This is a genomic window from Granulicella tundricola MP5ACTX9, assembly GCF_000178975.2.
In the GTDB taxonomy this organism is placed as follows: domain Bacteria; phylum Acidobacteriota; class Terriglobia; order Terriglobales; family Acidobacteriaceae; genus Edaphobacter; species Edaphobacter tundricola.
Genome location: NC_015057.1, coordinates 403,010 through 460,680 on the forward strand (window position 1 = coordinate 403,010; position 57,671 = coordinate 460,680).

The window sequence follows — 57,671 nt, forward strand, 5'->3', positions numbered from 1 at the left end:
GCATCCATCCGCCAATCAAGCCCTCATGCCGCTTGTTCGCACGGTCCTGGGTCAGTTCTTTGAAGTACTGCACCGGATGATAGGTCCGGGTGTTGCCGCTCGGATAAACCGGCATGGTGTCGCTGCATTCACGCGTACCCACGATCGTGTTCCACACAGGCCGAGCATTCGGCCCATCGCGGTGCATCGAGTTCATCGGCGGCGCGGCCCTGCGAACCTCATCCTCATTCGGATCGCCATGCGCCAGCAGCTTGTCTGCCAGAAGATCCTGCCCCGCCATCCCAATGTCCTTGATGTCGAGCCCCAGATGCTGCGGCCCGTCGTCAGCAAACGTAGCCTCCGCCGTCTTCGGCAGCACTCGCGCGACGCCTTTCGATGAGACGAATGTGATCACGCCATCGCGCGTTCGCAGATCCTCATAGACTGTCCAGCTCTCATCCCCACGAGCGAATGTACAGAGCTTCGTGTGCCCGTCTACCGACGCGTCCATCGCAGCCATTGCGCCGATCAAAGCCGATTCACATGAGACCGTCTTCGGCGCTTCAGCTACTGCAGCCAACGAACCCAATGCAGCCGTGCTGGCCGCTGCACACTTCAAAAAATTACGCCTGTCCATAAATCCTCGCATGGTCCTCGGTTTAGGGATGAGTCGGATGGTCCCCGTAAAACTTCCAGCTAGTCGTAAAGTCGCTTGACAGCTTCTGCCGTTCGATATCGGCGCGCAGCATCTCAATCGGCATCGGACCTTCATGCAGAATCGCATCGTGGAACTCACGGTTCGTCATCTTCTTCGAGTCCACAAGCTCCTTATGCATCGCGCGGAACTGCAGCCCGCCCATCAGGTAGGCGCACTGATACAGCGGGCCCACTGAACCATCGAACGACCGCCGTACCTCGGCCAATGCATTCTCTGATTCAAAGCCCACGTTATCAATCAGGAACTGAACACACTGCTGCGGCGTCCACTTGCCCAGATGAAAGTTCATCGTAAAGATCACCCTGGCAGAGCGGTGCATCCGCCAAACCAACGCACCCACCCGATCTTCCGGAGTCTTATTGAAGTTCATCTCGTAGAACAGCATCTCCCACCACAGTGAGTTACCCTCATGCCAGAACGGCGTAGAGAAAGGCCGTCTATAGGTATGGTAACGAGCCGACATATAGAACTGCAGGAAGTGCCCCGGGATCATCTCGTGAAACGCAGTCGCATGAGCAAACGGAATGTTATTCCCACGCATGCTCATCTCCCGCTGCTCATACGTCATCGTGTCCGTAGGATAGGAGACACTGATCTCGTTGCCGCCCGTAAAGAACGGATTGACCAGCTGCCGCTCCGGCGTCATCATGACCATCCGCCATGTCTCATCGGCAAGCGGCGGCACGGTCACCAAGTCGTTCTTCTTTACAAAGTCGCTGCCTTCGACCACCAGTTTCCGGATCAGCTCCGGCTGCTCGCCCGGCGGCACATGCATCTGCTTTACCTTCTCTACCGCCGCATGCCAGTCATCGCCAAAGCCCATCTCATGCGAGTTCTTCAGCATCTCCTTCATGCACCAGTCATACTCGGTCTGGGCAATCGCGATCAGCTCCTCCGGCGTATACGGAATCATGTCGTCGCTCAGTTCGTTCAGCAGAGCCTCACGCCCGACTGGATCGCCGATGATCGTCGTCTTATCATCCGCCGAGACCCCGACCAGCTTCTCCTTCAGAAAAGCCGTGTAGCTCGTCAGAGCCTTATCCGCATCCTTATAAGGCTCCGCGACCCACCAGGTAAACGTAGGATCGTACCCGTCATACTGCCCATACCAATCCTTAAGCGCCGCACTGAGCTGCCGAGTCGCCTGAACCGCCCGATTAGCCACCACCGGACTGATCTTCGGCTTCTCTGTACCCTCAGCCGCCGACGCCCCCCTATGCCCCGACGTAGGATCGAGAGCCTTCTGCGCCGCCTTCATCTCCTTCACCATCACACTCAGCATGGCCGCGGCCTTCTCGCCGTCCGGCTGCTTCATCAAGCGCTTCTGTTCCGTCAGCTCCACGATCGTCTTCGCGAACGGCAGCAGCGGCTGCATCTCAGCCGTCTGCGTCTTCTGAATCTCAAGCTGGTGCAGATCAGCCGTGAGCCGATTCTTCATCAGTAGATAGTCCACACGGTCGTCTTCGCACAACCCTTCGAAGTTGATCCCTGCAAGCATCGCCAGTTCATCGTGATAGAACTTCTCGAAGCGCTCAAATCGCGCCGGCGCAACGTTCACCGAATATGTCCGCATCAGCGACATTCGATCCGCCGAGAACTGCTCGATCACAGTCGGCATCGTAGCCGCGGCCGGTGCCACCTTTGGCGCCGAAGCCCCAAACGCAGCTGCAGCCGTTATCGTCCATCCCAGAAGGGCAAAGCCTAGTCGCGTTCCAGTTCGCATTTTGTAATCTCGCTCGTTCAGATAGGTGGGGGAGTAGGGAAGACGCAAAGCCTCGTTTTCGCTTCCACTCAATTGCTGTTCGGTGTAGAAAAAGTTATACAGGCTGAATCTTTAGTTGTATACAAAGAAGTATTTGTTTACTCTCGCATCAGCCTCATCTCACTGAACAAGCCGCTCTGTAAGGAGACTCCTCCGCAATGTCCAACGATCTTTCCCGCAGAGCAGCCATCGCCCGTATCGGCACCGCCTCCGCAGCTCTTCTGCTCACCCGCCGCTTCGCCGCAGCGGAGTTGTTCTCTGCTCTATCCGAAAAAATTCCCAGCGCCCCCGTTGGCATGGACCTCACCATCACCGCCGTCACTCCGCACACACTCCGCATCAACATCGCCGCGGTCGATGAATCCCTGGACCGCTACTACGAAGACGGAGCCCTCGCCCCCCGCAACTTCGGCGCACCCCTCGCGACCCTCCGCACCGACTCGGTCGGCCAGGAAATCCCCTTCGGGGACTACAGGCTCACCATCGCCACTAAGCCCTTACGCATCACCGCCACCAATGCCGCGGGCAAGCAGATTCAGGAACTTACCTTCCGCCCCGACCTCAACCAGATCGGCTTCCTCTACAACGACGCACCCATCTACGGCATGGGCACAGGCGTCCATCCCATGGATCGCCGCGGCGGCAAGGACATGATGCGCAACGGCTCCGGGGATAACCTCCGCATCTTCGGCGCGCGCAACCCCATCCCCTGGCTCATGGGCAAAGGCTTCGGCCTCTTCTTCCACGAGCCCGGGGGCCAGTTCGACCTTTCCGGCGACACCGGCTTCTTCAAGCCCAGCGACGTCGCCCGCGGCCAGGACCTCTTCCTCGTCCTCGCCGAAACCCCCGCCGAACTCCTCCGCCAGTACGCCGAGATCACCGGCTACCCGCATCTCCCCGCCAGGTGGACCTTCGGATTCCAGCAGTCCCACCGCACCATCGATACCCGCGCCCAGATCATCGACGAAGCCAAAACCTTCCGCGAAAAGAAGCTCCCCTGCGACACCGTCATCTATCTAGGAACCGGCTTCTGCCCCTCCGGCTGGAACACTGGCCACGGCTCCTTCGTCTTCAACCAGGCCCTCTTCCCTGATCCCGCTCAGGTCATCAAAGAGTTCCATGACCTCCACATGAACGTCGTTCTCCACGTAGTCAATCCACCGGAAAACCTGCACGGCCACGTCACGGACACCGGCACTGCGGCCAGCTTCCCCGCCAATGCCGCCAACTACTGGAAGCAACACGTTCCCTTTATCGAAGAGGGCGTAGACGGTTGGTGGCCGGATGAAGGCGATGTCCTCCCGCAGGCCTCGCGCCTCGTCCGCAACCGCATGTACTGGGAGGGCGGCCGCATGACGCGCCCTGACCGCCGCCCTTTCGCACTCCATCGCAACTGCTACGCGGGCATCCAGCGCTGGGGCTGGCTATGGTCCGGCGACACCTTCTCCACCTGGAAGACGCTTGAAACCCAGATCATGATCGGCATCGGCTGCGGACTCAGCGGCGTCCCGTACTGGGGCACCGACATCGGAGGCTTCGTCCCCACCAAGGAGTTCACCGCCGAGCTCTTCGTCCGCTGGTTCCAGTTTGGAGCCTTCTGCCCATCCTTCCGCTGCCACGGCCGCACCTGGCAGCTTCGCCGCCCATGGGGCTGGGACACTGGCACGTATGGCGCATCGGAGATGGGCACCAACGCGGAAGCCTTCCTGCCCAAAGGTGACGAGCTCCATAACAAGGCCGTCGAACCCATCTGCCGCGCCTTCCTCAACACCCGTTACCAGCTGATGCCGTACCTTTACTCCGCCGCATACGAGACCCACACCACCGGTCTGCCGCTCATCCGCAGCCTTGGCCTCGCCTTCCCGAACGACGCGCAATCATGGTCGACGGTAGACGCCTACCTCTACGGCCCAAGCCTCTTGGTCGCGCCAGTATTTGAGCGAGGCGCAACCTCCCGCAAGGTCTATCTCCCCGCCGGCCCTTGGTATGACTACTGGACCGGCAAGCGCACGGAAGGCGGCACCACCATCACGGTCGCAACGCCCCTTGAGTCCATGCCGCTCTTCGTGCGCGCCGGAGCCATCCTGCCCACTGGCCCCATCAAGCAGTACACCGCAGAGCCCTCAACTGAGCCCACGCACCTCACCATCTACCCGGGAGCCGACGGACGCTTTACCCTCTACGACGACGACGGTCTCACCTTCGAGTACGAGAAGGGCAGGTCAACCAAGGTCGAACTCACTTGGACCGAATCCACTCGCACCCTGCAACTCACCGCCGACAACATAGACTTCCAGCACTACGGCTTCATCGTCTCGCTTGTAGGAGGTGAGAAGAAAACCGTCGCCGCCCACAGGGGAACACAAACAATCAATCTATAAACGCGTGATCGGGTTGGCAGGCCAAGCTGGACTCAGGAGCCAAGATCAGCTCCGCGTTTACCTGATGAGCCTGTCACACTGTTCCTCCTGCCTTGCCGAAGACGATCCCATGGAGTTTGGCGTCTGCATAATTTACCAGAAGGAAGGGACAGTTCAAGGACGCAGCCGTCAGCATAAAAGCGGTGTGTTGTCTTGGAGCTCATCATCGGGTTGGGCAACGAAATTCTCAAGCGGGCCCTTCAAGCCGCCCCCCAAAGGGTGATGCAGGATCAGGCTCGTGCGGCGGGGATAGCCAACCCGTCGATCTAATGATGAAATGATTCTGGCGCACATTTGGTGATGGACTATTTTGCCTTTGCGTAGTTTTCTGAGTGGCCGATTCTTCCTCCTATTAGATGACGCGCAGGCGCAGTAGGTCGAAGCAGCGGTGTTTAAGTCCGAGCGTTCGGCAGGCTGTATGGAAGCGGTTGGCACATGATTTTCCGCATCACTGGCACGGGCAGGTCACCTATAAGGTGGCAGGCGCTGGAACGATGTACGCCTCATCGACACTAACGCGCCCCGGGCCTCCAGCGACATCCGAGCCGCACCCAAGCCCACCGCGGCACTCCTCGCCCCGCGGTCAGTTATACCCGGTCTCAATATCTTCCCCGTCTGCGCATGTTCAACGCGCGGGCCTCCAAACGGATGCACGGCTTCCGTCCGCGTAGTACGCCCCGTGGCAGGGATATATGAAGGGCTGGATTCTGAAAACCAGCGCACTGGGCAGTTAAGGTGGGCAGAGTTGACTGCAAACACAGTGAACTGCCTCGCCCCGCCGCGACAGTCCGAACATAGACAGGCCAACCGGCGCGAAGCTGCAATTTTGTAAGGACAGTACAATATTCTGCAGGCTCCGATTGGGAACTTTCTTCGATAAAGGCAGAATTTGTTGCATCCAATCGGTGGAAAATAGAAAGTACACCTTATGACTATTTCCTCAGATTTCAGAGTTTCTCATAGCCCCAGGTTGTTCAGTCTCCTCGTTATCGGGCTGACGTTGAGTTCATTTGCCACATATGCCCTCGCTCAAACCGAGATCACCACCAAAAGCGAGGCGTTGGAAGCAACCACAGATGTCAGCTCTAGTCTTCCGGAATCGCCGGATGCTGCGCTGATTGGCCAGGGGGCGACGGCTCGAAGCACAGCCTCGGTCTCGAATACGCCTTCGAAGCGCGTGCTCGGGATTATCCCGAACTATCGCTCGGTCGGAGTAGGTGCGCAACTTCCTCCGCAGACGATACGCAATAAGTTCATCACGGCGGCTTCGGACACGATCGATCCGTCGTCATTTGCGCTGGCAGCGCTTCTTGCGGGATATAACGATGCCCGCGCCGCGACACCCGAATTTCACGGTGGGGCGGTGGCGTATGGGCGATATTTTTGGCACTCATTTGCCGATCAGTCGATCGAAAATGTGTCGGTGGAGTTTCTCGTGCCGGCGTTTACCCATGAGGACACGCGGTACTACACACTGGGAACGGGCGGGAAGAAGAAGCGCCTCGAATATTCGTTGACGCGGATCTTTGTCACGCGCTCCGACTCCGGAAAAGAAACGATCAACCTGAGCGAACTGCTCGGAGCGGGGCTGGCGTCGGGAGTGTCGTCGCGTTATTACCCGGTGAGCCAGAGGGACGCGGGCAGCGTCCTCCAGCAATATGCCCTCAACCTGGGAATCGATGCGGCCAGTTATGCGTTGCGTGAGTTCGATAACGATATCTCGCGGAAGTTCAGCAGGAAACACGACAAGTAAGGATCATCCAGCCACTCCAGAGACCGGCGAAGGCAAAATGACAGGCTCTCACCAAGTAGAACTTCGGACTTAGGATTGTCCTTCTTCGCGATGTGCTTGAGACTCGAGTTCAATATTCGCGAGCTAATTAAAGTCTTCAGCGGCAACTATGACTTGTGCGGAAGCCTTTACGAAAACCTTGCTGTCGACGATTCCGACTATTGAGACTGTGATCGCCGGAGCAAAAATGGGCCATGTCATACGCGCGTGCGGCATGATATGGCGGTGTAAGAGTAGTCCACCGCCGGGATTGTGTTTCATGGGTGGCGGCGCGGCGGCCTGAGTCATGGGACACCAGAGGATATTCAAGGTGAAAATTTACGGCCGAGTGCGTCGTGCGATGCTGGTCGAGGGGCACAGCCAGCGAGGAGTAGCCTTTGAGGCCGATATCTCGCGTGAGTCTGTTCGGAAGATGCTTCGTTACTCGGTTCCTCCGGGCTATCGGCCCAACAGACGGTATCACGACCAAGGATGGGGAAGCGGCTGGCATACGGCGAAGCATGTCTTTGATCGGCCTAGAGAAGAGCACGGGTCTTGATGAAGCTCTTGAGGCTAATCTCCGCCCATACGCCCCGGATAAAAAGGTTCTTTCAGTTCCAGGATTGGGATGACGGTGCGCCCTCGCAGGAAGAAGGTCGTGCCATCGATCACGCACTGATCGCGAGTAATCACGATGCGCTCATCTAACGATTTGGTCGGAATAAGTGATGCTGCCTATAGCGCCTGAACGCTGAGCTCAACGGCAATACATCATGAAATCGACCGCACTTGCGAAGCGAGTATCCGGTCGCCAATTCCAAGTGTGCAGCATTCCGAACTTCGTCCTTCTCTCTGGGGGACGTACCGTCTCCAGCAACCTGGACTGGTGGCTCATGACCAGATGGAGCAAGGGATTCGCGCTGCTTCGGGTTAGAAGCGAAGCTTGGCACTCACCGCTATGCCATAAATACGGATGATGTCCCGAACTATCAGTCTGTCGGGCTGGCTCTCTCGCCTCGGATCGTATTGCTTCGAGCAGTGAGACCCTAAGGGTATCGGCAAGTTCCGCACCTGGCGGAAAGTTCCGTGTCGCAAAATTCCGCCAGTCGCAGACCTTTGTACGTAGAATGAAGCAATGTCTAAAGCACCTGCAGCAATCACATCACCTAAGATTAAGAAGCTCGCCGCAAAAGCCCTGAAGTCGCCAAGCATGCTTACGAACGTGGAGACCCGCGAACTCGGCGCATCAGTCATGGCTTTTATTTCACTTCCAAAGGACATTGTTTCTGCTCCCACCAAGAAGTCGGCAGCAAAGAAAGTGACTGCAAAGAAAGCTCCAACAAAGAAGACAGTCAAGAAGACAACGGCGAAAGTCGCCTAACTGATTCAGGCATCACCAAAGAGGAATCCATGGCAACGAAGAAAACAGCGGCAAAGACGACGGCTATCCCGGCGGCCAAGAAGACAAGCACCAGCGCAGCAAAGAAGACGTCGACCAGCAAAACAATGACGAAGGCGGCGTTGGTTCTACTCGTATCGGAGAAGATGGAGCTTTCGAAGAAGCAAACAGCAGAGTTCTTTGACCTGCTGGCGGCTACCGCGATCCAGGAGACGAAGAAGAACGGTGAATTCACCATCCCTGGGCTTGGGAAGCTGGTGAAAGCTCAGCGTGCAGCACGTCTCGGCCGCAACCCGCAAACGGGAGAGACAATCAAGATTAAAGCAAAGACTGCGGTCAAGTTCCGCGTAGCAAAAGCTGCCAAGGATCTGATCGCCCCAACAAAGTAGCAAGTCTTTCGATGAGTATGGCAGGCTCGGCTTGCGAGCCTGCCGGATACTTCGTTTTGCAGGCCCGATTAGAGCATTGATCGCGGGGTCAATTCCCAACATGCCGATCTGTCAGGACTCATATGCACCGTACAACGATGCAGCGTATGGCAGGCATCTGGACTCCGGATCGCATCCTCCGCAATCAGCCATTAAAGATCTGACATGAAACGGACGGCTGAAGTGGATATTGCTCATGGACTGCTCCGTATTGATTGCGCCGAATGCTTCGGGGTGGGCGTCGGAGATATGAACCTGAGAGAGGGCAGCAGGGTACTTGTTCTGTAGAACGTGATGGTCTATCCCCGAAAATAATGGGTGCTTGGGGAAAATGTAGATGTTCGAATCGGCTGCTACGATCATGAGTTGCAATTGGTGCAAGTACTTCTCGTTTTCGCGCTCATACCACCCAGGAAGAAGAGCAACCCGACGTCGAAGATCTGGATCACCGCAACTGAGAAGAAGGGCTAGAGGGAGACACCAAACTCCTGCGGCAGATAGCCTGGCACCTTGCGAACCTCGTCCTTCTCCTTGAGGACCTCACGACCGTTAAGAAAGATCGTCCCGCTATCCGGGTCTCGGAGCGTCGCAACCCTGCGCAGCGAGCTGCTTTTGCCCCGTGCCGTTGGTACCCTAGCAGGTCGAACATGTTTTTCCCGATCGTCAGCGAGAGGTCCTTCAGTGCCTTCACGCTGTGCTGAAATGTCTTTGAAATACCGTTGATCGTGAGGCCCATGAGTCTCTCCTCCAAGTGTCTCTTAACTCCGACTTTTCGCGTGGACGCACTGTATCACGACCGTAAACGAACTCCATTTAGGGATTCTGCTGCTAGGCTGAATCGACATGTAGCTCAAAATGAAGCCACCTCCAGGCGATGCCGACGAAGGATGCGAAGGTGTTCGTGTTTCGCCCATATCGAATGTTGCTTCAACCGACTCAAACATATCCGCCACTTCGCCACGCGCTACGAAAAACTCAACAAAACTTCAAAGCCAGCGTCGCACTCGTATAGAGATGTCTCCCCTCGAACTATAAGTCGATACCGCCTAAAAGTTGACCTTGGCGACAAACTGAATAATTCTCGGATTGCCGACTGTGGCGCTGATGACCCCGAAGGATGTCGGCGAGGAGATGGCACTGGCAGGATTGGCGAAGTTGGCGAAGTTGAGGATATTAAAGAATTCGGTTCTGAACTCAAAGTTGGTTGAATCGTGGATGGCGGTCTGCTTGATGAGGGAGAGATCAATGTTGCGCTGAAGCGGTCCGCGCAGGATATTGCGGCCCGCAGTGCCAAAGAGGTTCCCGGCCGCCACAAAGGAACCTGTATTGAAGTATTGGTTTAGACGACTCTCTGTCTTACCGCTTAGATGAGCCGTAGCCACAGACGCACCGGTGGCAAAGCTTGCTTCGCTCGTGGTCCCACCATAGAATGCACCACCGCTTGCATCAGTCACGCTGTACGGCAGACCAGACTGAACGGTTCCTACTCCGGAAAGTTGCCAACCGCTGAACGCCTTCTTCCCGAGCCCCGTGTGATCCAACGCAAAACCAAAGGCAGGAACCGAGTAAACGCCGCTGACGACAACCCGATTGGTGCGGTCGTAGTCGGATGGCCCATAGTTGCCTGCGAGGTTGGTCTGGTCGCCATTAAAGGTCGTAAAGGTCGTGCCATCGGTTGGGGAGGACTGGGTGTCAAGCGACTTCGAGTAGGTATAGGAAGCAAGCAGCTGCAATCCGTGGCTAAGACGTTGAGTTACGCTCGTCTGCAGGCTGTTATAGATTGAGCTAGCACGAGTCTGTAGATAAATGAGGCCTGAGGGAGAGAAGCCCACATAAGGCACGCGGCTTTGCACGTTCGCAGTCGTATTCGTCGTGATGCCGTTGACGGGGTTGGTGGGCGACGCAAGCTGTGCCTGGTTCACGAGCGTTTCCAAGGGCAGAGCTACGCCATGCGAGCCGACATAGCCAATCTCGACCACCGTATTGGTGGCTGCCTGCGCCTGGACGTTCAGTCCGAACTGCTGCACGTAGGGGGTACGAAACTTGGGGTCGACGTCATTGATGGAGAGTGCCGGGTTGGCGTTCGTGTACGGTCCGCCGTAAATCTGGGGCACAATAGGAAATTGGCTGCCAACAGGAAGAGTCGGGAATGGGTTCTGGAGAGTAGAAGCCACGTTACCGGTTGCGGAGAGGTCGGTCCGTACATAATTGGGCAGCGAGAGTGACTCCAGCAGGCCAAGCTGGTTGGATGGACGATCGACCGAAAGAGCATACCCTGCGCGGATATTGAATCGTGGTGACGGTTGGAAGGCAACTCCAAGACGCGGTCCAAAGTTGAGCTTGCCCACGTTATCAGTCAGCGTATTGGAGACCTGTGGAACGCCGGCAATGGCTTTGCGGGTGTTGGACGCCTGAACAAAGCCGGCTGAGGTGAACTGCCCCACAGCCGGTGCAACGTAGTTGCGGAGATAGAACGCGCCATCCCGGCCGCCCTTGTCGACCGGCAGGCCGACGTACTCCCAACGAACGCCATAGGTAAGGGTCAGGTTAGGAAAGAGTCGCCACGAATCCTGAGCGAAGAGCGCGTAATCCCGCAAGATGTCATTGCGGGTTGCGATACCGCTTGCGACGGAGCCGCTGTAGATGTTGGAATAGCCGCTGCCATTACCGCCGCTTGCCACAGAGCTTCCAGAGAGTCCGAGCAGGAAATCAGGAAAGGTGCGGATGGTCAATGTGCCGCGAGTCCGATTGTTGGAGTAGTAGTTGTCCTGATAGCGGCGCGCTTCACCACCATATTGCATCTGGTGTTTGCCGTGTACATAAGAGAGCGTGTCAAAGTACTCGTAGGTGGTATCCGCGTCGGCTTGGTCCGCGTTGACACTGTAGCCGAGGGTGAAGGAGCCGGAGAGTACGAAGCTTGGAATATCTGGAAACTGTGCGGAGTTGAATCGGCTTTCGCCAATGGAGCTAAGCGGGATCTGGTTCTGAAATCCAGTCGAGCCTACGGCACGATTGACGCCGAAGCGCGCCTCATTCACAAGGTTCGGCGTGATGACCTGGGTATCGGTGACACTGTAGAGTTGGGCATTGAAGAGCTGGGTCGTGCCGAATCCGGGCACGGTCGCGGAGGGAAAGGAGTTGAACTGCGGCTGCTTGGCGTAGACCGAACGGAAGACCAGGTGATTGCGGCTGGAGAACTGATAGTCGAGTCCATCGACATACTGGTCTTCCGTGAAAGTGGAAGGCTCTGAGACCGCGTAGTTCACCCCCGTAATATTCGAGGTCTGAGGCGAGGGGACGACGTAGGTCCCGTCAGCATTCTTGAGGTTGAGCAGAGCCAGCGAAACTGGATTGATGTTGCTGCCGGTCTTGCTGACCAGCGTGCCGCCTTTGTAGGTTGCCTGTCCGCCGAAGACGGCTCCCAGCGTGGCTGCGGTCCGCACCGTCGGGATAGCCGGAAGATTGAGCGTGGAAGAACCTGAATAACCGTTGATCTGGCGGGTTCCCTGGTAAGAGAAGAAGAAGAACGCCTTCTGTTTCAGGATGGGTCCGCCGATGGTGCCTCCAAACTGGTTCTGCTTGAGCTTGGGCCGCGGCGTTCCAACCTGATTGAAGAAGTATGAGTTCGCGTTCAGGTCGTCGTTGCGAAAGAATTCGAAGAGCGACCCATGAAAGTGTTCCGTTCCGCCCTTCGTGACCAGCGCGACGTTGGCTCCGCCGCTCCGCCCTCCGGCCACGTCATACAAGCCCGTCTGCACCTTGAACTCCTGGATCGCCTCTGGCGAAGGCACGACCACGCCGTTTGAAGCGAACGCGTTGTTGGAGGCGCTGTTGACGTGAATATTGACCGCGTCGACACCATCGATATAGAAAGCGTTTGAGCCCGGACGTGCACCGTCGGCGGAGATGTTGGTCGTACCGCGACCCAGGGCGGTCGCATCGTTGAGAGGCGCACTGGTGCCAGGCGATAAAGCCAGAATCTGGGTAAAGTTACGAGTCGCAAGAGGTAGATCTTTGATCGCCTGCCCATCGACCACGCGGCCTAGTGTCGTGTCGGCTGTCTGCAGGATCGGAGCATCACCGCTCACGGTGATCTCCTGCTGGCTGGCCGTGACTTGCAGGGTGGCGTCCACTGCGATTCGCTCGGTCACGCTCAGCGTTGCATGACGGATCAGCGGCGCAAAGGAGGTGCTCCTGAACTCCAGGTCGTACTGTCCTGGCTCAAGCGCTGGGAAGGCATATTCTCCCGCGCTGTTGGTGACCGCTATGCGCTTGGACCCAGTTGATGAAAAAGTCACCGTCACGGTTGTACCTGGGACAATAGCCCCGGATGGGTCCTTGACCGTTCCACTAATGGTTCCGGTCGTCTGTGCCGACGCGGAAGCCAATCCCAACAAAGGAGCGCAGAGGACGAAGAGAAGACGGGTCTGGTGAATGGTCATGGCTTGAGATACTCCCTTAGAAATGCATAAACTTCCTGGCGTGAGGTGACAGCCAACGATGTATCGATGCGGTTGAAGAAGTGACCGCCCGGCGCTTGCTCGTAGATGTGGGATTTGTATTGCTTATGGGCCGCATCGAACGCGCTGAGCAGATGACGCACTTCAACGATGTGTACCGTCTCGTCGGTCGTGTTCGCGTCGATCAAGAGCGGACGGCTCAGTTGTCCCGCGTAGAAAACCGGCGAGCGACGAAGATACGCATCCTTGTCCTCGTCGACATCCTTGCCGATGTTCTCAGCCATCTCCTGGCGATATTTCTTCGTCACGTAGGTCATACGCTCGGCAAGATCGCTGACGGGCACTCCCGCGAAGGCGCACGCGTAGCCCTCCGGATGTTGGAGCAGGTTCATCAGGGCGATCATTCCGCCATGGCTCCAGCCCACCAGGCCAACGCGCGCAGGATCGAGAAACGAATAGCGCTGCAGCATCCAATCCCGCGCCTGGAGCGCATCGTCGTTCTCACGTGCACCGTAGTCCATGGCGCGCTCATACGGCTGACCATAGCCACCTGAGCCTCGGTACTCCGGCGAGATCACCGCATAGCCTTGCTGGACGAGTTCGCTGATGAGCCTTCCATCGTTATCCGGTCCGCCGGTCAGCGTGCTCCCATGAACTCCTCCATGAAGGAAGACCACAAGAGGATGCTTCTTCTTGCCCTCCCAGCCCTTAGGAATGAAGGTGTAGGCATACAAAATCATCGGTTGCGGACCGAAATCCTTGTCTTTCGCATGCACATCAGGCAGGCCGGTGTAGACAATCTTTTCCACTGTCGCCAGCGAATCCATCTGTTGATGCCACGCTACATCGTCCGTGGCCTTGGCGATTTCATCCAGATGATACTTCTCCGCTGCACCGGACTGGCTATCCTCGGCGGGTGCGGTGGGCTTGCGAGCCTGTGCGGCGGCGATCGTCGCACTCAGCACAAGTATTGTAAGAATGGTTCTTCGAAGCAACATGAACGGTCTCCTGGAGTGCTGCTTGATGCGTTCAACGGAACGCAGGCGATATATGGAATAGGCTGCGTGCTCCTCGGACACGAACGCGTCGGGTATCATTCAAGCTTCGCCAGCCCGTCGCTGCGTCTCTCGCGTCCGGAAAGCGTCAGAAGGGCGGCAAGACAAAACACCACTGCGGCTGTGATGGACATGGAGACAGCATAGGATCGTCCTTTGGCCAGCGCCGCCTCCAGGTAGACCACGACGCTCGAGAGCAGGACACCCACCTGATTGCCCAGGCCGGGCAGTGTGCCTCGCACCGAATCCGGGCTCATCTCCGCAACGTGGGCCGGTACCACTCCCCACGCACCCTGCACGCAGAACTGCATGAGCACCGCACCAAGGATCAATAGAGGAAGCGTGTGAGCGAACGCCCAGAGCGGAATGGAGCAAACCGCACCGATCAGCGCACCGACCATCGCGGTACGGCGTCCCACACGATCCGAGATCCAGCCAATCGAGAGGCCCCCAAGAACCGCGCCTCCCATCGAGATAGCGGTCAACGCAGCCTTCTGCCTGCCCGCGATCCCCCAATCCCGCTCCAAGAAAGTGGGGTACAGATCCTGCGTGCCGTGCGAACTCATATGCATCGCCATCATGAAGAACGTCAGGTAAAGAAACAGCTTCCAGTGCGACATCAGGTCGCGACCCAGGCCGGCAAAGCTTGACTGGCGATTTCGCAGCCATACGTCGGACTCACGAACCTTCCAGACCACCATGGCGGCAGCAGCCAACGCCGGAATACTGCCCAGATAAAACAACGGTCGCCAGCCATGAACCGGCTGAATGACATAGTAGGCTGCCGCTGCCAGCAGAAAGCCAATCGAATACCCCTGCTGTAGGAGCCCGCTCAAGACACCGCGAAGACGTGCCGGCACCTTCTCCATCGCCAGAGACACTCCCACGCCCCACTGCCCGCCCATCACGATACCGAAGACTGCGCGGACGATCAGGAAGCTTAGGAAGCTGTGGGCAAAGGCCGTGGACAGTTCCACGACCGCAAATAGGCATAGATTGGCGACCAGCGGCAACCGGCGTCCAAACCGGTCGGAGATGCCGCCGAACAGGAACGCCCCCACCGGACGCAGAGCAAGGGTGGCGGTCAACGCCAAAGTCATGTGCTTAACGTCCTGATTGAACTCATGACCGATCGCGGTCAGCGAGAGAACCACGAGAAAGAAGTCGAATGCGTCCAGCGTCCAGCCGGAGATTCCAGCCAGAAAGGCAAAGATCCAGGGCTCATCCGCTGGGCGGAGCTTCACCGCAGGGAGATGGGATACCGGGCGATTGGACGAGATCACTGGGGTTGACACGGTCAGGCTCCTTCTCGAAGTCGCAGCATTGAATAACTCACGTCCATTCAAACTGCATCTTCAGAACGGGCCGAATCCTAGCCAGAGCTGCGCACCGCTGTCCTGAAAAAGTTCCGAAGAATATCCGAAACACTCTAAACGCTGATTCAAATAGCCTTACCAAGTTTTGGATCCGTCAGACTTTTGAAACGGAGATAGAACAGGCACATATTCTTTGTTCCAGTTCGGCGACCATGAGCTTCGGTCAGGCGTGATAAACCACCAAAGGTGACAGAGTCGTGAGGGAAGGGTAGAACAAGAGTGCCAAGGAGCGCATCGAACAACGCCAGCTACTGATTCATCCGGGTCATCAACGCCTGAAACGGAGGATCAGACCGAAGCGTGTCCAGGGAAGGATCGACCCGCGCATACACCATTGAAGTGGAATGGTCTTCAATGGCTTGGGAGAGCGCAGCCACAGCCTCCGCCCTGCGCCCGAGACCGAGGAGAATCAGCGCACGGCTGGTGGGTGGTACATAGTGCGAACTGCCCTGGACGCTCACCTTGGCCAACGCATGCTCCGCCGCCGTCCGGTTCCCGGCACGCGCCTGGGCGTCCCCAAGCAGTCCCTCCACCCAGGGGTCCTCATCGCCGGACAGGACCAGCGCCTGTTTCAGGTCTGCCTCGGCCGCGGAATTATCTCCGGTCGCCATCTCCACCATGCCGAGCCGGGTGCGGGCGCGGACAAAATTCGGGTCTAGTTCAAGAACACGGTGCAGATCATGCAGCGCATCCGCGTAGTCGTGGGCCAGGTATTCGATCCATCCGACGTTGGTGCCGATAATGAGGGACAGCGGATCAAGCTTCTGAGCCACACGAATCTCATAGAGTGCCTGAGGAAATCGGCCCATCGCCGCCAGGTCGAGTGCATACCAGTGATGGGCCGTCGCATAATTGGGGTTCAGCCGAATGGCCCGTCCAAACTCCACCTCAGCTGCGGGAAGATTCCAGTCGGTGAAGAAATAGATCATGCCGAGCGAGGCGTGTGGCTCAGCCAGAGTGGGATCAAGCTGGATCGCCGAAAGCGCGGCGGAACGGGCGTCGGCATTCGCCGCGCGGCCGGGCTCAACCGAAAACGACGCAAGAAGGGCGTAAGAGTCGGCAAGCCCCGCATAGGCAGCCGCGTAGTTGGGGTCCGCATCGATAGCCTGGCGGAAGTACTCGGTACTTTTTCGCAGGCCCTCCACGGTACGGCGATTCCAGAAAAAGCGACCGCGCAGATAGAGCTGGTAGGCCGGCTCGTCCACTCTTGAACGTTCGGCGTTTGCTGCGGGAGCAGGTCTGGCCGGCCCTCCACCCGCTTTGCCCGCCGGTCCCAGTTCGTGGCTCGCGGCGTCGCCCGCCTCTTGTTCCAGACCTTTCAGATCGCTGGAGGCTGCCCGAAAGCTGTCCTGCCATAGGGTCAGGCCATCACTGACGCGAATCAGATGCAGTCGAAGCTGTGTAGAGCCACCGGATTCATTGACCTGTCCCGTTAAGACAGCGTCCACCTCTTGCTCGCGCCCAGCAACAACTGGGCTAACCGGGGCGGTCGTTGAGTAACGCAAGACAGAACTGGTCGGACGAACGACCAAGTTCGCCTCCAGCCGCGAGGTGATGCTGTCGGTCATCCCCAGTAGAATGAACCCGTTGGGTGCGGAGCCGGTCGAACTGGAGTCCGATGAAAAAGGTAAAACGGCCAGCGTCCGTAAAGGTTGGTTCGGTTTCAGCAACAACCACCCGCCCAACACGAGTGCAGCAAGCAGACCTACCCAGACCGTGGCAATGGCTCCGTGGCGCAGCCGGCGCAGGAATGGCGTAACTCCTGGCAGCGGTTGCGGGCCGGTGTATATAGGGGGGCCCGCAGCCACGTCCTCTTCCGCTGGTTCCACGAACAACCGATCGGAGACAGGTGTCTCGGCCGGATTTTCCTTGATGAAAGTACGCGGCATCGACGCCACCGTTTGCGGAAGCTCGGTAACCGTCGCGATGAAGCGATACCCTCGTCGGGCGACTGTCTGGATGTAACGCCGGTCATGCGGGTCTTCATTCAATGCACGGCGCAAAGTGGAGATCGTGACCGTAAGATTCGACTCTTCAACGAAGGAACCAGCCCAGACAGAGGCCATCAACTCTTCTTTGCTCAGCAAAGATCCGGGCCGTCGCACGAGCATCAGCAAAGCGTCGAAGGCGCGTCCGGGAAGCGGAACCTCTTTGCCCGCACAGGTTAGAAGGCGATTCTCCGGCTCCAGCCGAAAATCCGCAAAAACATAGACAAAAACACCCGACGGCCCCTGAGGCAGGCTTGCGGAGACCGTACCGTCTGAAGCTGATGGACGAAGCATGGACTGCATGACGAAGGACACAAATATAGCACCCGGTCACCAAGCTTGCCCATTCACAGCACGAACAGGCCTTCCTCCGTGACTGTATGTGCATTGTTTGGGGCTGTCCTAAGGGGGTATTACTTATATTCTTTGCCTTGTTGGTTTGATTTGTGAAGTAGAGTGGTGGCGACTCGATATGAACTGAGCGAAGTGTCGTGGGAGCGGATCAAGAACAAGCTTCCTGAGCGGGTGGAACCTGGCGGCAGGACAGCGGCCGCATAACCTTCGGCCGCTATCGTTCCGACTTCGGTTCGACGTCCGGCCACGCGCCTTGCTGATCTGCCAGCTACCGCCCCCGGCTTCGTACCGCGTGAGCAGTCGGTAAGTATGCTGCTCTACTTACAAGCTGACCTCGACAAAGTAGTGCGACAACTGAATCAACGTCCGAGAAAGACGTTGGGCTTTGATACCCCAGCGGGTAAACTACAAGCCAGTGTTGCAGCAACCGGTTGAGACCGCCCGACTTTTCGGGCATCTCACATCAACGACCGGCGTTGTCGGTGGCGGGGCTCAGGAACATCAAAAGCATTGTTTGATACTCCTCAAGCCAGCTCAGTTAGCCGTATGCAACTGCTTGTTGAAGCCCGATGTTGCTTGGCCTGCTCGACCCGCGAAGGGCCGCCCAGCTGCTCGCGCAGCGCATGGGAGATCAGCATTCGGTTTTACGGCTCCTGTGTGGTCGGCTGGTCCTTGGGAGTATGAAGCTGCGTGCCAAAGATCTGCGGCTGCCTGATCGCATCAGAGTGGCGGTCCAGCGTGGTGGAGGCGAACCACACGGAACCCGCATCGCCAGCGTATGCGCTAAAGATAATCGTCGGACCTCGCGCCGTAATGAAACAGAAACGCAGCTTCGCTGACGTCCTCACCGGAGTGCGTCGCGTCGTCAGCCAGCAGCTTCACCACCTGCCGCCCTCGCAGCCTCATCCGTCTCCGGATTTGCCGCTCCTTCGGCAAAGGAGACCTTGCTGTTCTGCCGCACGACCATGTGCGGACCGCGTCAGTGCAGGTAGAGGCGGGTTGACGCCGGCCACATTGAGGCGCATCTCGGTATGGGCATCAGTTTATGAGTTGGAGATAAGTCGTGTTCCACTCGCTGCGGGATCGCAAGCCCAGCCATCAGCTGGCACGTATATTGATCACATCAGCGCGCAAGCTCAACATAACGTCAAGTGCAAACGACCCTGTCCGCGTACAAGCTGTTGACAGCTGGGCAGCATCCCATTCAAACCATTCTGCGCACCGGGCCTCCTCTGAGCTCGATGTTATTGGACGGTGAACGTGTAGCTCGTTGAATGTACCACCGAACCTGCCGTCGCGGTGATAGTAATGGTCGTCGTCACGGGCACAGCAGTGGGGCTCCCACCACCGCAGCCAAGCATCAGCGTGGCCAAGAGGCAAAGCGACGCAAGGCTCGCCCACCGTCGCCGTTTACTCGTAAAGAATCCAAGGCACAGCAGGCTGCCACCGAACACAGCCATGTTTATCCTATGAGGCGAATCCGAAAGTTCATGAAGGAGGGCCTGGCGCTGCGCTGTTTGGATTGTCAGCGTAGTCTGTGCGGTCCCACCAGCTGGAGTGACGGTTGCTGGGCTGAAGCTACAGCCAGCGCCTGAGGGCAGCCCGGAACAGCTAAAGCCGACACTCTGATTGAATCCGTTGACTGGCGTAATGCTGACCGCGGTCGTCACAGACTTACCCGCCGTCACTGAGCCGCTCGTCGGCGAAAGACCAATGGAGAAATCGGCTGGGAGCGCCTGAATTGTGACAGTTAGCGCGGGTGATGTGGACCCCGCAAAGGCGCTGGTGCCTCCGTAGCTTGCTGTAATCACATGCGCTCCCGCAGCGAGTGAGCTTGACGAGTAGTACGCCTGACCCGAAGCCATCAGACTGGCCTGCCCAAGTACCGTTGTGCCGTCCATGAATGTAACAGAGCCGGTCGGCACGCCTGAACCAGCAGAAGGCGTCACGGTCGCGGTGAAGGTGACGTTCGTTCCGACACTCGTTGAAGTGGACGATGCTGACAGCGCAGCGGTCGTGGCGATTAGGCCTGGCACAATCTGGGTTGCGGTCTCGGCAGCATTCTTCGTTGCTTCTATGTTGCCCACGCCGTCGGTAGCGACGCTATAGAAGCCGTACGTATGGTTGACCGTGCCGGTGTAGTTTGCAGTCACGCCCCGGACGGCGCTCTGCCACAGCGTAAAGGTGCCTCCGTTGTCTGAGACGTAAACGTTGTAGGTGACGATTCCCGATCCCTGATCGGTGCCCGACCAGGTGACAGGGAATGTGATCGTTGTTTCGGTCGCAGGCAGCGCCGTGACCCTGCTAACGGGGGCGTCGATGTCGATAGTGTTGACCCAAGTCGGTGTTGTGATGGGCGTGTTCGTATCGAAGATGATGCTGGCTGCGTTCGAGATCTGCGTACCGGTAGGCATGCCGGGCTTGAGTGCGACGTTGAAGACCACGCTCGCCTGCCCCTTCATGCCATCAGTGTCCGCAGGCAGGAATCCAATTGTCGGATCGGTAGGCGGCAGCCCGGTGGAGGGATCGATGGACTGCAAGGTCCACTTCAGGAGGCCCGTGTTCTGGTTGAGACTACCCTCGATGCGCACGCTCAGGCTGGAGTTGATGCTATACACCGCAGTGAAAGCGTTCGCCGTGCCCTTCGGCTTGATCACGTTCGCGCCGAAGCTGATGGCGCCAAGGCTCAACGTAGTGAGATCTACCTTGGCGGGATCGAGTTGATCTGTAACTACAACCATCGCAGCCGGCAAGGTCGCGGTTGCCTGATTTTCGAAAAAGATGGCGTACGGAAGAGGCGCAGTAGCCCTGATGAAGTGGCCTCCCGATCCATCGCCGTTGTTGCCGACCTTGGCGTTTGGATCGATGGAGCCACCCGTCGTTCCAGATATCGTATCGGTTGTCGGAGGGTCTGGCGGTCCCGGCGGAGGAGGATCCTGTCCTCCAGCCGGATCGTCGGGATCATCAGCATCCGAGTCCATGGAACAGGGTCTGCCGGCCTGCACGTCCAGCTCCGTTCCTGCGGTCAGAACGCTGAAGGACTTCGTCCAGCAGGTGTCGAACTCCGGAATCAGGTTCCCCGGATTCGTGATGAGATCGAGCCGACTGTAGGAGTTGCCGGTGAATAACTCCGCGCCATCGATCGGCGAAGGAATGCTGTAGGTGCACTTGTAGAGCACCCCACCCAGCGCGTCGTTGACATTATCGGCCCACACAACGCAGTGGGATGTATCGATGGGGAAGAGATACTGCGTTGAAGTCGCGAAGTCGTGGACCAGTTCCGTGTCGTCGGTGGATGGTAGCCCGGTCACTACAAGCGTACTCCCCACATAGGCCGAGCTTGGCGATGGGAGCGTACCGGCGCTCACAGCAGGGGTATTGCCAATCAGCGATTGCGCAAGCTCCGTCTGTAGTGTGGCCGCGAGAGACTTCGCCTGCGCCGCGGTGGCTCCGCTGGTCTGATACTGCGTGAGGTACCGATCCAGGCAGTCGACAACGGTTGGCGATCCGCTCAAGGCCGCAGCACAGGATGTCGAAGTGGTCAGAGTGTTGCTTCGAGAGGACAGTTCGGAGTTCGCTGCAGACAAGGATCCGTACCAGGGTGAACCGAGTTGCGCCGAGATCGTGTAGTTGTCGCTGTCCACCGCGTCCGTGATGGCGATTTGGTAACTGCGCGACTCACCTGCCGCAAGGTGCGGCACCATCAGTGGAATACGCATACCTGACGCTGTCGTCGCTGAAGTGGTGGCCTGGACACCAGACCCCAGTTTCGGTGAGACGCCCACGCCGTAGGTCGCCGAAACATTGGCAGGAAGGTCGATCTCCATCGGCGCCATATAGGCATCCGTGTTGCCCGAATTACCGTAGCTCACAGTCACCACCGAAGAGACACCCGTGCGGATCTTTGGGCGTCCGACGATTGTGGCCCAGAGTTGTGGACCGCCGCCACTCGCCACGACGAAGCCGGCAGTCTGCATGAACGTTGTTCCGTTGTTCGGATTGAGGACGATGATGTTGTACGTTCCCGGAACGACTCCGGCTAATGGGAAGGTGCAGCTAATGCTGGTTCCCGTCGGAGATACGCTGGCCGACGCTGAAGAAATCGTGGCGCCGTTCAACGTAAGTTCACATGTGGCCCCGATCTGAAAGCCGACGCCGTTTACGGTGATCGTCGCATCGCCTACGTTCCCTCCGGTGGAGGGAGTGGCCGTTACGATCTGACCTGTGCCCAGTTCCGCGTAAAAAATATCGTTACCGTCCGGACCGGAATCTCCATTGGCAAAAACTTGCTGCAGTGCATTCGGCGTCACTGGAAAGCTGGCCGAAGACGTCGAGCCCGTGAGGTGTATGTTGCCGTTGGCATCCACTGCCATCGGCACTGAATTGAATCCGTTATCCGTCGTGCCTCCGAAGTAGGTGGAGTACAGGATGCTCGTTGCGGCGGGGTTAAGCTGCACCAGCGTAAAGTCCGACCCGCCAGTATTATTGAGTGGTTGCAAAGCGTTCGCGGTGGTTGGAAAGTCGGTCGAGGCACTAATGCCGGAGAGCCAGATATTGCCGCTTGCATCAACGGTCATCATACTGGCGCTATCAAGCCCTGAGCCGCCGATATAGGTGCCATAAAGTAGCTTTGTGCCATCGGCGCTTAGCTCGCCTAGAAACGCATCCTGGCCGTTGGCCATGCCGTTCCCGTTCAGCATCTTCGACAATGCATTGCTGGTCAGCGGGAGGTCGCTTTCCGCGGTGTAGCCGTAGAGCCAGATGTCGCCCGCCGTGTCGAGATGGATGCTGGTGAGTCCCTGGTTGCAATACGGGAAGCCGTTCTGGTCTTCGGTCTTGCCGCCGAAGTATGTCGAATACAACACCTGCGAGAGATCGGGGCTGAACTTCGTTACCACGCCGATCGTGTTTGGATTCGGAGAGTTGGCGCACCCATGACTGAGAGTCACGGGCTGCTCATAGGCAGTAGCCGTTACGGGATAATCGCTGGACTGTGTTGTGCCGGCATAGTAGACATTCCCCGTCCCATCCACGGCGAGGCTGCTGGGCCAGCCTTCCCCGGGTCCGTTGGTCTGTCCACTTTGCGACCCGCCGATGAAAGTCAGGTACGGAATCTGCAACTTGCCGTTGGCATCGAACTGAACCTTGCCGACAAAAGAATTGTCGACCCCGTTTGGCTTCTTCTGATATGCCGTCGCGCTCGCGTTCAGTCCTGCCTGAGAGGCCACGCCCGACATCCACAGGCTGCCATCGGCGTTCGGCAGCAGGCTGGTGACGGCTTCGTCTCCCGTGCCGCCGAGATAGGTCGAGTACAACAGTTGCGACCCATCGGCGCTGATTCTCGCCAGGAAGCCATCAAGCCCTCCACCTGCGGTAATTTGGTACGCATTTGAGGTAACCGGAAAATCGGTAGATTGCGTATACCCACCGACATACACGCTGCCATCTGCGTTCGCGACGATCGTGGTTCCCTGGTCGTTTTGTGCTCCTCCCAGAAAGGTCGAATACATGAGACTTCCTGCGGAATCGAATTTCATTACTACGATGTCGTACAGGTAGACACCTATGTTTTTGCGAACCGTCTGAAGCGCATTGCCGGTAACCGGGAAGTCCTCGGACGCTGACCAGCCAGCGATGAATGTGTTGCCCTGTGCATCAAGCGTTATGCTGAATGCCTGGTCGTTATGAAGGCCACCTGCATAGGTGGAATAGAGCAAACTGATGGTCGGATCGATGACGAATGTCCTGCTCTTGTCGTATTGCGCAAAGTGAAATCCGAAGGTGTTCGGTGCAACGAGCGTGAAACTGCCCTCCACCGCGCTCTTACCATGCTCAAAATTCTGATAGAGCACCGGCTTGTGGACTGTGGTGCCGATACGCAACTCCCCTTGCGCGGTCGTGCTCACTGCATCAGCACTGGCAATCTTCATGCGGATCAAATCGGGGTTGGCACCCGCGGCCACGACAAAGTCATATTCCAATCTACCGCCGTGACTATAGAAGATCAGGTCGATGCCCGGGTAGATGTTCCGGTAGTGAAGCCGCGCATAGGTCGGTGCGTTGCTGATCCAGCGGCTCGGGTCCTTGCCTTTGAATAGGTTGACCTTGCCCGTTCGCTCGTCCAGCGGTTCGATGATGGCATTTGAGTTCGCGCCGGAGAGTTGAATTCGCTCTTCGCGAATCTGCACCTTCTGTGCTCCACCCTGTACGGTGGAACCGGCACCTGAGCCGGCAGCAGCTTCGACCACCGGTTTACCCGACGCAGCTTTATCCCAGTCCAAGGTTTGCAGCACAAAACTGTCCTTTAGAAACGCCGCACGGTAGCCTGATGCCTGGGCCGTCCACAGAACGTCTGGCGCCGTCTGTCCTTTGTTCTCGATAAACGAGACAGTATCCCGTTCTTGCTGGCTTATGAGTGAAAGGATGGCAGGCTTGTACCTTGCCACAGAAGAGGACAAAGCGATCTTAGCCGGTTCCTGTGCCGAAAGACTTGGTAAAGCGAGCCCCAGAATCAGAGCTAAGATCAAGGCAACGTACGGGCGGAGAGCACTCATAAACAGAAACTCCTGATGAACCAGACCGGTGGCCTGGTTTTTTGCTTACACCCCTAGTGAGTTGGAACTGCAAAATATCACACATTTTTTACAGGTCACACAAATTGACATGCCTGGTGCGGGTCAGATTTCTCCGCAATCTCAAATGAGACGCGGTGTGGCCTCACACTCGCTGGTCATATCGTTGGTGCTCGTTGTTGGGCACTTGGGAGCAAACTACCTTGCCAGCCCAGCGCGGTAACCTCGTTCAGATCGAACTGGAAGGAGACCGCTTCGGGTCCCAACCTTGAACTGCCTTCTGATCGTGCGACTCCAGGCGGATCGCTGCCACGGAGGAGTCTACCCGAACAGGTGCCAACTCTTACGTTAGTCCCGAACGGCACAGAAGTACCGTCGCAGTCAGGACGAGTAAAGAACGGAGAAAGTGCATGAGAATCATCACCAGCATCTAGATGTAGAAGCGATGTTGGGGGCATAGTTCGTGGCGCGGCCAATCAACATCGCATGTGCACGATTCCATGAACAGTGACCTTGAAATTAGCACTTGACCAACCTGAGCCATACCCGCCGTTACGGATGACTGACATTTCCGAAAACTCTGTCAGTCTTAACGTGTCAATGCAACACTGCCTTAAAGTTACTAGCTGGTGTTTCAAAGTCCAACCTCTTGCGCGGGCGTTGATCGAGGTGCAGAGCTACCTTGTTGAGATCTGCCTGGGAGTAATCAAATAAGTTGTTTTTACTTTTGAAGTACTGTCGCAACAAACCGTTGGTATTTTTGTTCGTGCCGCGCTGCCAAGGCCTCTGCGGATCGCAGAAGTAGAGCTTCACCTCGTGGCTGCGGTGAAGCTCTTATGTTTGGCCATCCAAACCCTCGATCCGACGTCACCGAGCGCTTTAAAGAGGCAGGAAGCTTACGAACCTACCGGGTCAGAGCAGCGACGACCGTTGCCATGTCTTTGTCGGCTACTTTATCCACCATAGTAAATTGCGAGTGTCGTCCGACCAGGGTCGCGGTATGACTGTTCTTGCTTCCGCTGAGCAGGTCACTTTCCCAATGTCCGGGAATTGCGCAACCCTCAATCTCTGCAGGTCTTCGAGACCCGCTCAAGATGTGTATCGATCTAAAACGACTGGCGCAGTGAACTTCCGAGAGCCTTCTCTTGCAAAGAACCGAGTGCGCTAGAACAGAAAGTGGAGGGCCATTTGGATCTGGCGCGGAGCCCCGATAGTGTGCTTGGTAATGCCGAGGCCGCCGGGGGTTTTGGTGTAGAGGCTGTAGGGGTCTGTGCTGTACTCGGGTGCGTTGTTGTAGCCCTCGTTCTGCGAGACGTTGTCGGTGGGGATGTCGAAGCTGCTGGTGTTGGTGAGGTTGAAGACGTCAAAGGTGTAGCGGAGAGTGTAGCGGTCATGGATCGGAAGAACCTTGACGAGCGAGGCGTCGGTGCGTTTCTGATAGGTCTGGCGGAAGATGTTGCGCTGGCCTGAGGTGAAGCCGGTCTCAAAGGCATCGCCGATGGGGACGCCCTGGCTGCCCTGCGCGATGAGCGGGATGGTGAAGCAAGAGGGCTTCAAGGCTGCGCCGGTGCCGGTGTTCTCGTTGTAGAAGGCACCGTTGTTTCCGGTGAGGGCTGTCTTGGCGGTGCAGCCGGGGGCGAGCGGGACGATGGGATTGGTGATTCCGTCGAAGGTGCTGTAGTAAAGGCTGCCTACCGCGCCGGAGTAGTCGATGATGCTGTACGGCTGGCCGCTCTGGATGATGGCGATGCCGTTGATGGACCAGCTATTGGCGAGCTTGCCGAGGAGTGTTCCGTCGCCGTAGAACTTGGGCAGGGTGTAGCTGTAGGTAAAGTTGAGGACGTGCTTGCGATCGAAGTCAGCCGAGCCGTAGCCGCTGCGAAGGTTGTTGGGATCGTTGCCGTTGTAGAAGAGGCCGAGGGCGCTCTGCTCGTCGGTGGTGTGGGAGTAGGTGTAAGAGACGCCGGCCTGGATGCCGTGGCTGAGGCGCTTTTCCAGGTGCGCCTGGAGGGCATGATAGGCGGAGATGCCGGCGGCTGTGTAGGTTTCGGACTCGGATGAGAGGCCGGTGTATGGGACGCGCAGGTCTACGTTGCCGCCTTCATAGTTCTGCTGCATCTGGCCGTACTGGCAGTTGACCTCAGTGGGGTCGTTGACGCAGATGGGTGGGAAGGTGTTGGGGTCAAGCACGGTGTAGCCGTAGCTGAAAGATTGCTTATTGACGCCGGCGGCGTGGGTGGGACTGGCGAGCGTGGCGATCTTGGCCTGATTGAAGGGCAAGGGGATGACCTGGTGGCGGCCGAGGTTACCGACGTAGCCGATCTCCACGAGGAGGTCGTTGCGGGGCTGCCATTGCAGGTTGAGGGTGAAGTTGATGCTGTACGGGAGTTTATTGGCGGGGTTATAAGCACCGAGGGTGAAGGGCTGTGCGCCGGCGATGATGGCGGCGGCGTTGGGGAGCGACTTGGTGATATCGGCTGCGCTGGGGTTAGAGGGTCCGGGGCCGCGGGTTGAACCCCAGGGGGTGGCGAGCGAGTAGGCGCTGGTGTCCGGGCCGTAGGGCGTTCCGGCGCCGCAGATAGGGATGTAGAAGTCATAGAGGAAGCTGGTGTTGCCGTAGGGGGAGGAGCTATAGGCGCAGTGTTGCTCGGTGACGAAGGGCGGGGTCTGGCTGATGCCGAAGGGGCCGCCGGAGATCTCGCCTGCGGCGTAGCCGGGTGAGAGATAGGTGTAGAGTTCGCCGCGATCGTAGTACATGCCGGTGCCGCCGCGAAGGACGACTTTGTGGTCCGCGAAGCTGGGCTGCCAGGCGAAGCCGAGGCGGGGGGCGATGCCCCACTGGCGGCCGGTGAGGGTGGTGTTGCTGATGCCGTGGGTGCCGTTGGCATTGTTGCCGGCGATGATGATGCCGGAGTTGGAGATAGTGTCAGCGGAATCAGAGTAGCTGTAGGCGGTGGGGTCGAAGTTGAAGATGCGGCCGTTCTTTTCGGTGAGGCCACCGTTCCAGTCGTAACGAAGGCCCGCGGTGAGGGTGAGGTTGGGTAGGACCTGAAACTTGTCCGAGACGTAGAGGCCGGTCTGGTTGGCGCGGTAGTAGCGGTTGGCGTCGCCCTGGAGATACGTGGTGGCGACGAAGCCATTGGTGCTGTAAGGGGTTATCCAGTTCTTGGCGAAGGTGGCGAGATCTGGTGTGGCTACGGCACCTTTACCGGTGCGCTCGTCCCGGACATTGAGCTGGGTGTATGAGAAGCTGCCGCCAAAGGTGATGGCGTGGCGGCCTTTGGTCAGGATGGCGCTGGCTGAGGGCTGGATGCGGTTCTGGAAGACGCCGGTGTAGGAGCTCTGCGAGGAGGCGGCGGGGCCGATGTTGAGTGTCTGAGCGCCGAGCCCGTCAGGGGTTGCAGAGCCAAGGGTATCGACGATGGTGAGTCCGGGGAAGGTCGAACCGAAGGCGGGGTTCATGGCCGCGGCGGGAGTGCCGGCCTGCCCGGGCGCGAAGGGCTGGTCGTTGGTGCTGTAGGCTTTCTCACGCAGGAAGCCGAGGGTCTCCGTGACACTGAGGTTGGAGGTCAGGGTCTGGACGTTGTTGATGGAGAAGACCTGGGAACCGATGTCCATGTGCTCGGTAAAGCCGCGGACGTTGGAGATTGCGAAGGGCGCGCTGTTGGGATCGTGCTGATAGAAGTACTTAAGCGCGAGGAGGTCCTTGGGGCTGGCGTTCCAATCGACTGAAGCAGCGAGCATGTCCGCGATGAAGGTGGAGGTACCGGTCTGGAAGGAGTTATAGGGCGAGAAGAAAGACGGGTGGTGTCCGTTGTCGTTGGGGATGAGCCAGCTTCCATCTGGGTTCTTGGCCTGGAAGACGCCGAGACCGACGGGATTGCTGGACCAGTCGCCGGCGGTGACGCTGATGCCGTTTTCTGCGATGGGACCGGCGAAGGAGTTGTTGGTGAGGGCGGCGAGGCCGGCGGGAGTGCGGTTGGTGTCGCTGAGCCCGATGGGGACGGCAGCTTCGGTGTCGCCGGTCTCCTGATCGGAGACATGGAGATGCTGATAGCCGACGAAGCCGAAGAGCTTGTCCTTGATGATGGGGCCGGAGAGGGTACCGCCTGCAATGTAGCGATGGAGCTCTGGGTTTTTATCGGACTCCGGGACGCCGGTGTCCTTTTTGAAGAAGAACGGCGCCGCGTTCATGAAGTTGGTGCCTCGATGGCCGAAGAGCGAGCCATGGAGGCCGTTGCCTCCTGAGCGGGTGCTGAGATCGATGTGGGCACCGGCGGCCGAGCCTTGCTGGGCGTCGTACATGGAGGCGTTGACGCGGACCTCTTCAATGAACTCCGGGGGCGGAGTGGGGATGGAGTTGCCGATGGCGAGATAGACGGAGGACGCGCTCTGGATCACGCCGCCTGCACCGCCGATGCCCTCCCCGGTATTGTTGACGACACGGGACGAGCCGACCTGGGAGGTGCTCTTGCCGTTAAAGAGATTGCTGCCGTCGACGCCGTTGAGCTGGAAGGAGTTGCTGGTATCGCGCTGTCCGTTTGCCCAGATGGGCGCGTTGCCGAGGCCGGAGTTGGAACCGGTGCCGCCGGGCAGTTCAGCGTTGACGCCGGGGGAGAGGATGGCGAGACCGGTGAAGCTGCCGGTGGAGAGCGGAACGGCTTCAAGTTGGGCGTGCTCCAGGATGTAGCCGTTGGTGGTATCCGCGGTGTTGAGCAGCGGGGTGGCTTCCACAGTGACCGAGTTGGAGACACTTCCCAGGGCGAGTTGCGCGGGAAGAGTAACCGTGCGATCGGCCTGCACGCGAATTCCCGGGAAACGTCCGGTATTGAAGCCATCTCGTTGAAAGCTTAGGGTATAGGAACCGATGGGCAGGTTGACGAAGGAATAAGCGCCGGTTGAATTGGAAATAACGGTGCGGGTGAGCTGGGTAGCTTCGTCGACGGCGGTGACGGTGACTCCGGGGATGAGGCTTCCGCTGGAATCGGCTACAGAGCCGTTGATGGCTCCGAGCGTCTGCTGGGCAGCGACGGGCAGCGAAAGAGTCAGCGCGACGGCCAATGAAACGACGGTGATGGGGCGCCGGTCGAAGCTCACCATGGGATTCTCCAAAAGACCAGGTCCAGGCCATATAGGCCGGGTTTGAGGCGAGGCAGGGCATATCCGTTTCAGGCCGGATAAGGCCAAAAAGCGGAGGTGTTCCGAACGTTCACGGAAGAGCCAGGGATTAAATTATGTGATGACCAGAAGCTATCAAGGACCCAGGATTAGCGCAAGAGAATCTTGGCGTATGGGAGTGACCTTATCGCTTGATTCCCAGGCGAATCCGCATGCCGATAATCCTCCTTGAACCTGCCAACACAATCGCCTACCTTCTGGGTGGAGATCAAGCGGCGGACCATCTCATTGACGGGGTTATCCAGCAACATCGTGTCCTCGCGACTTTCCCGTTAGGTACTGTCCGCCTAATGCGGATAAAAGGAATCTATATGCGATGCTTTGATCCTCGTTAGTGATGACCGCCACCGCCATGCGAGACCCCACCTCCGCCCCCATCGCCAGAGAAGCCTCCGCCGCCTGAATGTGAGGTGCCTGAGGATCCCCCTCCACCGGAATAAGAAGCTCCCGATGCGCTACCGCCTGACCATCCGCTGCTGGATCTGCCTGCGTCGCCTCGGAAGCCGCCGCCAGTTGATGTATTCCCGTAAAAGCCACCGCCGGACGTGCGGCCTGTAAATCCGCGCGAGTTGCCTGCAAAGGGTGCGTTTACCATCGTCGCTTTTCCTCCCTGCACCACCTCGTGATTGAGTGAGAAGCCCTGCGAACGGTGGTCAAAGGTAAGGCGCATCGGTGTGCGTTCCGGAGAATGACCCAACGCCGACCCCGAACGTGGAGTAGAAGATGCCATCATCATGCACGCCTCAGCGTGAGGGGCTTCGACACGTGGCAGTGCGGTGAAATGCGGGCGTTCGAAATCCTTGGGCGGACTGCCGGGAACGCTTAAGACTTTTGTGAGTTGTATCCGACGCGCGTTACAGAGCCATTCTTCCAACCCTTCGTCTCGTACAAACCGTGTTTCAAATTGATTGGCGGCTTGCCCGCAATATCCTTCGGATGCAGCGGCACATAGCCGGTCTTTCCGCCGTTCTTCACCCATCGCACCGGGCAGCGATGATGCCGCTTTTCGCCCGCAACCCGCACATAGTGATTTTCGTGATTGATCCACCAGCCCGAGTGGCAGACCGCCCAGTTGTAAGGCCAGCCGATAATCTCACTGCCCACTAAGCGGACATGCTGCGTGAGCGGGTCTGAGTCATAACCAGTAACGCGTGGTGTACGGGCTGCATGGGAAGAAGTCATCCTCGTCCTCGAAGGGAAGCGGATCGTCGTAACCGCTAAATGCTGCCTGCGACTCTATTTGCGCGAATGCAGACAGCTCATGTGAAGAGCAGGCTTCGAAGGAAGTCGTTTGAAAATGCGATCCCTCCGAACGCGAGGACTGCGCGGACACTACAGGCTGCGTCGGGGCCACCGGCTTCGTTTGCGGATTCCATCCCATTGCCGGTTCCCAACAGGTGCCATAAGAAGCGCACGGAAAGAACGTGCCGCCACCTTCCATTTCCGCAAGTCCCGGCACTGGTTGCGTCAGGCCAGCCTCATGCATCTCCTTATCGATCAACGCGGTGCGTTCGGCATAACGCTGTGCAACCCAGGTATCCCACGCCTGGGAGGCAGCCGCGTCAATTGGCGGCTGGAAATCAGCCATGCGGCCACTATGCAGCACGAAGACCTGGCCAGCCGCGAGATGTTTGCTCCCCCCTGTCGAGCTTCCGAGGGTGATCGCATCCACCGGCGTCACCACAATGCCGTCCACGTAGCTATCCAATCGCATTGTTCACTTCTTCGGATACGTCAGACGTATCAGATCGTTTGGCGTGGAGACCTGAAAATCTCTGCTGGGAAAGAGAGTCTTCACATGCAGAGTCAAGCTCCCACTCAGCAGCTTCAACACGCTATGCGGAGCGCTGTCAGTAGGCGTCAGCGTATCGAACATCAATACTGCGTTAGGCGCTAGGTACGCAGTCGAGTTGACTTCGAACTCGATCTCCGCACGGCCATCGCCGGTGACCAGGTTGAAGCCGCTCTCTACCGCACATCGATTGCGGCCTTTTCCCATGTTGAGCCTGTGGCCTTCTCAGCTGCCTCACACGAGCGAGGCGCACATCACCGGAGACAAAGCTCAACCGCACGATCTCTGGATAGCTAGCCGGTGCAGACGGCTTTCTAGCACCTGCCGAAGCGTATGCGCCTGCTGTCGTAATTATGAGGAGCAAGATGAGGTGAAGTGCCGCGACCGACGACCGGCGTAACTCCATGACGCGCATGGTGAGCCTAGACTGGCCTGCACAACCGCCCGGAAACAGAGTGCGCCAGAGACTTACTCTGCAGCTGCTGTGTCATGCAGTCCTGTAAATTGACGTCTCCAGCTTACACCTGATTGCGGAGGATGCGATCCGGAGTCCAGATGCCTGCCACACGCTGCATCGTTGTACGGTGCATATGAGTCCTGACAGATCGGCATGTTGGGGAGTGGCCCCGCGATCAGGGCTCCAATCGAGCCTGTAAACGACGTATCCGGCAGGTTGGGCTCGCAAGCCGAAACTGCCAGACCCATCGAAAGACTTGCTACTTTGTTGGGGCGATCAGATCCTTGGCAGCTTTTGCTACGCGGAACTTGACCGCAGTCTTTGCTTTAATCTTGATTGTCTCTCCCGTTTGCGGGTTGCGGCCGAGACGTGCTGCACGCTGAGCTTTCACCAGCTTCCCAAGCCCAGGGATGGTGAATTCACCGTTCTTCTTCGTCTCCTGGATCGCGGTAGCCGCCAGCAGGTCAAAGAACTCTGCTGTTTGCTTCTTCGAAAGCTCCATCTTCTCCGATACGAGTAGAACCAACGCCGCCTTCGTCATTGTTTTGCTGGTCGACGTCTTCTTTGCTGCGCTGGTGCTTGTCTTCTTGGCCGCCGGGATAGCCGTCGTCTTTGCCGCTGTTTTCTTCGTTGCCATGGATTCCTCTTTGGTGATGCCTGAATCAGTTAGGCGACTTTCGCCGTTGTCTTCTTGACTGTCTTCTTTGTTGGAGCTTTCTTTGCAGTCACTTTCTTTGCTGCCGACTTCTTGGTGGGAGCAGAAACAATGTCCTTTGGAAGTGAAATAAAAGCCATGACTGATGCGCCGAGTTCGCGGGTCTCCACGTTCGTAAGCATGCTTGGCGACTTCAGGGCTTTTGCGGCGAGCTTCTTAATCTTAGGTGATGTGATTGCTGCAGGTGCTTTAGACATTGCTTCATTCTACGTACAAAGGTCTGCGACTGGCGGAATTTTGCGACACGGAACTTTCCGCCAGGTGCGGAACTTGCCGATACCTTTAGGGGTCTCACGGGTCGAAACAGCACGAATCCATTGCTCCATCTGCTCATGGCCTACGAGGCCAGGATGCACTTCCGCTAAGAGGAAGCCCGCTGATGCCGCTCGTCGGGCGGTCGCGATGAAGTCGTCTACGATCTTATCCATTCCAGAACGGTCAAGTCTGGTCGGCACAGGGTATGCATCGGAGAATGGATCTGAACTCGGGCCAACCATCTGCCATCCACCGTCAGCGGCGGATATTGCCTGCAGCGGAGTCTCCCAGGGCTTCGCCATACTCGCTTTGCGGCCCGCATGAGCCAGTTGGATACCGGGTACGCAGCCCTGACCCATTAACAAATGCAGTCAGCCGGGCCAAGGAATGATATGTGCAGCGGACCACGCCAAGGTCGCCAAGTGTTGTACGACCCTCCGGGCTAACCGCAGCCGCTTTAGTGAAAACTATGCCCGCACCGCCGACGGCACGACCTCCTAAATGAACGAACTGCCAGTCATTCGAGAACCCGTCCGTGTAGCTGTACTGCCATATCGGAGAAACAGCAATGCGATTTGGGAAAGTAACGGAACGCTGAGTAAGAGCTGAAAACAGGTGATCGACCGCTATAACGCAATTTGGATGTTTACGACGCAGCAAGGTTCTGGAAAGATTGGCGACCATGAGAGGCATGTACCCAACCGCAATGGCCATTGAGCTTCAGTAATCAGGCGCCACTGGCTGCATCGCTCATTCCGACCGAATCATTTTAGGAGCGCATCGCCATCCCAATCCTGGAACTGGAAGAACCTTTTACCTGGGGTGTTTGAGCGGAGATTAGCCTCAAGAGCTTCATCAAGACTCAGGACCTCTGGAAAACGGAAGGCCGCGAGTTGAGTCCACCCTACTTGGGTTGGCTCAATACCGAGCTTCCTCTGTACGGCAACACTATCAACCTGGAAGTCGAAATGCATACCTAGGTAGTAGGTTGACGTCCACACTTTTCTATCATTCGAAATGACTACCCGCTCGCGGTGGAGCAGAGAACCGGAATCACGCTTGCGCGTGTTGCAGAGATCGTGACCGCACTGTGTCCAGAGTAGCTTTTGAGCGAAACTTCTCGAATGTTTGGTCCGCCGTCTGACTGCAAGGGAAAGGTGATTGGATGAAGAAAGTCTGCGTCAATGTATCGAGCCTGTTTGTGGAGTTTGTCGCCTAGCCATGATGAGATACGCCGCGTACCTGTCCTTCACAACGCCACGACCGTATAAAGGTCATATGAGAAACAGGTTTCAGGTACGCCGTTGTGACTGTTCTTTCATCTTCACTCGCCCCATGCGGACCTTGGGGGATAACTCGTTGTCAGTCGTACTTGAACTTGCTCAGGCAGCCATCGCGACGATCAATACGTTCTTCGGGGCCCTCGTCTCCAGCGCCGTCATCCATCCACCCGCAGCGATGCGGTGTCGCTTCGACCGCAGCACCACGGCCCCGAACTCCATGCACCAGGATCTTGCGCAGGTAGCAGTTGCCGCGCTTGCTGATCCCATATAGCACTACGACGACGATCTAAAGCTCCCACCCAGGTCTGCTCTGGACAGCTAAGACGACTGAACAGTTCCCAACGGCGTACTCGAACCTGCTCCCGAAAATCGTCTTCCATGACCGTCTCGTTATCAGGTAGAGCACGCAGCGCAACTCATCATGACCAGGAGACTCGACCTTCCACCCAAGGCCGAATACACTTGCGCAGACCTGGCATTCGCCATTTGCGTGCAGCTACCTCCGCTCAAACCACTGTCCTATGCGAATGGAGACCTGACTATTTTTAAAGCAGTCTTGGTATCGTCACCATACTCCGCTTGGCCGATGTCAGTATGGCGTTCTTCACCAATAGCGGAAGAACGATCTCGGAAACAGCCCCGCTTGTTTGTAGAGAGATACTGCCGACTACCTGCCTTCAGTCTTTAGAAACGAAGAAGTGCAGCATAGTTGACAACTTTAATGGCTGAGAGCGATCACTCTCAGCCATTAAAGCGATATTTGGAGTTCAGGTGCATTCGGCTAAAAAATAATTTTACCCGCAAGCTGAACGTTGAACGGCTCACCCGGTCCTATTCCGGGCGCACCGCCATTGTTGCGCGTGCTGGAGATCTGACCGAACGAAGACGATGACAGCGTACCTGTACCTGGGTTCGCCAAGTTCACTCGATTAAAGATGTTGAACATCTCCGCCCGCAGTTGCAGGTTGACCCCTTCGCGGATATACGTGTTCTTGACCAGCGAGGCATCCACCGTCGCGAAGGCCGGTCCACGCAGCGTGTTACGTGCCGTGGTGCCGAAGGTGCCCTGCGGTGCGGCTGCAAAGGCGGTCGGCGTGATCCACTGCACGATCGGTGCCGCACCGGCGGTGGCCGATACGCGCTGACGAGAGAGGCCTGCGGATGGGTTGCTAACCTGGTTCGCACGATCCTGGAACTCACCCGTGCCGCTGTTATCCGTGCTACCCAGCTTGGCCGAAAACGGTGTGCCGGTAAACGCGGAGATAAAGGTGTTTACTTGCCATCCACGGCTCAGCAACTGCAAGTGGTCGGTAAACTTTGGCATCTCGTATACGACGTAACCATTGAAGGTGTGACGCACATCGAAGTCCGCGCTGCCATACTCTGCGTTGGGATTGGCGGAGTCCTGCGGAGCAAACCCGCGGGTACCGGAGACCACGTCCAGCGCATGACCGTAGGTGTAGGAGCCTTGCGCTGTCATGCCGTGAAAGTTGCTGGTACGCACCAGCACCTGCGCGGAGTTGTAGTTAGAAGTACCTTCGCTCTCGATCTGGTTGATCGCGGCGATTACCTTTGCATTGGTGACCTGTGTGTTGGTGTAGTAGGGACGCCGTGGCTGCAAAGCGGCGACCGTTGCTCCCGCTCCCGGATGAGCCTGGTTGATATCGACTAGGCGGAACAGGCGACGGCCCAGTGAGCCGACGTACCCGGCCTGCAGGATCGTGTTACGGCTCAACTGATACTCAGTGTTCAAGTTGAAGTTCTCAACGTACGCGGTGCGAAAGTTCGGGCTGATCGTCGAAAGCCCGATTGCGGCTGGAATCGCGCCGCCGCTGAAGGTATTCACCCCCGTCTGCCACTGAAACAGGTTCCGGCTGACGTTGATCACCGGCGTTGCACCTGTAGGGTTGGCTTGTACGCCTGACGCTCCACCGTTGCCTGGACGGTTGTCAAAGAAGCCATTGAAATTCGGGACGTCGAAGTAGATTCCGTACGTTCCGCGAACCACCATCTTCGGTGCCGCCTGGTAGGAGAATCCGAAGCGCGGAGCATAGTTGGTCAGGTTTTTCTTGTAGATCGTATCAAGGCCGTTTGAGTTAGCAAGCAGGCCATAGGCGTCGGTTCCCGCAGCACCGGGACGGAAGTCGGAAATGACCCCGTTGGACGTAAAGGGGCCGTTGTACGTGTAGCGCAGGCCTACGTTCAAAGTCAGCGTCGGAAGCACCGTGTACTGATCCTGCACAAATGCATCAAAGGCCTTCTGGTAGATACCGCGACGCAGCGTGCCCTGCGTGAAGCTGGAGGAAGCTACATAACCGGCGAGGTAGTCGGCCAACGCCTTCACGGTTGCTGGCGTGGTCGTATCCGCCGCATAGGAGGTTGCGCCAGCCGGCAACGCAACACTCGATGTAGCCGAACCTGTGAAGTTGAAACTGCCGCGCGTGTTGCGCTGGTACTGCAGATCCATGAAGTTTCGGCGGAACTCACCGCCAAAGCGCACCTGATGCTTGCCGAAGGTGTACGTCGCCGTATCCGTCAAGTGGCCAGTGTAATCCTTGCGCCCGAGGGGCTGCGTCACGCCTATCTGGTCGATGCCGCTGATGGTGATTGTGGGCGCACCAAACAACGACGGCGAAGTTACGCCTGTATTCAGGCCCAGTGCTGGAATATTCTGGCTATGGTTCTCGTCATTGAAGGTCTGATTGAAGACTCCTACCCCGGCCAGCAGCTGGTTGGAGAGCCGATCCGTGATCGCCCAGTTGTGCACTGCCGTAAAGTTCTGCGTGATATCCGGCGCCACTTGATAGTAGTCGAAGATATTCGTTCCCGCCGCCGCGAATTGTCGGCCGGTGCCGATGAAAGCTCGTGCGGAAAGCGTCTGCCGAGGTGTGATCGTCCAGTCGATCTTGCCGATCGCGTTATCGCTGTAGCCGCTCTGCGGACGCGGGTCGTAGTAGTTATTTGTCGTCGCCGGCCCGGACGCCTTATTGCCTTGCGGCCATAGTGTGAGCACGCTCAGGGAAAGCGGATTAACCGGAATATTGTGCGCAGTCAGCAAGGTCGTTGCAGCCGCCACGTAGGCAGTCGTAGGCTCCGTCGCAAACGATGTGTTTTGGATCAGGTATTTCTGACGCTCATAGGTCGTAAAGAAGAACAGCTTGTCTTTGATAATTGGTCCGCCGATGGAACCGCCGAACTGCTGATTGCGCAACGCAGACTTGCGCGTCGATGCTGCCAGGAAGGGTCCACGTGCCGCAAAAAACTCGTTGCGGTTGAAGTAGTAAGCAGTGCCGTGAATGTGATTGGTGCCAGATTGATGGCCAGCGAGATCAACCCGCCGCCGTTACGCCCAACCTCCGCGTTGCCTTGTGTCTGCACCGTGAACTGATCAATTGCGTCGATCGGAATCGTCACGCCTGCAATGGACCCGACACCGCCTTGGTTAGCCGCCGCCGCGTTCTGCCAGATATCGTTATTGTCCGCACCGTCAATCTGCCAGTTGTTCTGATTGGTCCGTGTGCCGTTCATAGAGCCCGCGCCGTTATAGCCAGGAACGATCTTCACCAACTGCGTAAAGTCGCGGCCGTTCAGCGGGATATTTTGGACCGCCTTGTCATTCACAACAGAGTTGTTGGTGGAGGACACCGTATCAATCGTCACAGCCGCCGCATCCACGGTCACCTGCTCGTTGGACGAGGCCACCTTCATCTTGATCTCAAGCGAGTAGATCTGTCCTGGCTGCACGGAGATCTTGTCGATCTTCAACGTCGCAAAGCCACTCGACTCCACCGTCACGCTATACATTCCCAGAGGCAAGTCCTGCAGGCTGTAGTCGCCGCTGCTGGAAGAGAAGGTCTCTCGCTTGGAACCTGTATCCGTGCCCGTCAGCGTGATCTTTGCGTTCGGAACTACGGATCCAGTGGCATCCTGTACCGCACCTGCAATACCACCTCGAAAGGTCTGTGCAGACATTGTGTGGGTCAGGGCCAAAGCTGAAAAAATCAGCCCATACTTCGCTTGTTTAATAAATGGGTTCATTCGGTAGTGCTCTCCTGTATGCTCTGCGGAAAATAGAGCAGGTAAATCACCTGCAAGAGGAGCGCGCCCGAAGAAGAGAGAGGGGGGTCGCACTGCGCTCGATAGAGGTGCGTTAGAAGGCTTGAACTATGGAGCCCGATGTGAGGTGTTCCATGAACGATAAAGCAGCGCGGACGGAAAGGCAAATTTGATAGACGGTCGTAAGCGATAGAAATCATTGGTCGATGGACCATTCAGAAACTATTCTCTCGGCACGGTTACAGAATGGGTGGTATTCGCGGCCCTGCTGTTCTACGGCTTCCGCCATGGCCACACTTGGGCTCAATATGGAGCTTTTTCACTTGCAATAATTCATCCTCATACGCTCGTGCAGATCAGTTCTCCAGCGGCGAGACCGATCCTTTGAAAAGGACACGATCGGCCTGATGGCGGGCACCATCACCACACAGTTGGAAGCTCTCTGCGACATCGCCGCGGCATCACGGTCATCACCAACGCGATGAACATCGGTATGGAGTTCTGCAATCAACCCGCGATCAAGACCATGCTCACAGGCGGCACGATTGCCTGGGCATGGGCTTTCGCGCTTGCGGGGCAACCCATGCTCAATTTTCTCAAGGTGGTCCATCTCGATAAGCGCTCATCAGCGCCACTGGAATAGACCTTGAACGGGGAGTCACAACCCTTGAGATGGAGGAAGCTTCTGTATCGTTCACGATGCTCCGCCAGGCGAAGCAGTCATCGTTGTCGTGGACTCCAGCAAAATAGCCGCGTCAGTCCCGCGTTTATCTGCCCCCACTTATCCATACATATCCTTGCCACGGTAAGCTGCATCAATCCTCGCGTCCTGCGGTCCAACAGATGTCAGACATCGCTCACTGGGGCCATGACGTTAGCGCTTCAAATCTACTGGCTTCGCTAACGCAGACTCCAGCAAGGGCGGAATGCCAGCTTCCTCGGCTCGAGGCAGCGTCTTGGTGCTCTGCCACTCATCGATGAGCGCATTGATGTCTTCTCCCCGCCGCTCCCACAGTTGAATCTGGAGATCGTAACGCACCAGGACGTTATCGATCCAGTAAGGCCGATTCTCCGCAAGCCAACTGTCGCGATAGAGATTCTTGATCATCGAGTAACCATCCCGCAGATCCTGGCACCGCCCGTTCATGCTGCTGATCGAATAGAGCAACTCCCGCGTCTCGGTCTCACGCTTCTTATCGTCCTTTTGTTGATAAGCTTGCGCGTAGGCTGCTTTCATCTCGTCTGCAAGTTGAAACTTCATCCCGATGAAGTCGATCCTGCGAGCACCGAGTTCCATCGCCTTCAAGGCATCCTGTTCCCGCAGCGTTGCGTCCGTCGTCCGTGCCTCCTCGATCAATTCAATTGCCTTCTCCGCATGTAATCGAGCCGCCGGAATATTCGCCCGCATCTTCGTGGCCTTGGCCTGTCCAGCCTTGCTCCACGGATCCATCCAGAACACGTCGTCAGCAACGTCCACCAAACTCTCTGCATCCATCAGTTCCTTCTGAGCCTGATCGATACGGCCAGTCATATCCCCGTAGAACACTCGCCCAAAGCGCGCTTGGTAAGCGGCTCCATCTATCTTTGCCGGCTGCCAACCCGCCGCGGCACCAAAGAGAACTCCGAACCAATCCTGATTGAAGAGGCCCTCGCCGTCATCGTTCCACACCACCGTGAGTTCGCCCGTGCTTCCCAACCGCTGACCCGCCTCAACGAAACCGGAGATGTTGTCCAGCGCCGTCTTTCCAAGCGGATAGACCACGCGCCAATTCGCGTCGCCTGGCGCAACCCATGTCTCGATACCCGCCTTCTTGAACGGCAGCAGATTATGGTCGTAGCTATCTTCATGCCAGTAAATCCAGGGAATTGCGATCATGTCTTTTGGCAAGAGCGATACGCTGGCCGGATCACTCCACACCAGGTCTCCCCAGAACAGGAGGCGCCGGTTGAGTGGAGCAAGTGTTGTGTGAATCGTGTTCAGAAACTGCGCATAGACTGGCCCCAGACCTTTCTTGTCCACCTCGGACTTCGTCCTGCCCGTGCCTAATTCGAAGGTCTCATCTGCGCCTATGTGCAGAAACGGACTTGGAAAGTCTTCTGCAATCTGCGTGAACCAGCTCTTGATCAAGGGTTGCGCACCAGCTTGTCCCGGCGCAATGACATGTCCGTGCGGCGTCTCCGCCAAGTCTGCATACTTCTCATACTGCAGTACATGATGAAGATGGCCAAACGCCTCCTGCTCCGGCACGATCATGATGTGGCGCCGGCTTGCAAACTCTTCCAGATCCTGTGATTCGGCGCGTGTCAAAGAACTTCCCGGAGGAGCCGCGAGCGGATCGCCCGCATACTGGAGCGTATGTTCGAAGTACGGGGAGTAGAGATTGACCTTGTGCGCCGCGAAGACTTCTAATTGGTGCTTCTGAAACTCCAGCGTAGGGAAGGGGCCGCGAGAGAGATCATCGTGGATACCGCGATACCTCATCGCGGGCCAGTCGCTTACGGTTCCCGTCCAGATTCGCGCAACGCCTCCTTCGCTCTCCACCATCTGTTTCACCGTTTGCACACCATAAAAGACCCCAGCCGACGTTTCACCGATCACCGCCACGACTGGCGTGTGGGCCACAATGACATAACCTTCGGCTGACATCTCCGGACCAAAAGCCAGACCTGACTGCTTCAACAGTCCCGCTGCCTGGGGTGAATCTTTTCTAAGCAACTGCACCATTAGGGTCGGTGCCCCAATACCTGGCGATATTGAAATCCCGGAAGCTTTGAATAACTTTTCCAAGTCATGAGCCGCAAACAGATCCTCGGCATCGCCGCCCGGCACCACCACCGTGGCCGACCTTACCACCACCCGTTGCCCTGCATGGACTTCGCGCGGTATCGGTGAGAAGGTAGGAGCCTTTGGATCAAGTGTTTGGGTATGGCCCACTGCAGCACGCAGTAGACAATAAACGACCATGCATCGCATGAAGCCTGACAACCTTGGAGCCGAACAGCGTTTAACCGACTTGTAGATCTTCATGTATCTCTTCTCCATCCAAAAGCTGTAATTCATCCGAAGCAAATGACTGCTTCCTTAGTGTTCCATCGCCTGTCGCTTCTGCCTTGAGATGCCGGCTCAATTCGATTTGACTGCGGTTGCTGCAAGTTGCGGGAGCAACCAGACCTCTGCTACCTGCCTGCCTCTACCCCCGCCTCCTCCACCTGGCGTTCCGCGCATCCAGCGAAGGTGCAGCGTTCCATTGACGATCGCCTCTTTTGGAAGCTCAAACTCATAGGTCTCTGGATTCGACTGGCGTAATCGGCTCGAATGAATCACGACATCGCCGGCTGTCAACGTCAACGGTACGGCGTAATCCTCACCCGCATAGGTCAGGCGCACGCGATAGTTCTTTGAAGGGTCAAGGTCTTTGTACTCCAGATCCAGCGGTTCTTCATACAAGGCCTCCGCATAGCTCAACCAGGACAGCCTCCAACCGTCCTCGAGCGTACGGTCTGCGATGCCATCGATCGCCGTGTGATACATCTCTGGATCTTTCTGCCACCCCTCGCCTCTGACGAAATGAGATTCATGCGCTGGGCTTCCGAGGTCGTCGTAGAGTGCTCCCGAAACCGGCATCTGCCAATTTGCGATGGCCTCAAGGGCACTTATCTTTGCGGTTTCTGTTGGTTGAGCCTCCGCCTTGGCCATCGCCGCCCTCATCCATGCGCGATCGTTTAAGGGTGTATCCACTCGGTCAAGATTGGCTCCTCGCTCCCAGTTGGAAGCACCATAGAGTTTCACGCTCAACTGAAGCCCAATGTCGTCGTAGAGCTTTTCGCCGAGCTTGAACAGTTCATCGTGCTCACGCTGTTCTTCGACTCCCGGCTTACTTTCGTTGAGTGATCGTTCAGCAATCTTCACTCGGCTTGCGCTTCTGCCACCGCTTACCAGGGCATGCTCAGCCTCATGCTGCGCTGACTGTTCTCGCGCAAACTTTCTCTGCAGATACATGTCGTAGTAGCCACGATAAAGCAGTGACTCCCACTGCCAGTTACCTTGACTCTGCGCTGTGTTGGAGCTGTCTTCGAGATGTCGCGTCAACTCGAACGTCTTCGCAATCTGCCTGTTCTCAAGCAGTGGCCCATCCCAATCCTGCTCAAGACCTTCGATCAACGCTACGGCCTGCCCCAGCTGCTCTCCCTCCCTGTGAAGGAACCACCGGGCGTACTCTCCAAGAATCGTATCAATCGGAGTGCCGGGCATCCACCCAAGCTGCGACCATAGGATCTTGTTGACGTCATCATTGACCCCTTCCGAATAAGTGATGAATCCGCCGTTCAGGTCCTGAAAATCCTTATAGATGCGTGAGAAAGCCATGGGACGGGGACAGATTGGCTCTCGCCCTTCCGTAAGAGCAAATACTGGATCCCATCCAGGGACAGGGAACTGGGCATGCATGACATGCGCGATATCGGGATAAAACTCCATGGAGTACCGACCAGGAACACGTTTGCGCTGAATCTCCATGCCGTCCCGCGACTGCGGCCCAAAAAATACTCCCGTCAGCCAGTCCTGGCCAGATCCCAGGAGTGTGTAGAAGCTTTCATATTGTTCAGCATCAAATCCCTGAGCCGATATCCATACTGCCGCTGAAGGATGATATTTCCTGATGATCCGGACCTCCGCCGCAGCGAGAGGAAAGAGTATCTCTGGAGGTGTATGGCCCGGATCGCCGCCTGGGATATGGACAGAATCGACCCGCGACATCCGCCTGACCAGTGCCTCAAAGTCTTTGAGTTCCGCTTGGAACTGCGCCGGATCCGAGTAATCCTTTCGCATCTCCGGATAGTAGAGGTCACACCGGAGACCATACTGATCGAGAAGTCTGGAAATCCCCAGGAAGGTCTCCAGAGGAGGTGCGGGCATCAGCGGACTCAGCGGATTGTCATCGGATACAGGAGAGATAAGCTGCAGGGTGTTCGTGCCAAAGATCGCTAAATCGCGGATATGCTGCTCGAACTGTCCAAGCGTCCATGCATCGTAGGTATTGTTCTTGAAGCGATAGCCGATTTGGTGGCCACGGATCGGCTTGTCGGGAGCGCTGAATATCTCAGGCGACTGCGGGAGCTGCACCGTGCCTCCTTCAAAGCTCATGTGGCGTAACAGCCAACCCACTCCGAAGAGTTCTCCACGGACATCATTTCCGGAGATAACCTGTACGATTCCCGTCTTCGCCTTGTCTTTCCAGGGAAGGGTCACGATGGTGAATGCTTCCGCGGCATTGGAAGGATGCAGCCTCAGCAGATGGTCACGCCAAGTCCCAACAAGAGATTGTGGAAGGACCTGTTCCACCTGATCCCGCTGAGCGAGTACAACGACATAAGGCTGGAAGTGATCCGCATTCAGGCGACCGCTCTCGGACGACCAGGTCACGCGTCCACGCTTCCCGCTCTCTTCCGTGAGTACTTGAAGCGCAGTCATTTCTTGGACTGTTTGCTTCACAGGAAACGCGACCTCGATGACTGTGCCGGAGTCAGTCGATGGCACAACGACCGGAGACGCATTGAGAACTCCTGCGCCGATCAAGCAGCAAACGAAGGCAATCGAAACATCCCGGCTCATGCATCTCCTTGATTAGGCTCAATGCTACAAGAGGTCATGCCCTGCCAAAGCGTCGTAAGTCTTCCAAGTCCGAGAGTCTAGCTCCTGTCCGATGTCGATACGGGCTGATTTCTCGTGAACAAATCCCAGTACGGCAATTGCCTGATACTGATCTGGCGTCATTGCGTTATCTTGACCCCATGCCCCCACGCCTTTTCGCCTTCCGCGCCTCGGTATTCTTGGCTTTACTGGCTCTCGTATCTTCACCACCCTTGTGGGCCCAGGCCGAGCCGCTGACCAATAAACCGGAGCGCCTTGAGTGGTTTCGAGACCAGGGCCTGGGCCTCTTCATCCACTGGTCGGTCGATTCGCAACTTGGCGTCATCATCAGTCACTCGCTTGCAGGTGCCAGTGACGAGTACGTCGAACGCTTCTACAAGGAACTCCCGCAAACCTTCAATCCCAGCCACTTTGACCCCGACGCCCTCGCCCGCCTCGCCCGTACCGCCGGCTTCCGTTACATGGTCTTCACCACCAAGCACCATAACGGCTTCGCCATGTGGAATACCACCACCACCCCGTTCAGCATCACGCACACCCCCTACGCCAGGGACCTCACCTCCCAGCTCTTCACCGCCTTCCGCGCCCAGGGCGTCGCACCCGGTGTCTACTTCTCACCGGACGACTTCCTCTGGCTCCACAACCACGGCAAGGAGATCCAGCGTCTCGTCCCTGAAGTGCAGCCCAGCGCCAACCCCGGTCTCCTCGCGCTCGATCAGCAGCAGGTCACCGAACTCATGACCCACTACGGCCCCGTTTCTGCGGTGTTCTTTGACGGCGAAGCCAAAGACCTTCGCAACATCGTATGGAAGCTCCAACCCGACGCTGTCGTCACACGCGGTGCCATCGAAACGCCTGAGCAGAACGTTCCCGGCGCACCTCTCCCCGGAGCCTGGGAAGCCAACATGACCATGGGCACCGCCTGGGGGTATCAGCCCTCGGACGAGCACTACAAATCCGTTCAGGATCTACTGCACATCCTGATCCAGACCCGCGCCCGCGGCGGCAATCTCCTCCTCAACGTCGGCCTCAAGCCAGACGGCTCGCTGCCCACCGAGCAAGAGGAGCGGCTACGCACGCTGGGGTCCTGGATGTTCGTCAACTCAGATGCCATCTACGGAACCCGCCCCTGGGTCGTGACGAACGAGGAGAACATCTGGTTCACTCGTTCTCGCGACCATAACGACCTGTACGCCATCTTCGACCCCGAAGACACCGCCGAGCCTTGGAAGCGCGGAGACGCCCGCGACTTCGTCCTCAAGACGGTTCGTGCCACGCCCTCCACCACCATAGGCATTCTTGGCCAGAACGATCACATCGTGGAATACCGCCCGAATCTTTCGCCCCGAAGCACCTTCGAACAGAAGCCGGACGGTCTCCACATTCACGTCATGCGCGCCCAGCGTCTGCGCGATAGCGACGAGTGGCCCTACCCTTCCGTCATCCACCTCACCAACGTCGAAGAGGCGTTTACGCCACCCGTCGTCCACACCCTGTCCGCCAGGCAGTCCAGCGGTGAGATAGAACTTCAGGGCGACTGGGCTGGCGCAGAGGCCCCCGGTGCCAGGTTCGGCTTCGACTACCGCATCATCACCGGGGAAGACACCCGTTCCCGCCTTCACGGCTGGCAGCATCTTCCCCAGCAACCAGCCTCACATCCCGGCAGCTACTCCGCCACCTTCCACCCGGACCCACAGGAGCAGTACGAGTTCCGCTCCGTGCTCCTTCACCCACTACTGACACTTTACGGAGAAACCGTCTCCGCATCCATTCACTGAAATCACTGACGCGATAACCGCTTGTTGTCGTCAGTAATCCAACTTATGAACCTATCGCCGAACCCTGGTGGAACGGCACTCGCGCTTTACTATTCTGGTCAAAGTTCCTGGCAAAGACACCGCCAGCGTGGTCAACGCGCTGAGCCGCCAGGTTCGAAAGCTCCCCGCCTCTCTACGACGCTCCTTGACATGAGATCGTGGGCTGGAGATGGCTCAACACAAGAGCTTCACCATAGCCACGGAGGTGCAAGTCTACTTCTGCGATCCGCAGAGTCCCTGGCAACGCGGCTCAAACGAAAATACGAATGGACTTCTGAGACAGTACTTCCCTAAGAAAACTGACCTATCCAGTTACTCCCAGGCCGACCTCAACAAGGTAGCCCTGCAACTCAACCAACGTCCGAGAAAGACCTTGGACTTCGAAACTCCGGCAGATAAACTTCAAACCAGTGTTGCATCGACTCATTGAGACCGCCCAGCTTATCGGCAATCTGAATACTTACGCCACATGCTCGGGATACGCAGACTCTCCACCTCCGCCATCACCCTTTCCGCTTCTTCTTCCCCACATTCAAAGCCACCGCAGCCCGCACCAGCCCCTTCAACCCCGCCTCATCCAGCGTCTCGCCCTCCTGGATATCGAGCGCCCGCCTTACATTCCCGTCAAGGCTCGAATTGAACAGCCCCGCAACATCATCCAACGCCGCCCCTCGGGCAAACGTCAGCTTGACCACCTTCTTATAAGTCTCCCCCGTACAAATAATCCCGTCATGCGACCACACCGGCACCCCCCGCCACTTCCACTCCTCCACCACCTCCGGATCGGCCTCATGGATCACCCTCCGAACCAGCGCCAGCATCGCCCCGCGCCAGTCCCCAAGCTCCGCAATCCTCTGATCGATCAGCCCGGACGCACTCTTAGCAGCCACAGTTGTCTTCATCGTCGCACCCCTCCCGCAACCAACCTACCCGCGCCCATCACAATCCGCAACCATCAATCTCAAGTGATATCATCCGTGTATATCTGGAGACTGATGCGGACCCTCATCGACATCCCCGAAGAAGACATTGCAGCCATCAAGCAAGTCACAGTGGCCCTCGGGATCTCACGCGCTGAATTCGTCCGCCGCGCCGTCTCACAGTCTCTTGAGCCCTACCGAACCTCTGGTCACTCGGAAGCCTTCGGAATCTGCGCGGGAAAACTTGAGGACGGTCTCCAATTCCAGGATCGGCTGCGCGGTGAATGGTAGCCGTCCCCTCTCTCTACGACACCAATATCCTGATCGACTATCTCAACGGTCTCGAAGCTGCCAGAACCGAACTGGAATCTGACGTCGCCCAGGACCGAGCCATCAGCGCCATCACCTGGATGGAGGTCATGGTTGGCGTTCCGCAATCCTTGGAAGCGCCGGTTCGGAGATTTCTCTCCACCTTCAAACATCTCCCCGTCACCCGCGCTGTCTCAGAGGAAGCCTTCACAATTCGCAGGCAAAGCAGGGTGAAACTACCTGATGCCATCATGCTTGCGACCGCCCGCGCCCACAACCGCGTCCTGGTCACTCGCAACACGCGTGATTTCCCCGTGCAAACGATAGGTTTCCACGTTCCTTATACGCTTTAGTCCAGCAAGCAAGTACTTTCACCACAACAAGTTACAAATTTATTTCTCAAAAACACCAGCAGATCCGCGTGTCAAGCCCCCTGGCCTCGAAAAAATTCTCTAACTGCAAGAAAAAAGACCACTTACGCCACAAAAATAGTTGGCGTATTCACCCCTCTCAACTTGGTAAAATAGAAGTACAGATCAGGTCAGGACGAACTACAGTCGTGACTCTCGTAGATGCCTTGACACGACACCCTTCCATTTGTCACACCGCAGCCGTTTTATTTGCCATTCCGCAGCGCAGCGTAGGAAGCCGTATCTCCTTTTCGCACGAACTGCTAACCCCAATCAATAGAAGACTTTACGTTGCTATTTCCCGTAAGTCCTTTATTGACAATACTTTACAAATCTGTTTCGACCGAGGTCCAGACTTAACTCATTTACTTTGAATACTTTGCATCATTTGGGGGGAGGGGGACTACCACCGCAACGTCACCACCTTGCTCATATAACCAGCCGCACCAGAGAAGGGAATCGTCAGCGCCGAGCCATCCAACCCCCCACCCTCAACCGCCACCTTCAACCCACTCACATTCTGCCGAACCGTAAACCGCCCTACGGTCCCGCTCACCCCCTCAACCTCCAACCGCAGGGACCGCCCGCTCCACGTCTCATCCACTACCTTCACCTGCCCCGTCCGGCTCCCCGGCGTTGGTAGCCCATGCCCCATCGACACCTCAACCGCCGGCAGAGCCACCTTGGCCGGCCCAACCAGCCGCACCGCCTCACCCGAAACAGGAGACAACGAGACGTTCATAAACCCACCCTCCCGCCGATACAAAACATCGACAACGGAAGCCCCAACATGCAGCCGCCTCACCTCAGCCGAGTCCCAATCCGCCGGCAGCCGAGGCGTCACCTTCACGGTGCGCGCCACCCCATCCACCTCCAACCCAAACATCCCGCGCAGCAGCGGCGTCACCACCATCGCACTCGACCAAAGCTGATGACTTGTACTCCGCCCGAACGGCTCGAAGAACGCCCCTGAAAGCAGCTCCGTCACCGCGCCGATATCCTGCGCCGTCGTCAGATCCGCATTGGCCATCACACTCTGGAACCCCGCCAGCGCATGACCCGACCGGTACTGCGCCATCGCTGCCCAGCCCGTAAACAGCGGCCAGACCGACCCTTGGTGATAGCTGATCGGGTCGTACATCGCATCGCTCTCCGCCACATCCCGGGCACCCCAGTCCGTCGCAAAATCATGCGACGCCCAGCGCCTCAAACTTACCCCCGCGTGCTCCAACCCAGGCGTGTAACCCGCCCCATCATTCCACCAGGCCACACTCGGAAACACAGTCGAAGTCTTATCGATCTTCCCAAAGTCCTGGCTGAACCCATACTCACCTGACTTGGAAACGTAGTACTCCTTCTCGAGCACCGCCCGAACCTTAGCCGCTCTCGCATCAGCCGCCTGAGCCAAAGTATCGTCCTTCAGCAGCCGAGCCATCTGCCCCACCGCAGCCGACCCCTGCTGATCCATCAACGCCAGATAAACCTCCTGCTTCGGCATACCCTCGTGTGTTGATGAAGTAGGCCAACTCTCCACCCAGCCCGTGCCCTCAGAGTTGTCATAGATCCCATCGTGATCCGCGTCATGCGACGTCTCAAACGCCCACGCACTCATCACCTTGTCCTTATGCGCGGCAAGGAAGGCAACATCCCCACTAGCCCGAACATAGTCCAGCATCGTCGTCAGAAAGAGAGGCGTAGCATCCGCAGCCGCATACCAGTAAGGAAATGCCTTCCAGTCCAGGTCGCCCGCCGTCTGCGAGTACTCGTGCATTACCTTGCCGTCCGCCCTTTGCCTCGCCATTAGGAACTCCAGCTCGCTCCGCGCCAGCCCAAAGTCCCCATAACCATTCACCGCATACAGCGTGTACAAGGAGTCCCGCCCAAAGAACCACCCAAATCCCGGCCGAGCCGAGTCGCCCGAAGCATAGTACCCCGCCACCAACCCCATCTCCCCACCCAGCCGAGCCCGCAACTGCCCAATCGAGGTCACCGCCCAGGAAAAGTCATCGTTCAGCCCCTCATCCGGCGTTCGTATCGAAGTCAGCTCCGCAGCCTGAGCCTTATATCGCTCCGCATGACCCGAATAGATCGCGCCGAGCCGCCCATCCACATCACCCATAGCCTTCTCCAGCGCCGCCGTCGAAGCCGTCTCCTTCGTCCGCCCGACAGCCATCAGCAGCGGATACACCTTCCCCGCATCCGCCTTTGGGTCCACATGCAGCCGGAACTCCAGCGGATGCACCTGCGGCCGCTCCTGGAACGGAGCCATGATCCCGCTCTTCGCCCCCGGCAGCGCCACCGCCCCCGCAAACTCCGGGTAGTCGGAGTGCAGCACGTAGAACCCACTCGCTCCACGCTCCACCCACTCGGCAGACGGCACGCCGCTACTCAACTTAGGCCACATCTCCCGCAGTTCCCCCGTGAACCGGAACGTCAGATCAACGGGCCTCACAGAGTCCACCGCAAACATCACCACCGCCCCCACGCCGTCGGCAGAAAACATCGTCTGCCGCACCGTCACCGCAATATGCGAGTAGGTGATCGTGGTCCGGTCCGGCCTCACATCAATCTCCCGCGCCGCCTGGTTCAGGTCGATCGGTACCGCATAACCTTCAACCTGCGCCTCGATCGTAAAGTGGCTCAGCAGCTTTACCGGCAGCACCCACGCCTCAAAGCTCCCCTGCTGCTCCCCGACGATCACACCCTCCGGCCCCGCCACCGTAAAAGGCTGCCCAGCCGACACATGCCGCCGCAGCACCAGCCCATCCTCGCGCATCGGAAACGCAGCCACCGGCCGCAGCCCCTGCGCCCCCGCACCCACACTCAAAGCCAGCATCATCAACACGAAAGCCCGCACCACAGCACCTCACACGAAACGGCTCATTCTACCTTGCCACCTCACCACCGCGTTCCGTACGATAGCCCTCTATGCGCATCAGATCCATCCTCACCGTCTGCACCCTGCTCCTCGCCTCACTCGTCAACGCACACGGTCAGTCCATCCTCACCCGAGACCAGGCATCCGCCGTCATGCCCGCCACCGTCTTCTACGCCGGCCGAACCGCCTCCATCCAGGGACGCAACTCCACCGGCCTCCGCATTGCCGGAAGCCCGACAGACCACCTCATCCTCGCCGCCTTAGTCGATACCTCCGGCTACTCCTCCGGAGTCCAGGAGACCTACCAGGCCTACCTCATCACCGAGGTCCCCCTCCACATCGCCAACCAAACACTCCCCCCCGGCGCCTACGGCATAGGCTTCATAGCGCAGGACCACTTCGTAGTCATGGACCTCGGCGCCCACCAACTCCTCAACGTCCCCTCCACTAAAGACGCCACCCTCCCCCGCCCCAACCCTCTCCAACTCCTCGCCGACCCCGCCACCCCCGGCCACTTCCGCCTCTACGCCGGCCGCAACTTCGTTTCAATCGCGCCAGCCGACGTGGCCCATTAGACTTCTTCCCATGGCACACTCTCCCAACTCCGGCTCCGCAATCAGCCGAGCCGCGTGCCTCATGCTCACCGCCATCGCAGTCTCGCAAGCCCAGATCAAGCCAAAGCCCGCAGATCTAGCCGCAGCCTCCACCGCCATGCAGCAGGGAATCGCCGCAGCCAACCGGAACGATCTCCCCGCCGCCGCCGCCGCCTTCGTCCGCGCCACCCAGTTAGTTCCAACCCTCGAGCCACCACAAGCCGCCCTAGGCTCCATCCTCCTCGCCCAGGGCGACCTTCCAGCCGCCGCCCGCACCCTGGCCCGCGCCCACACCCTCGACCCCAACGACCTCGCCACCACCCTCAACCTCGCCCGAACCCTCACCGCCCAGGCCGACTATCCAACCGCCCTCCCACTCTTCCATCAAGCCCTCACGTCCCCAAACCCGCCGGCCCTCTCGCCTGAAGAGTCCCTCGCCTACGCCACCACCCTCTCCGCCACCGGCAATCCCACAGAAGCCCAATCTCAACTCACGCAAGCCCTCACTGCCACTCCAGACTCCGCCCTCCTGCACGATGCACTGGGAGTCCTCCTCGTCCAGAGCCGCCACCTTCCTGAAGCCGTTCCCCACTTCGAACGCGCCACCCAACTCGATCCCGCCTACACTCAGGCGCAGCTCCACCTGGGCACAACCCTCCTGCTCCTCGGCCAACCCGATCAAGCCATCCCCCCACTTCGCAAGGCAGCAACCCAGGCCCCCACCAGCTTTGACGCCCACCTCCAACTAGGCCGCGCCCTCTCCGCCGCCCGCCAGGACCAGCCCGCCCTCACCGAGCTTCATCGCGCCGCCGAACTCCGCACTCCCGCTACCCCACCCGCCGCCATCTACGATCTCGCCCTGGCCCTTGAAGCCAGCGGCGACTCCGCCTCCTCGCTCCCACTCTTCGCCGCCTCCGCACACGCGCTCGGCAGCAGTGAGGCCCTCATCAACTACGCCCTCGCCCGTGTCCAAACCGGCGACGCCATCGGCGCACTTCCGCTCTACGCCAAAGCCGTCACCCTTGGCCCGGACTCCGCCACCCTCCGCGAAGACTACGGCGTAGCCTACCTCCAACAATCGGACCTCGACCACGCCATCACCCAGTTCCGCGCCGGCCTCGCCCTCGACCCCCAGAGCCCCCACCTCCACTACGACCTTGGCCTCGCCTTCAAGCTCAAGGACGATCTCCCCGCATCCATCACCGAGCTCCAGCTCGCCTCCACTCTGGACCCCACCCTGCCCGACCCCGCCTACACCCTCGGCGTCATCTACATGCAGCAGGGCCGATACCCCGACGCCATCGCCCAGCTCCGCCGCGCCACCACCCTCCAGCCCACCAACGGCGACGCCTGGGCCCTCCTCGGCGGAGTCCTCAAGGACTCGGACGACACCCCCGCCGGAGCCCAGCAGGCCATCGAAGCCCTTCGCCACGCCTCCGCCCTCCAGCCCGACCAACCCAGCCTCCACATCCAGATCGCCGCCCTCCTCATCCGCACCAACCAGCCCGAGCAAGCCGCCGCCGAACGCAAAACCGCCGCAGAGCTCAGCCGAGCCGCAGTCGCCCAGCAACGCGCCAGCTTCTCCCTCCGCAGCGGCCGCACCCTCCTCGCCCAGGGCAAGCTCCCTGAAGCCATCGTGCAGCTCAACGCAGCCATCGCCGCAGACCCCAAAGCCCCAGAGCCCCACACCCTCCTCGCCGAAGCCCTCACCCGCCAGGGCAAGCCCGCCGAAGCCGCCATCGAACGCCAACGCGCCCTTACCCTCAAGACCCCATGACCCGCCCCGCCCGCATCCTCGCAGCCGCGGCAATCATCGTAGCAATCACGATTGTGTGCCCCATCCTCACGACGGCTTCATCGTCGTTAGGGTGGGCCTCGAGCAAAGCTCGACCGTCCTCCTCAATAGCCGAACAAATCAAACCCCTCACCGTCCAAGCCTCCGAATCCCTCCCACCATTAACCAACCCCGACCTGGTCTGCGCCACCTGCCACCAAGCCATCTACGCCCGATACGAACAAACCCCCATGGCCCAGGGCAGCGGTCCCGCCGACACCAACCTCATCCCCGGCGCCTTCCGCCACACCCCCTCCAACATCGACTACCGCATCTTCCTCCGCGACTCCACCCCCTACATGTCATTCTCCCGCGACGGAAACCCACCCCTCAGCGGCGAACGCAAACTCCTCTACTTCATAGGCTCCGGCCGCCGAGGCCGCACCTATCTCTACCGCTCCGACACCCAGTGGTTCGAGCTCCCCATCAACTCCTACACCCGCCGCAACACCTGGGACATGGCCCCCGCCTTCGACGCCGTAACCTCCATGCCCGCCGTCCTCCCCACCGACCCCAACTGCCTCCACTGCCACGCCACCGACGTCCAACCCTCCCTCCCAACCGCCCGCAACCGCTTCGCCGCCGAGCCCTTCCGCCAGGGCGGCATAGGCTGCAGCGCCTGCCACGGAGACCCCACAGCCCACCTCGCTCAGAGCGGGCACGGCCCCATCCTCAACCCCAACAAACTGTCGCCCGCCAAACGCGACAGCGCCTGCATCCAATGCCACCTGGAAGGCGACGCAGTAGTCTACAAACCCGGCCGCTCCCTCGCCCAGTTCCGCCCCGGTGAAGACCTCGCCGCCACCGCCGTCTACTTCATCCGCGCCAGCCACCAAGCTGGCGCAGCCCCAAACCAGGCCGGCGCAGCCCCAAACCAGTCCGGAGCCGCCCGAGCCACCAGCCAGTACGAAGCCCTCCTCCGCAGCGCCTGCAAGCGAGCCACCGGCGACCGCCTCACCTGCACCACCTGCCACGACCCCCACTCCACCCCCGCCCCCGCCGAGCGCGTCCAGTTCTTCCGCGCCAGATGTCTCGCCTGCCACACCAGCCCCAAACTCGCCGCCACCCATCACCCCGAGCAGCCTGACTGCGCCCTCTGCCACATGCCCACCCGCCCCACCACCGACATCTCCCACGAGCAGCTCACAGACCACGACATCGAGTCCCGCCCCACCCACCTCCAAACCCTCGCAGCCTCCAGCGACCTGGACAAGCTAGTCACCGTAGGAGGAGTCCCCGCAACCGAAGCCGAGTACGGCATGGCCTACGCCCAACTCGCCGCCCACGGCAACGCCGCCTACGCCCGCGAAGCGCTGCGCCTCCTCACCCACGCGGCAAGCCTTCAGCCAGACCAGGCCCCCTTAGCCCCTGAAGCCGAAGTCCAGCTAGCCTATCTCCGCCAGCGCGACGGCCACCCCACCCAGGCCCGCGCCAACTACATCAACGTCCTCCGCCAGCTTCCCTACGAGCCCACCGCCCTCGCCAACCTCGGCGTCCTCGACGCCTCCACCAGCAACCTCGCCGAGTCCCTCCGCCTCCTCAACCGCCTCATCGACGCCGACCCCAGCCATACGGCCGCCGGCCTCAACCTCGCCTTCATCGATTGCTCCATAGGCCGCAAGCAGGATGCCCAGGCCATCCTCAAGCGCCTCGCAGACATCAACCCGGATGACCCCCAGCTCCGCATCTTCCAGACCCAGGGCACCTACGCCGGCCAGCATTGCGCCCTCACAATCCCCTAGCAAATCTCCTATCACCCATTCAGGTACTACCGCTCCACACACTTTTCCTCCATGCTGAAAGAGAACGGCGATCGCCTGCACGTCATAAAGGCCACGCTGACTCAATGCTGTGACGTTTTTCTCTGCTCCTCCATGTCTTCTTCACGCAGCTCATCCTTCCATGAGCAAGCGCTTTCCGTCGTTCGTCGACAGAAGAAAACCATGTTCAAGGATCGGAGTAATTCGTGACGTTGCGCCAGACCGAACACCACCACCACCACTCACGCAACTACATCCGCATCTTCAATCTCATCATCCTGCTTCAGCTCGTCCTCGGTGCCGTCGCCTGGCGCGAGTCCGTCGCCATCCGTCGCCTTGCCCTCGTCATCACCGCCCAGCGAGCCGCACTCGTCAGCGCCCACGAGCGCATCGAGCATCTACAGCAGGACCTCTCCTCCGCCACATCCAATCTGCCCGATACTCTCCGCCCCGACTTCACCGCTCGTCAGGAACTAGCCGAACATCTCAGTGCCTCGCTCCTTCGGCTTGCAGAGCTTGACTCCATCCTCAACGCCCGCGAGATCGCCGCCGCCAAAGCTCAGGCCGCCACCTTCCACACCCTCGCGGTAAGTCCCATCGATCCGGCCTCGTTCAATCAAGCCGTCAGACAGACCTCCGCCACCAGCAGCCTCTGGCAGGCCGCTGCACTCCGTGCCGATTCAGATATCCAGCACCAGCTCATCACCGCCCGCCGAGCCTTCGTCTGGATGCAGTGCGCCCTCGCCCTCGCACCCTTCTTCATCCTCGCCGCCGTAGGCTGCATCATCCTGCTTAAGCGCGACGTCCGCCTTGAGGCCCGCCAGCGCCAGCGCGTAGAAGACGAGCTCCGTCTCGAGCGCGGCACCCTCGAAGCCCGCATCGTCGCCCGCACCGTGGAACTCCAGTCGGAAGTCCTCGAGCGTCAACGCGCCGAGCAGCTCAACCGCGGCCGCAACCATCTCCTCGAGATGCTCGCCCGCGAAGAGCCCGCCACCCACATCTTCAGCGCCCTCGTCGACATCATCACCCGCGATCGCTCCCGCTGGTGCTGTGCCCTCTACATCATCCGCGGCGCCGAACTACACCTCGAGGCCTCCAGTAATCTCCCCGCCAGCCTTCTCCGTAACCTCCACCAGCTTCCCACCAGTATTCACGAAGTCCCAGCCCTCCAGGCCCACAAGCCCTACATTCTGGAAGACCTCACCCGCGCCCGCACCCCCTGGACCCAGCTCCTCTACGCCAACGGCATCCAATCCCTCTGGTCCGCCCCCATCTTCGCCCCCGACGGCGCACCCCTCGGCATCCTCACCATCTACTCCCTCCTCCGTTGCACGCCCTCCCAGCTCGATCTGGACCTCCTCGAGTCCCACGCCCAGATGACCGCTATGGTCCTTGAGCGTTACCGCCTCCAGCAAGAGCTCCGTCGCCATGCCTATCATGACAACCTCACCGGCCTCCCCAATCGCCTCCTTGGCGAAGAGCGTCTCGCCTCTGCCATCCGCCGCGGCCGCCGCGCCGGCAGCCCCGTCGCCATCCTCTGGATCGACCTCGATAAGTTCAAGCAGACTAACGACGTCCACGGCCACGTCGCTGGCGACAACATCCTCAAGGAGATCGCCGCGCGCCTCTCCCGCCGCTTCCGCGACTCAGACACCATCGCCCGCATGGGTGGCGATGAGTTCATGGCCGTCCTTGAAGACATCACCGACCGCTCCGCCGCTCGCAAGATCGCAGAGCAGCTCATCGCCGAACTCGCTCTCCCCATCCCCTTCGGCGACCTCATGCTCGTCACTGAAGCCAGCATCGGCATCTCCCTCTTCCCGGAAGACGGAGACTCCGCAGACCTCCTCCAGCGCAACGCAGACATGGCCATGTACGAGGCCAAGTTCGGCCACCACGGCGTCCGCGCCTTCTCCCCCGCGCTCGACTCCATCCTCACCGAACGCCGCGACCTCGAGAAAGCCATGATCCACGCCCTCGATCACGGCGGCTTCGCCCTCCACTACCAACCCCAGTACGCCAATGACGGCCGCCTCTCCGCCTTTGAAGCCCTCCTCCGCTTTCCCCATCCGGTCATGGGCATGGTCTCCCCCGCCCGCCTCATCCCCATCGCTGAGGAGAGCCAGATGATCGTCGCCCTCGGCACCTGGGTCCTGCGCGAAGCCTGCAACCAGAGCATGCGCTGGCAGAAAGCTGGCCTCCCGGAAGTCCTCATCGCCGTCAACATCTCCGCCATGCAGTTCGCACGCCAGGACTTCGCCCACCACGTCGCCGAGATCCTCGAAGAGACCGGCCTCCACCCCGAACTCCTCGAACTCGAACTCACCGAATCCGTCATGGTCAAGGACTTCGCCGAGTCCACCCGCCAGCTCGAGCGGCTCAAGCGCCTCGGCGTCAGCATCGCCGTAGACGACTTCGGCACCGGCTACTCCTCCCTCAACCACCTCCACCGCCTCCCCATCGACAAGCTCAAGATCGACCGCAGCTTCATCCAGGCCCTCAGCGAGCCCAACGGAACCCTCCCCATCGTCGAAAGCATCATCGCCATGGCCCACCGCATGGGCATGTGCGTCGTAGCCGAGGGCGTCGAAACCCCTCGCCAGATGGCCACCCTCCGCGAAAAGAGCTGCAACATCCTTCAGGGCTACCTCTTCTCGCCCCCCGTAGAAGCAGACCGCGCCGCTCTCTTCCTTGCCACCGGCACCAACCCCCGCCTGACCTCCGCCGAACTCACCATCCCCGCACTCCCATCCCACCCCGCCACCCTGACCATCCCCGCCCCCGCAAGATCCTGAGCCGTCCACGCCGCAGCCTTGCTCGCCCTCCGTTCCTCTCACGACACTTCCACACATTACTGGCGTTCCGTCGGTGTTATCTCTTATGTGTCTCCCTGGTTTGCGCAGGCTGGAGAGCACGCATTCGATTCACCGGAGAACCCACATGAAGAACCTACGCCTCACCCTCATCACCGCAGCATCGTTAGCCGTCCTCGCCACCTCGGCCTTCGCCTTCTCCCAGTCCGAAAGCTCTCGCGGCTCACAACCCCGCATGATCCGCCGCGTCATCGCCCGTTTTGAATCCCGCCTGAACATCACCACCGCCCAGCGCGAGCAGGTCAAGGCCATCCTCAAAACGGAAGAGCCCACCATCCTCGCCCTCGCCGCCCAGGCCAAACAGGAGCGCGAAGCCATGACCGCACTCCCCACTTACAACGAGGCGCAGGTCCGCGAGGTCGCACAGCAATACGCAGCCACCAACACCAACATCCTCGTGGAGCGAACCAAGGTCCGTCTGGAGCTCCGCGCCGTCCTCACCCCCCAGCAACTCCAGCAGCTAGAGCAGTTCAAATCCACCTTCGGTGCCGGATCGGGGGACCGCGTCGGAGATCGTCTCGACATGGTCCTCAACCAGCTTTAGCCCCCACGGGCCTTACCATGACAGCAGCCGGCGGCCCAGACGGGTCGTCGGCCTGCTGCCGTTTA

The 57,671-nt window shown here is 58.7% G+C and carries 37 protein-coding genes and 3 pseudogenes (2 of these 40 running past the window's edge); 17 read left to right on the plus strand and 23 right to left on the minus strand.

Features of this window, described 5'->3' with window-relative positions:
• Positions 1-616, minus strand: the 5' portion of a protein-coding gene (locus ACIX9_RS20200; protein WP_013572945.1) for a hypothetical protein. Its footprint begins 1,733 nt before the window's first position; the window shows 616 of its 2,349 coding nt (coding positions 1-616); it begins with the start codon at positions 614-616; its stop codon lies beyond the left edge, outside the window.
• Between the two features lie 22 nt (positions 617-638).
• Positions 639-2,336: a DUF885 family protein gene (locus ACIX9_RS20205; protein WP_232298891.1), complete on the minus strand. Its 1,698-nt coding sequence runs from the start codon at positions 2,334-2,336 to the stop codon at positions 639-641.
• A 281-nt stretch (positions 2,337-2,617) separates the two neighbouring features.
• Here ACIX9_RS20205 and ACIX9_RS20210 point away from each other — a divergent pair, with 281 nt between their 5' ends.
• Together ACIX9_RS20210 and ACIX9_RS20215 are read left to right on the plus strand one after the other, a co-directional pair.
• The gene (locus ACIX9_RS20210; RefSeq protein WP_013572947.1) at positions 2,618-4,840 is read left to right on the plus strand and encodes a glycoside hydrolase family 31 protein; all 2,223 of its coding nucleotides are present in this window, start codon (positions 2,618-2,620) and stop codon (positions 4,838-4,840) included.
• A gap of 1,009 nt (positions 4,841-5,849) precedes the next feature.
• A complete protein-coding gene (locus ACIX9_RS20215; RefSeq protein ID WP_198152233.1) occupies positions 5,850-6,632 on the plus strand; it encodes a hypothetical protein in 783 nt (260 codons plus the stop codon).
• A gap of 591 nt (positions 6,633-7,223) precedes the next feature.
• Here the strand turns inward: ACIX9_RS20215 and ACIX9_RS27795 are convergent.
• Complete coding sequence (locus ACIX9_RS27795; protein WP_408609736.1) at positions 7,224-7,373, minus strand: DUF2199 domain-containing protein; 150 nt, start codon at positions 7,371-7,373, stop codon at positions 7,224-7,226.
• 412 nt (positions 7,374-7,785) lie between these two features.
• Between ACIX9_RS27795 and ACIX9_RS25055 the strand changes: the two genes are divergently transcribed.
• The gene (locus ACIX9_RS25055) at positions 7,786-8,031 is read left to right on the plus strand and encodes a hypothetical protein (protein WP_013572950.1); all 246 of its coding nucleotides are present in this window, start codon (positions 7,786-7,788) and stop codon (positions 8,029-8,031) included.
• 29 nt (positions 8,032-8,060) lie between these two features.
• Positions 8,061-8,438, plus strand: coding sequence for an HU family DNA-binding protein (locus ACIX9_RS20225; protein WP_013572951.1), 378 nt, complete (start codon positions 8,061-8,063; stop codon positions 8,436-8,438).
• A 1,085-nt stretch (positions 8,439-9,523) separates the two neighbouring features.
• On the opposite strand, the gene ACIX9_RS20230 is transcribed toward ACIX9_RS20225, so the two are convergent.
• The 14 genes and pseudogenes from ACIX9_RS20230 to ACIX9_RS20285 form a co-directional block, all read right to left on the minus strand.
• The gene (locus tag ACIX9_RS20230) at positions 9,524-12,919 is read right to left on the minus strand and encodes a TonB-dependent receptor (protein WP_013572953.1); all 3,396 of its coding nucleotides are present in this window, start codon (positions 12,917-12,919) and stop codon (positions 9,524-9,526) included.
• Positions 12,916-14,034: an alpha/beta hydrolase family protein gene (locus ACIX9_RS20235; protein ID WP_157478174.1), complete on the minus strand. Its 1,119-nt coding sequence runs from the start codon at positions 14,032-14,034 to the stop codon at positions 12,916-12,918. Before ACIX9_RS20235 ends, ACIX9_RS20230 begins: the two co-directional genes overlap by 4 nt.
• Complete coding sequence (locus ACIX9_RS20240) at positions 14,031-15,287, minus strand: MFS transporter (protein WP_013572955.1); 1,257 nt, start codon at positions 15,285-15,287, stop codon at positions 14,031-14,033. The genes ACIX9_RS20235 and ACIX9_RS20240 overlap by 4 nt, the downstream gene beginning before the upstream one ends.
• Before the next feature lie 329 nt (positions 15,288-15,616).
• Positions 15,617-17,671, minus strand: coding sequence for a winged helix-turn-helix domain-containing protein (locus tag ACIX9_RS20245; protein WP_041598016.1), 2,055 nt, complete (start codon positions 17,669-17,671; stop codon positions 15,617-15,619).
• Between the two features lie 822 nt (positions 17,672-18,493).
• Positions 18,494-18,616 (minus strand): hypothetical protein, encoded by a 123-nt coding sequence (locus tag ACIX9_RS27495; protein ID WP_269744706.1) that lies wholly within the window; start codon positions 18,614-18,616, stop codon positions 18,494-18,496.
• 338 nt (positions 18,617-18,954) lie between these two features.
• Positions 18,955-24,264: a DUF7948 domain-containing protein gene (locus tag ACIX9_RS20250; protein ID WP_013572957.1), complete on the minus strand. Its 5,310-nt coding sequence runs from the start codon at positions 24,262-24,264 to the stop codon at positions 18,955-18,957.
• 615 nt (positions 24,265-24,879) lie between these two features.
• Positions 24,880-25,372: pseudogene (locus ACIX9_RS27925) on the minus strand (IS30 family transposase); the annotation flags it as partial.
• Positions 25,373-25,446: 74 nt separating this feature from the next.
• Positions 25,447-29,382: an outer membrane beta-barrel protein gene (locus ACIX9_RS20255; RefSeq protein WP_013572958.1), complete on the minus strand. Its 3,936-nt coding sequence runs from the start codon at positions 29,380-29,382 to the stop codon at positions 25,447-25,449.
• A gap of 315 nt (positions 29,383-29,697) precedes the next feature.
• On the minus strand, positions 29,698-30,039 hold the full coding sequence (locus ACIX9_RS20260; RefSeq protein WP_041598018.1) for a hypothetical protein: 342 nt from the start codon (positions 30,037-30,039) through the stop codon (positions 29,698-29,700).
• Between the two features lie 243 nt (positions 30,040-30,282).
• Positions 30,283-30,564 (minus strand): hypothetical protein, encoded by a 282-nt coding sequence (locus ACIX9_RS20265; protein WP_041598019.1) that lies wholly within the window; start codon positions 30,562-30,564, stop codon positions 30,283-30,285.
• 31 nt (positions 30,565-30,595) lie between these two features.
• Positions 30,596-31,174: a hypothetical protein gene (locus tag ACIX9_RS20270; RefSeq protein WP_013572961.1), complete on the minus strand. Its 579-nt coding sequence runs from the start codon at positions 31,172-31,174 to the stop codon at positions 30,596-30,598.
• Positions 31,175-31,177: 3 nt separating this feature from the next.
• Positions 31,178-31,459, minus strand: a complete 282-nt coding sequence (locus ACIX9_RS20275; RefSeq protein ID WP_013572962.1) for a FecR domain-containing protein — start codon at positions 31,457-31,459, stop codon at positions 31,178-31,180.
• A gap of 509 nt (positions 31,460-31,968) precedes the next feature.
• The gene (locus ACIX9_RS20280; protein WP_013572951.1) at positions 31,969-32,346 is read right to left on the minus strand and encodes an HU family DNA-binding protein; all 378 of its coding nucleotides are present in this window, start codon (positions 32,344-32,346) and stop codon (positions 31,969-31,971) included.
• A gap of 29 nt (positions 32,347-32,375) precedes the next feature.
• Positions 32,376-32,621 (minus strand): hypothetical protein, encoded by a 246-nt coding sequence (locus ACIX9_RS20285; protein ID WP_013572950.1) that lies wholly within the window; start codon positions 32,619-32,621, stop codon positions 32,376-32,378.
• 894 nt (positions 32,622-33,515) lie between these two features.
• Here ACIX9_RS20285 and ACIX9_RS27800 point away from each other — a divergent pair.
• Together ACIX9_RS27800 and ACIX9_RS20295 are read left to right on the plus strand one after the other, a co-directional pair.
• The gene (locus ACIX9_RS27800; RefSeq protein ID WP_157478217.1) at positions 33,516-33,659 is read left to right on the plus strand and encodes a DUF2199 domain-containing protein; all 144 of its coding nucleotides are present in this window, start codon (positions 33,516-33,518) and stop codon (positions 33,657-33,659) included.
• A 355-nt stretch (positions 33,660-34,014) separates the two neighbouring features.
• On the plus strand, positions 34,015-34,233 hold the full coding sequence (locus ACIX9_RS20295) for a hypothetical protein (RefSeq protein WP_013572963.1): 219 nt from the start codon (positions 34,015-34,017) through the stop codon (positions 34,231-34,233).
• A 510-nt stretch (positions 34,234-34,743) separates the two neighbouring features.
• Here the strand turns inward: ACIX9_RS20295 and ACIX9_RS20300 are convergent.
• On the minus strand, positions 34,744-37,260 hold the full coding sequence (locus ACIX9_RS20300; RefSeq protein WP_456297998.1) for a TonB-dependent receptor domain-containing protein: 2,517 nt from the start codon (positions 37,258-37,260) through the stop codon (positions 34,744-34,746).
• A 467-nt stretch (positions 37,261-37,727) separates the two neighbouring features.
• Positions 37,728-38,000: pseudogene (locus ACIX9_RS27930) on the minus strand (carboxypeptidase-like regulatory domain-containing protein); the annotation flags it as partial.
• 499 nt (positions 38,001-38,499) lie between these two features.
• Here ACIX9_RS27930 and ACIX9_RS25065 point away from each other — a divergent pair.
• Positions 38,500-38,661 (plus strand): hypothetical protein, encoded by a 162-nt coding sequence (locus tag ACIX9_RS25065; RefSeq protein WP_013572964.1) that lies wholly within the window; start codon positions 38,500-38,502, stop codon positions 38,659-38,661.
• Between the two features lie 231 nt (positions 38,662-38,892).
• On the opposite strand, the gene ACIX9_RS20310 is transcribed toward ACIX9_RS25065, so the two are convergent.
• The gene (locus ACIX9_RS20310) at positions 38,893-41,046 is read right to left on the minus strand and encodes a glycoside hydrolase family 20 zincin-like fold domain-containing protein (RefSeq protein ID WP_013572965.1); all 2,154 of its coding nucleotides are present in this window, start codon (positions 41,044-41,046) and stop codon (positions 38,893-38,895) included.
• Positions 41,047-41,142: 96 nt separating this feature from the next.
• A complete protein-coding gene (locus tag ACIX9_RS20315) occupies positions 41,143-43,629 on the minus strand; it encodes a hypothetical protein (RefSeq protein ID WP_013572966.1) in 2,487 nt (828 codons plus the stop codon).
• 179 nt (positions 43,630-43,808) lie between these two features.
• Here ACIX9_RS20315 and ACIX9_RS20320 point away from each other — a divergent pair, with 179 nt between their 5' ends.
• Positions 43,809-45,446 (plus strand): alpha-L-fucosidase, encoded by a 1,638-nt coding sequence (locus ACIX9_RS20320; RefSeq protein WP_013572967.1) that lies wholly within the window; start codon positions 43,809-43,811, stop codon positions 45,444-45,446.
• 61 nt (positions 45,447-45,507) lie between these two features.
• A pseudogene (locus ACIX9_RS25070) lies at positions 45,508-45,915 on the plus strand (IS30 family transposase); the annotation flags it as partial.
• Between the two features lie 73 nt (positions 45,916-45,988).
• On the opposite strand, the gene ACIX9_RS20330 reads toward ACIX9_RS25070, so the two are convergent.
• Complete coding sequence (locus ACIX9_RS20330; protein WP_013572968.1) at positions 45,989-46,387, minus strand: DUF1801 domain-containing protein; 399 nt, start codon at positions 46,385-46,387, stop codon at positions 45,989-45,991.
• Between the two features lie 93 nt (positions 46,388-46,480).
• Between ACIX9_RS20330 and ACIX9_RS20335 the strand changes: the two genes are divergently transcribed.
• Together ACIX9_RS20335 and ACIX9_RS20340 are read left to right on the plus strand one after the other, a co-directional pair.
• Positions 46,481-46,696 (plus strand): ribbon-helix-helix protein, CopG family, encoded by a 216-nt coding sequence (locus tag ACIX9_RS20335; RefSeq protein WP_013572969.1) that lies wholly within the window; start codon positions 46,481-46,483, stop codon positions 46,694-46,696.
• On the plus strand, positions 46,690-47,067 hold the full coding sequence (locus ACIX9_RS20340) for a type II toxin-antitoxin system VapC family toxin (RefSeq protein WP_013572970.1): 378 nt from the start codon (positions 46,690-46,692) through the stop codon (positions 47,065-47,067). Before ACIX9_RS20335 ends, ACIX9_RS20340 begins: the two co-directional genes overlap by 7 nt.
• Before the next feature lie 460 nt (positions 47,068-47,527).
• On the opposite strand, the gene ACIX9_RS20345 is transcribed toward ACIX9_RS20340, so the two are convergent.
• Positions 47,528-49,981, minus strand: a complete 2,454-nt coding sequence (locus tag ACIX9_RS20345; RefSeq protein WP_013572971.1) for an amylo-alpha-1,6-glucosidase — start codon at positions 49,979-49,981, stop codon at positions 47,528-47,530.
• 71 nt (positions 49,982-50,052) lie between these two features.
• Here ACIX9_RS20345 and ACIX9_RS20350 point away from each other — a divergent pair, with 71 nt between their 5' ends.
• The 6 genes from ACIX9_RS20350 to ACIX9_RS20380 form a co-directional block, all read left to right on the plus strand.
• Positions 50,053-50,577, plus strand: a complete 525-nt coding sequence (locus ACIX9_RS20350) for a hypothetical protein (RefSeq protein ID WP_013572972.1) — start codon at positions 50,053-50,055, stop codon at positions 50,575-50,577.
• 10 nt (positions 50,578-50,587) lie between these two features.
• Positions 50,588-52,372, plus strand: coding sequence for a tetratricopeptide repeat protein (locus ACIX9_RS20355; protein ID WP_157478182.1), 1,785 nt, complete (start codon positions 50,588-50,590; stop codon positions 52,370-52,372).
• Entirely contained in the window at positions 52,369-54,171 is a 1,803-nt protein-coding gene (locus ACIX9_RS20365) for a tetratricopeptide repeat protein (protein WP_013572974.1), read from the plus strand. The genes ACIX9_RS20355 and ACIX9_RS20365 overlap by 4 nt, the downstream gene beginning before the upstream one ends.
• Before the next feature lie 224 nt (positions 54,172-54,395).
• Complete coding sequence (locus ACIX9_RS24170) at positions 54,396-56,984, plus strand: putative bifunctional diguanylate cyclase/phosphodiesterase (protein ID WP_013572975.1); 2,589 nt, start codon at positions 54,396-54,398, stop codon at positions 56,982-56,984.
• A 145-nt stretch (positions 56,985-57,129) separates the two neighbouring features.
• A complete protein-coding gene (locus ACIX9_RS20375; protein WP_013572976.1) occupies positions 57,130-57,606 on the plus strand; it encodes a Spy/CpxP family protein refolding chaperone in 477 nt (158 codons plus the stop codon).
• A 17-nt stretch (positions 57,607-57,623) separates the two neighbouring features.
• Positions 57,624-57,671: the 5' end (the start) of a response regulator gene (locus ACIX9_RS20380; protein WP_157478184.1), read on the plus strand. Its footprint extends 720 nt past the window's final position; the window shows 48 of its 768 coding nt (coding positions 1-48); its start codon is at positions 57,624-57,626; its stop codon lies off the right edge, out of view.

Coding starts and splice junctions, on each gene's coding strand:
- ACIX9_RS20350 (WP_013572972.1), top strand. CDS start 50,053: ATGCGCATCAGATCCATCCTCACCGTCTGCACCCTGCTCCTCGCCTCA.
- ACIX9_RS20230 (WP_013572953.1), bottom strand. CDS start 12,919: ATGACCATTCACCAGACCCGTCTTCTCTTCGTCCTCTGCGCTCCTTTG.
- ACIX9_RS20270 (WP_013572961.1), bottom strand. CDS start 31,174: ATGCGATTGGATAGCTACGTGGACGGCATTGTGGTGACGCCGGTGGAT.
- ACIX9_RS25055 (WP_013572950.1), top strand. CDS start 7,786: ATGTCTAAAGCACCTGCAGCAATCACATCACCTAAGATTAAGAAGCTC.
- ACIX9_RS20275 (WP_013572962.1), bottom strand. CDS start 31,459: ATGGGAAAAGGCCGCAATCGATGTGCGGTAGAGAGCGGCTTCAACCTG.
- ACIX9_RS20340 (WP_013572970.1), top strand. CDS start 46,690: ATGGTAGCCGTCCCCTCTCTCTACGACACCAATATCCTGATCGACTAT.
- ACIX9_RS20235 (WP_157478174.1), bottom strand. CDS start 14,034: ATGATACCCGACGCGTTCGTGTCCGAGGAGCACGCAGCCTATTCCATA.
- ACIX9_RS20335 (WP_013572969.1), top strand. CDS start 46,481: ATGCGGACCCTCATCGACATCCCCGAAGAAGACATTGCAGCCATCAAG.
- ACIX9_RS20355 (WP_157478182.1), top strand. CDS start 50,588: ATGGCACACTCTCCCAACTCCGGCTCCGCAATCAGCCGAGCCGCGTGC.
- ACIX9_RS20255 (WP_013572958.1), bottom strand. CDS start 29,382: ATGGTGAGCTTCGACCGGCGCCCCATCACCGTCGTTTCATTGGCCGTC.
- ACIX9_RS20250 (WP_013572957.1), bottom strand. CDS start 24,264: ATGAGTGCTCTCCGCCCGTACGTTGCCTTGATCTTAGCTCTGATTCTG.
- ACIX9_RS20285 (WP_013572950.1), bottom strand. CDS start 32,621: ATGTCTAAAGCACCTGCAGCAATCACATCACCTAAGATTAAGAAGCTC.
- ACIX9_RS20280 (WP_013572951.1), bottom strand. CDS start 32,346: ATGGCAACGAAGAAAACAGCGGCAAAGACGACGGCTATCCCGGCGGCC.
- ACIX9_RS20315 (WP_013572966.1), bottom strand. CDS start 43,629: ATGAGCCGGGATGTTTCGATTGCCTTCGTTTGCTGCTTGATCGGCGCA.
- ACIX9_RS25065 (WP_013572964.1), top strand. CDS start 38,500: ATGAACATCGGTATGGAGTTCTGCAATCAACCCGCGATCAAGACCATG.
- ACIX9_RS20295 (WP_013572963.1), top strand. CDS start 34,015: ATGCGGACCTTGGGGGATAACTCGTTGTCAGTCGTACTTGAACTTGCT.
- ACIX9_RS20210 (WP_013572947.1), top strand. CDS start 2,618: ATGTCCAACGATCTTTCCCGCAGAGCAGCCATCGCCCGTATCGGCACC.
- ACIX9_RS20365 (WP_013572974.1), top strand. CDS start 52,369: ATGACCCGCCCCGCCCGCATCCTCGCAGCCGCGGCAATCATCGTAGCA.
- ACIX9_RS20225 (WP_013572951.1), top strand. CDS start 8,061: ATGGCAACGAAGAAAACAGCGGCAAAGACGACGGCTATCCCGGCGGCC.
- ACIX9_RS20330 (WP_013572968.1), bottom strand. CDS start 46,387: ATGAAGACAACTGTGGCTGCTAAGAGTGCGTCCGGGCTGATCGATCAG.
- ACIX9_RS20310 (WP_013572965.1), bottom strand. CDS start 41,046: ATGAAGATCTACAAGTCGGTTAAACGCTGTTCGGCTCCAAGGTTGTCA.
- ACIX9_RS20320 (WP_013572967.1), top strand. CDS start 43,809: ATGCCCCCACGCCTTTTCGCCTTCCGCGCCTCGGTATTCTTGGCTTTA.
- ACIX9_RS27495 (WP_269744706.1), bottom strand. CDS start 18,616: ATGAGGCTGCGAGGGCGGCAGGTGGTGAAGCTGCTGGCTGACGACGCG.
- ACIX9_RS20375 (WP_013572976.1), top strand. CDS start 57,130: ATGAAGAACCTACGCCTCACCCTCATCACCGCAGCATCGTTAGCCGTC.